The 49,891-nt window shown below is 70.4% G+C and carries 38 protein-coding genes (1 of these 38 running past the window's edge); 23 read left to right on the top strand and 15 right to left on the bottom strand.

Annotated features, from left to right (window positions below; genetic code table 11):
- The 3 genes from ABD481_RS16160 to ABD481_RS16150 all read left to right on the top strand — a co-directional run.
- Nucleotides 1-440, top strand: a 440-nt coding sequence (locus ABD481_RS16160; protein WP_486323364.1) for an ATP-binding cassette domain-containing protein, incomplete at its 5' end; no start/stop codon positions are given.
- Nucleotides 441-693: 253 nt separating this feature from the next.
- Nucleotides 694-2,409, top strand: coding sequence for a hypothetical protein (locus ABD481_RS16155; RefSeq protein ID WP_344666478.1), 1,716 nt, complete (start codon nt 694-696; stop codon nt 2,407-2,409).
- A 257-nt stretch (nt 2,410-2,666) separates the two neighbouring features.
- The gene (locus ABD481_RS16150; RefSeq protein ID WP_344666477.1) at nt 2,667-3,209 is read left to right on the top strand and encodes a GNAT family N-acetyltransferase; all 543 of its coding nucleotides are present in this window, start codon (nt 2,667-2,669) and stop codon (nt 3,207-3,209) included.
- Between the two features lie 50 nt (nt 3,210-3,259).
- Here the strand turns inward: ABD481_RS16150 and ABD481_RS16145 are convergent, their stop codons facing one another.
- The gene (locus ABD481_RS16145) at nt 3,260-3,508 is read right to left on the bottom strand and encodes a hypothetical protein (RefSeq protein ID WP_344666476.1); all 249 of its coding nucleotides are present in this window, start codon (nt 3,506-3,508) and stop codon (nt 3,260-3,262) included.
- Nucleotides 3,509-3,531: 23 nt separating this feature from the next.
- Complete coding sequence (locus tag ABD481_RS16140) at nt 3,532-4,689, bottom strand: inorganic phosphate transporter (RefSeq protein WP_344666475.1); 1,158 nt, start codon at nt 4,687-4,689, stop codon at nt 3,532-3,534.
- Between the two features lie 320 nt (nt 4,690-5,009).
- Here ABD481_RS16140 and ABD481_RS16135 point away from each other — a divergent pair, with 320 nt between their 5' ends.
- Entirely contained in the window at nt 5,010-5,531 is a 522-nt protein-coding gene (locus ABD481_RS16135) for an RNA polymerase sigma factor (RefSeq protein WP_344666474.1), read from the top strand.
- A complete protein-coding gene (locus ABD481_RS16130; protein ID WP_344666473.1) occupies nt 5,524-6,345 on the top strand; it encodes a DUF4232 domain-containing protein in 822 nt (273 codons plus the stop codon). Before ABD481_RS16135 ends, ABD481_RS16130 begins: the two co-directional genes overlap by 8 nt.
- 334 nt (nt 6,346-6,679) lie before the next feature.
- On the opposite strand, the gene ABD481_RS16125 is transcribed toward ABD481_RS16130, so the two are convergent.
- Nucleotides 6,680-6,973 carry a DUF1330 domain-containing protein gene (locus ABD481_RS16125; protein ID WP_344666472.1) on the bottom strand — a complete coding sequence of 98 codons (294 nt, stop codon included), beginning with the start codon at nt 6,971-6,973 and terminating at the stop codon, nt 6,680-6,682.
- A gap of 52 nt (nt 6,974-7,025) precedes the next feature.
- The gene (gene nadC / locus ABD481_RS16120) at nt 7,026-7,985 is read right to left on the bottom strand and encodes a carboxylating nicotinate-nucleotide diphosphorylase (RefSeq protein ID WP_344666471.1); all 960 of its coding nucleotides are present in this window, start codon (nt 7,983-7,985) and stop codon (nt 7,026-7,028) included.
- A 175-nt stretch (nt 7,986-8,160) separates the two neighbouring features.
- Between nadC and ABD481_RS16115 the strand changes: the two genes are divergently transcribed.
- Together ABD481_RS16115 and ABD481_RS16110 are read left to right on the top strand one after the other, a co-directional pair.
- Entirely contained in the window at nt 8,161-9,069 is a 909-nt protein-coding gene (locus ABD481_RS16115; RefSeq protein WP_344666470.1) for a LysR family transcriptional regulator, read from the top strand.
- Between the two features lie 28 nt (nt 9,070-9,097).
- Nucleotides 9,098-10,009 (top strand): helix-turn-helix domain-containing protein, encoded by a 912-nt coding sequence (locus ABD481_RS16110; protein ID WP_344666469.1) that lies wholly within the window; start codon nt 9,098-9,100, stop codon nt 10,007-10,009.
- Between the two features lie 512 nt (nt 10,010-10,521).
- On the opposite strand, the gene ABD481_RS16105 is transcribed toward ABD481_RS16110, so the two are convergent.
- The 4 genes from ABD481_RS16105 to ABD481_RS16090 form a co-directional block, all read right to left on the bottom strand.
- On the bottom strand, nt 10,522-10,872 hold the full coding sequence (locus ABD481_RS16105; protein ID WP_344666468.1) for a hypothetical protein: 351 nt from the start codon (nt 10,870-10,872) through the stop codon (nt 10,522-10,524).
- A 650-nt stretch (nt 10,873-11,522) separates the two neighbouring features.
- Nucleotides 11,523-13,178, bottom strand: coding sequence for an FAD-binding oxidoreductase (locus ABD481_RS16100; RefSeq protein WP_344666467.1), 1,656 nt, complete (start codon nt 13,176-13,178; stop codon nt 11,523-11,525).
- 81 nt (nt 13,179-13,259) lie between these two features.
- Complete coding sequence (locus ABD481_RS16095) at nt 13,260-14,012, bottom strand: SDR family oxidoreductase (protein WP_344666466.1); 753 nt, start codon at nt 14,010-14,012, stop codon at nt 13,260-13,262.
- A gap of 109 nt (nt 14,013-14,121) precedes the next feature.
- A complete protein-coding gene (locus ABD481_RS16090) occupies nt 14,122-14,808 on the bottom strand; it encodes a TetR/AcrR family transcriptional regulator (RefSeq protein ID WP_344666481.1) in 687 nt (228 codons plus the stop codon).
- A gap of 242 nt (nt 14,809-15,050) precedes the next feature.
- On the opposite strand from ABD481_RS16090, the gene ABD481_RS16085 reads away from it, so the two are divergent.
- The gene (locus ABD481_RS16085; protein ID WP_344666465.1) at nt 15,051-16,481 is read left to right on the top strand and encodes an MFS transporter; all 1,431 of its coding nucleotides are present in this window, start codon (nt 15,051-15,053) and stop codon (nt 16,479-16,481) included.
- Between the two features lie 23 nt (nt 16,482-16,504).
- On the opposite strand, the gene ABD481_RS16080 is transcribed toward ABD481_RS16085, so the two are convergent.
- Together ABD481_RS16080 and ABD481_RS16075 are read right to left on the bottom strand one after the other, a co-directional pair.
- Nucleotides 16,505-17,161 carry a response regulator gene (locus tag ABD481_RS16080; protein WP_344666464.1) on the bottom strand — a complete coding sequence of 219 codons (657 nt, stop codon included), beginning with the start codon at nt 17,159-17,161 and terminating at the stop codon, nt 16,505-16,507.
- A complete protein-coding gene (locus ABD481_RS16075; protein ID WP_344666463.1) occupies nt 17,158-18,417 on the bottom strand; it encodes a sensor histidine kinase in 1,260 nt (419 codons plus the stop codon). The genes ABD481_RS16080 and ABD481_RS16075 overlap by 4 nt, the downstream gene beginning before the upstream one ends.
- 156 nt (nt 18,418-18,573) lie before the next feature.
- On the opposite strand from ABD481_RS16075, the gene ABD481_RS16070 reads away from it, so the two are divergent.
- Nucleotides 18,574-19,293 (top strand): DUF2306 domain-containing protein, encoded by a 720-nt coding sequence (locus ABD481_RS16070; protein ID WP_344666462.1) that lies wholly within the window; start codon nt 18,574-18,576, stop codon nt 19,291-19,293.
- On the opposite strand, the gene ABD481_RS16065 is transcribed toward ABD481_RS16070, so the two are convergent.
- On the bottom strand, nt 19,182-19,865 hold the full coding sequence (locus ABD481_RS16065; protein WP_344666461.1) for a TetR/AcrR family transcriptional regulator: 684 nt from the start codon (nt 19,863-19,865) through the stop codon (nt 19,182-19,184). The genes ABD481_RS16070 and ABD481_RS16065 overlap by 112 nt on opposite strands.
- Nucleotides 19,866-19,953: 88 nt before the next feature.
- On the opposite strand from ABD481_RS16065, the gene ABD481_RS16060 reads away from it, so the two are divergent.
- A complete protein-coding gene (locus ABD481_RS16060) occupies nt 19,954-20,928 on the top strand; it encodes a zinc-binding dehydrogenase (RefSeq protein WP_344666460.1) in 975 nt (324 codons plus the stop codon).
- A gap of 64 nt (nt 20,929-20,992) precedes the next feature.
- On the opposite strand, the gene ABD481_RS16055 is transcribed toward ABD481_RS16060, so the two are convergent.
- Nucleotides 20,993-21,322, bottom strand: coding sequence for a hypothetical protein (locus ABD481_RS16055; RefSeq protein WP_344666459.1), 330 nt, complete (start codon nt 21,320-21,322; stop codon nt 20,993-20,995).
- Nucleotides 21,323-21,694: 372 nt separating this feature from the next.
- On the opposite strand from ABD481_RS16055, the gene ABD481_RS16050 reads away from it, so the two are divergent.
- Nucleotides 21,695-22,279, top strand: coding sequence for a snapalysin family zinc-dependent metalloprotease (locus tag ABD481_RS16050; RefSeq protein WP_344666458.1), 585 nt, complete (start codon nt 21,695-21,697; stop codon nt 22,277-22,279).
- Between the two features lie 19 nt (nt 22,280-22,298).
- Here ABD481_RS16050 and ABD481_RS16045 read toward each other — a convergent pair whose 3' ends face one another.
- Complete coding sequence (locus ABD481_RS16045; RefSeq protein WP_344666457.1) at nt 22,299-22,955, bottom strand: hypothetical protein; 657 nt, start codon at nt 22,953-22,955, stop codon at nt 22,299-22,301.
- A 162-nt stretch (nt 22,956-23,117) separates the two neighbouring features.
- On the opposite strand from ABD481_RS16045, the gene ABD481_RS16040 reads away from it, so the two are divergent.
- A complete protein-coding gene (locus ABD481_RS16040; protein WP_344666456.1) occupies nt 23,118-26,771 on the top strand; it encodes a right-handed parallel beta-helix repeat-containing protein in 3,654 nt (1,217 codons plus the stop codon).
- 747 nt (nt 26,772-27,518) lie between these two features.
- Here the strand turns inward: ABD481_RS16040 and ABD481_RS16035 are convergent.
- Nucleotides 27,519-27,842, bottom strand: a complete 324-nt coding sequence (locus ABD481_RS16035; RefSeq protein WP_344666455.1) for a hypothetical protein — start codon at nt 27,840-27,842, stop codon at nt 27,519-27,521.
- 68 nt (nt 27,843-27,910) lie between these two features.
- On the opposite strand from ABD481_RS16035, the gene ABD481_RS16030 reads away from it, so the two are divergent.
- A complete protein-coding gene (locus ABD481_RS16030) occupies nt 27,911-28,828 on the top strand; it encodes a hypothetical protein (RefSeq protein WP_344666454.1) in 918 nt (305 codons plus the stop codon).
- Nucleotides 28,789-30,030, top strand: coding sequence for a type VII secretion-associated serine protease mycosin (mycP, locus tag ABD481_RS16025; RefSeq protein ID WP_344666453.1), 1,242 nt, complete (start codon nt 28,789-28,791; stop codon nt 30,028-30,030). The genes ABD481_RS16030 and mycP overlap by 40 nt, the downstream gene beginning before the upstream one ends.
- A gap of 138 nt (nt 30,031-30,168) precedes the next feature.
- On the opposite strand, the gene eccCa is transcribed toward mycP, so the two are convergent.
- Nucleotides 30,169-34,245: a type VII secretion protein EccCa gene (gene eccCa, locus ABD481_RS16020; protein ID WP_344666452.1), complete on the bottom strand. Its 4,077-nt coding sequence runs from the start codon at nt 34,243-34,245 to the stop codon at nt 30,169-30,171.
- 252 nt (nt 34,246-34,497) lie between these two features.
- Between eccCa and eccD the strand changes: the two genes are divergently transcribed.
- From eccD to ABD481_RS15975, 9 genes are all read left to right on the top strand, one after another.
- Nucleotides 34,498-35,967 carry a type VII secretion integral membrane protein EccD gene (eccD, locus tag ABD481_RS16015; protein WP_344666451.1) on the top strand — a complete coding sequence of 490 codons (1,470 nt, stop codon included), beginning with the start codon at nt 34,498-34,500 and terminating at the stop codon, nt 35,965-35,967.
- Between the two features lie 12 nt (nt 35,968-35,979).
- Nucleotides 35,980-37,515 (top strand): type VII secretion protein EccB, encoded by a 1,536-nt coding sequence (gene eccB, locus ABD481_RS16010; protein ID WP_344666450.1) that lies wholly within the window; start codon nt 35,980-35,982, stop codon nt 37,513-37,515.
- A 237-nt stretch (nt 37,516-37,752) separates the two neighbouring features.
- Nucleotides 37,753-38,076 (top strand): WXG100 family type VII secretion target, encoded by a 324-nt coding sequence (locus ABD481_RS16005; protein WP_344666449.1) that lies wholly within the window; start codon nt 37,753-37,755, stop codon nt 38,074-38,076.
- Between the two features lie 31 nt (nt 38,077-38,107).
- Nucleotides 38,108-38,416: a WXG100 family type VII secretion target gene (locus ABD481_RS16000; RefSeq protein ID WP_344666448.1), complete on the top strand. Its 309-nt coding sequence runs from the start codon at nt 38,108-38,110 to the stop codon at nt 38,414-38,416.
- Nucleotides 38,417-38,444: 28 nt separating this feature from the next.
- Nucleotides 38,445-38,846: a hypothetical protein gene (locus tag ABD481_RS15995; RefSeq protein ID WP_344666447.1), complete on the top strand. Its 402-nt coding sequence runs from the start codon at nt 38,445-38,447 to the stop codon at nt 38,844-38,846.
- An 18-nt stretch (nt 38,847-38,864) separates the two neighbouring features.
- Nucleotides 38,865-40,715 carry a hypothetical protein gene (locus ABD481_RS15990; protein ID WP_344666446.1) on the top strand — a complete coding sequence of 617 codons (1,851 nt, stop codon included), beginning with the start codon at nt 38,865-38,867 and terminating at the stop codon, nt 40,713-40,715.
- The gene (locus tag ABD481_RS15985) at nt 40,715-41,086 is read left to right on the top strand and encodes a YbaB/EbfC family nucleoid-associated protein (protein WP_344666445.1); all 372 of its coding nucleotides are present in this window, start codon (nt 40,715-40,717) and stop codon (nt 41,084-41,086) included. Before ABD481_RS15990 ends, ABD481_RS15985 begins: the two co-directional genes overlap by 1 nt.
- A gap of 70 nt (nt 41,087-41,156) precedes the next feature.
- Nucleotides 41,157-41,486: a hypothetical protein gene (locus tag ABD481_RS15980; protein WP_344666444.1), complete on the top strand. Its 330-nt coding sequence runs from the start codon at nt 41,157-41,159 to the stop codon at nt 41,484-41,486.
- Between the two features lie 41 nt (nt 41,487-41,527).
- Nucleotides 41,528-49,891, top strand: partial view of a hypothetical protein gene (locus ABD481_RS15975; protein ID WP_344666443.1) — the 5' portion only. Its footprint extends 2,667 nt past the window's final position; only the first 8,364 of its 11,031 coding nucleotides appear in the window; it begins with the start codon at nt 41,528-41,530; its stop codon lies off the right edge, out of view.

Genomic DNA, 49,891 nt, shown 5'->3' with positions numbered 1-49,891 from the left:
CCCCACGCGGAATGTATGAGAAGCCCGCGAACGTATTCGTCGCCGGGTTCATCGGCTCCCCCGCCATGAACCTCATCGAAGTCCCGATCGTCGACGGCGGCGTACAACTCGACGGCCTGGTCGTCCCGGTCGCACGCGAGGCCCTGGACCAGGCGGTGGCCGGCGGGGCGCAGACGCTGACCCTGGGCGTACGGCCGGAATCCTTCGACCTGGTCGGCAACGCCGAAGGCGCCATCTCCATGGAAGTCAACCTGGTCGAGGAACTGGGCGCCGACGCCTTCGCCTACACCTCGGCCAAGGTCGGAGACCGCAACGTCGATCTGATCATCCGGGTCGACGCGCGGGCGGTGCCGCTGAAGGGTGACACGCTGTACGTCAAGCCCCACGGGCACGAGACCCACCTGTTCTCCACCACCAGCGGCGAGCGCCTGGAGGGCTGAGTTCCGAGCGCAAAGGGTGCCCCGGTCCACGATGCTGGACCGGGGCATTCGCAGCGAATTCCTGGGCTGGGGCTCCACCATTTGTCGGTGGTGGACGCAATAGGCACCGCGCACTCCGGCAGCCAAAGCACCCCAAGGCCAGCCGACGCGGGTGCGTCGAAATCAATGCAGGTGGGTTTTCCCCGACCTCTGGCAATCGGCGACGGTCGATCGTATATAAGTATTCTGAGTTCCGTCGCCCCGGAGGTGCCCAGTGACCCAAACAGCGACAGCGGCTCCGGTTTGCCCGCGCGACCACGCGGACTGGACCGTCGGCGTGTTGTGCCCGGACTGCGCCAACTACATCGTGCTCGGCGCCGTGCCCCGGCGTTCCGGTCGGGTGCTGCGCTGGCCGATCGCGCTGCTGTTGCTTTGCTTCCTGACCGCGCTTTTCCTGGTCAACCGAGAACGTGCGCAGTGGCCGGCCTTTATGTTCGTGGTACTCGCACTGCTGCACGTGTTCTCGCTCGCCTTCTCCAAAGGCGCGACACTGCGCCTCACCGCCGTCGGCACGCTGCTCTATACCGCCGGCTGGTTTGCCTGGTGGCTCGCCCGCGACGCCGAGCTGTGGAGGAAGGCCGGCTTCAAGTGGACACCGATCGTGCTGTGGGGTCTGGGCTTCCTGTACGCGCTGCTACTGGGAACCACGCGCGGCCAGCGCTTTCACCGCGGCTTCGCGACCTTCTTCCTCACCTCGGCGACGCTCGTCCTCGGAATGTGGGCAGTACTCTGCGCCGACGTCCAATACGGCCTGGGGTATTCGTGGCTCCCCTCGGCCGCGCTGCTCGCCGCCGCGTTCACCCCGCTCCTGGCCATCGTCATCGACATCGCCGCCGGCGGGCAGACGACGCGGTTGCCCGCCACCTTCTCTGCGGCGCTGGGAGCGGTAAGCACCTATCTCGCGGTCGTCGAGGTCGTCATCAGGGCCCTGAACCACCTGGAACAGACGCTGCCGTCCCGGGTCCTCGGCCGGCCGGAGCGGGCGTGGCCCGATCCGTGGTGGTTCGAGCTGCTGCCTTGGCGAGTCGTGGTCGGCACGGCCGGCGCCGTGGCTGCCGGGGCCATACTGCTGGCCTCCAGCGTGACAGCGGTCAGCGCCGATTTCTCTCGCACCACGCCCGACTTCTTGTTGCCCCGTATCGAATACACCGCGGCCCGGCTCACCTCCTCCGCGGACCCTGCCTCACGAGTGGCCGAACACACCCGCCTCGTCGTACTGCGCGCGGCCCGCTCCTGCTACCTCGCCGCCCTGTTCATCGGCCGAGTCGCAGCCGAGCTGGCCGACGAACTCGCCCAAGCGGCTCTCCGCCTGGGCCGGTCCCTCCTGGCGGCCATACGCTGGTTCCTGCTCCCCCTCGCCTGCTTCTCGACAATCGCCCTCCTGCTCATCAGCGTCATACACAGCCTGGTCAGCGAGGTACCGCAGCCCACTGCCACCGCCCAGGCCAACAGCTCGGCGACAATCTGGGGCGGCCTGGTCTGCGCCGCCGCGGTCGTCCTGACACTGTGCGGCCTGGCCTTCAGCCTCGCCGCGGTGAGCCCGACCCGCCTAGGGTCCCGCAACGCCCTACTGCCGGCGTCTGTGATAGCGGCACTGTTCGGAATGATGATGACGCTCGCCACTCCCCTGCTATGGTTCCTCAGCTCCGCCCTCGGCCGAGTCCACATCCACCCCGCAGGCCTCGGCCTGGGCCCGCTGGTACGCGCCAACCTGATCGTGGTGTTGGTCTGCGTAACCGCAATAGTGATCGCGGTACTGGCCAACGAGGGATTCACTACGGGCGCTCCGGCACTGAATCCGACCACTGCAACGGCGCCGAACCGCCGCCTCGTGCTCGCAGGGCTGATCGTGCCACTGGCCCTTACCGGACTGTTCGCGGTGATCAGCGGTCATGGACTGCTCAGCAGTTGGATCGACAGTTTCAGCTGATGCGGCCTCACCTGAATAGGTGACGGAAGCGCCCGCCCGAGTCTTGGCACCATGGGCCCGGACAGCGCCGGTCTCAGTTGCTCAAGGGAGCCACCATGCGGATCAACAGTCCGGGCTCCGCGCTCGGCGGTCCGGAGTTCTGGCGGGCTTAGCGAGCCGTGGCAGACGCACCAGACCCGGTTCGTAGATCTGGACGCTTGACGACGGCAGCGGTTCAGCCACCAAAGCTCGTCCCGGACAACAAGTAGGTTGGCCAGGTGGAGACAACATATGAGGATCTGCCAGCAGAGTTGACGACTGAGCGGCTGCGATTGCGGCGCTGGCTGCCGTCGGATGCTGAGCAGTACCGCGGGTTGTGGGTTGAGCGGGACCCGCGCGCGTTGCGGCGAATCGACGCGGAAGGGCGTCCGACGGTCGACGATCTCCGCGAGCGGATCACCCGGAATCCCCAGGGAGCGGAGCCCGGGCTGGGCCTATTGCCGATCGAGCTGCGGGAAACGGGAGAGTTCATCGGATACTGCGGGTTGACCGTCAACGGGGCGTCTTTCGACGAACCCGAGATCGCGTTCGAGCTCGCTCGGAGAGCTCATGGTCGCGGGTATGCCACTGAGGCCGCGCGTGCGGTCGTCGAAGCCGCGGCCCGGACGGGCCGGCGGCGGCTGTGGGCGACCGTGCGGGAGTGGAATGCGGCGTCGTTCCGTGTGCTGGAGAAGCTTGAGTTCGTTCGGAGCGGTCGCGTCGACGAGGATGCCGAGCGCGGTGATTCGATCTGGTTAACACGGGTGCTTGACCAGGCCTAGGCGGTCTCATTCCTGTTGCAAGGGCATCCCTGGGACGACATCGCTGATGGTCAGCTGCTGTGGACGATGCTGTAGACACCCCAGCCCATAGCGGTGAGCACAGCGGCGAAACATAGCCCTGCGATCAGCTTGCCCAGCATGTTCGGCCTGGGGGCGGCTGCCGTTGGCGAGCCCGCCGTCTCGTCCGATGGGGCCAGCGCGAGCAGCCCGAGGGCGAAGAGAGCGGGCAGCCCTGCGCCGGCCAGCAGGCCGATCACGACGATCTTCCACAGCGCGTCCAGATTGATCCAGGAGTTCACGGTCTTCGCTTCCCTTCAGCTGTTCACAGGGCCGCACCGGCCGGCGCGGTGCGCGCGGGTGCCAACGATCCCGACCACTGGCTGTTGACGTTCGACGCCGTCACCGTGGTGCGGCGCGAGGCGAGGTAGAGGCCGGTCACGCTCGCGGCGAGCACCACGAAGACGGTGGAGATGCCGGCCGTGCCGCCGATGCCGTCAGCCGTGGCGTAGGCGGCCGCGCCGACCAGGCCGGCGGCGGGCAGCGTCAGCACCCAGGCCAGCGCCATCCGGGCCGCGACGGACCAGCGGACCGCGGCTCCGGCCTTGCCCACGCCCGAGCCGAGGATCGAGCCGGTGGCGACGTGGGTCGTGGACAGCGAGTAGCCGAACCTGCTGGACAGCAGGATCACCGCGGCCGAGGCCGACTCGGCGGCCATCCCCTGCGGCGCCTCGATCTCCACCAGACCCTTGCCCAGAGTCCTGATCACCCGCCAGCCGCCGGCGTAGGTGCCCAGGCTGATCGCCAACGCGCAGGAGACGATGACCCATACCGGGGCTTTCGCGTGCGCCGTGAGCGAGCCGTTCGCGATCAGCGCCAGGGTGATGATGCCCATGGTCTTCTGCGCGTCGTTGGTGCCGTGCGCCAGGGAGACCATCGACGCGGACCCGATCTGTCCGAGTCTGAAGCCGCGGCCCCGCAGGTCGGCCGACACGCCGCGGGTGATGCGGTACACGAAGAAGGTGCCCACGACCGCGACCAGCCCCGCGATCACCGGCGACAGCAAGGCGGGCAGCACGACCTTGGAGGTCAGGCCGTGCCACTGCACCGCGTGGCCGCCCGCCGCGGCCAGGCTCGCCCCGACGACCCCGCCGATCAGGGCATGCGAGGAACTGGAGGGAAGACCCAGGTACCAGGTGGCGAGATTCCACAGGATGCCGCCGGCCAAGCCGGCGAACACCACCGTGAGCGTCACCAGGTGGGTCTGGACCAGCCCGTTGGCGATCGTCGCGGCGACGCTGAAGGACAAGAACGCGCCGGCCAGGTTCAGGACGCTGGACACGGCGACGGCGATCCGGGGCGGCAGTGCTCCGGTCGCGATGGACGTGGCCATCGCGTTGCCGGTGTCGTGGAAACCGTTGGTGAAGTCGAAGCCCAGCGCTGTGGCCACCACGAGCGCGAGCAGGACACTGTTGCCAGTCACCGGACGCCGGTAACCGAACGGCGCCGTTGGAAACCCATATTCGGCGCGCTATCCGAAACCCGCGTTCTGTTCATCTGATGTCACCTGGGTCTTGCCGTGCGTTCGCGGATGAACACCGTCCTACCGTCTTCGAAACCGGGCATCTCACCTCGGCGTCCGGATCCCCTGTCCTGGACTCCCGTGGTGGTCCTGCCGAGTCCGACACCACGCTCCTCGCAACTTCGCGCCCGCAAGCCGCAACCGAGGCATGTGGTTGGGCGTGACAGATAACCAGGGCCGGTCGGTCGGACCCTTATAGGGCAAGCAGATCAGGGGGGCGGATGCGGGATCCGAGTAGCTTCGACGACTTCTACCACGGCTGTGCGAAACGGGTGACGAGCCACATCCACGCGATGGTCGGAAGTCTGGCTGAAGCCGAAGACATCGTGCAAGACGCGTTCACCAAGGCCTGGCAGCACTGGGACAAGATCTCCCACTATGCGGATCCTGAGGCATGGGTTCGCACCGTGGCGTTCCGCATCCAGGTGAGCCGATGGCGCAAGGCCAGCAACAGAATCCGGGCGCACCGGCGACACGGCTTGCCGGCCGACGAGCCGGCATTGAGCCCGGACTACGTCGCGATCATCGCCGCCCTGCGCAAAATCAATGTCGGTCAACGCCAAGCGATCGTTCTCCACTACCTGGTCGGCCTGTCGATCGACGAGATCGCGGACGAGACAGGCGTCGCAGCCGGCACCGTCAAGGCACGGCTCTCGCGAGGACGCCAAGCACTGGCCACCCACCTCTCCGACCTGGCCCCGCAAATCCGCCCCATTGCCACGGAGGTGTCGAACGATGGATGAGGACTTCACCACGGCGATCCAGCGCGGAGCACGCGAGCTCGCCGACCAGACGGACCTGACCCCGGTCCGCCTCATCCGCGCACAGGGCGACCAACGCCGTCGGCGTCACGCCGTCGCCGGCGTGGGACTGGCTCTCATCGCGGCCACCGCCATCGGAACCGGACTCCTCCGCTTCAGCGGACCTGGGCAGCACAGCCCGGTACCGCCAACCATGACTCCGACGACCTCCCAAAGCGCCAGCCGGCCCAGTAGCCCCACTAGCCCTGAGAACTCCCAGAGCCCCGACGCCGAACACACAACGACCACGCCGACTCCGGACGCCTCCAAGCCTCCCGCCAGCGAACACACCTCAGCCACGGACCCGAAATCCTTGGCAGACTGCAAGATGACCCAACTGAAGATCACACTCGGCCAAGGCGGCGCCGGCCTGGGACACAGCGATCTGCCCCTCCTCTTCCTCAACACCGGCTCGACAGCCTGCCGACTGCACGGATACCCCGAAGTCAAAGCCCTCGACTCCCACCAACACGTCATGGCCCAGGCCCGACAGACCCCCAACGGCTACATGGGAGGCCTGGTGGCCAACAGCACGCCGCTCCCAACCGTGGACCTCAGCCCAGGACAGTCCGCGTCCGCACTCGTGGAGGCGTCGAACTTCAACATCCCTGACGGCAGCGCCTGCGCGGCATACAGCTCACTACAGATCACGGCACCGAACGAAACACGATCCATCAATCTCAGCGTGACAGGGGGCGGCTGCAGCGACCTGCAAGTCCATCCAATCGTCCCTGGCAACACCGGCCAATCGAGGTAGCGAGACGAGCGGGATGGGCGGCTGGGCGGCTGGGCAGGGGCTTCGGCTTGCTGGATCAGGTCGGCCAAGTCGTCGACGTTGCGCTGGCCACCGGCTCAAGCAGGGGGAAATCAGGGCCCTGCGGCAGGCCGCATAGCAAAGGCCGGGGCCGGCTTCTCTAGGGAAACCGGCCCACGACCCAGCTGACTGAGCATCCACATGAACGCAGAGGCCCAGCCGCAGTAGTGTCAAACCGCGCTGCGGGAATCGCGCCGATATTCTCTCCAACGCAAGAGGTGACAGCATCAGGCATCTCTAACGCGGCCCGAGTAGGGGCGGTCCAGGGGCGGCCCGGTCAGTCGAGGCCCTCAATGATGCGGAAGTCGCGCTCGACGCTGTCGGAGAGCGCGATCAGCGCTTCCTGGTAGGCGTCGCTTTCGCGGGCCGCGACGGCCTGGTCGAAGCTGTCGAACTCGATCAGGATGGTGCGCTCGGCGATTCCGGCGTCGTGCGCGACGACCCGGACGCCGCGGGAGAGGACCCGTCCGCCTCCGGCCTGGACCGCCGGTCGGGCCAGGTTGTCGTAGGCGGCCAGCTTTTCGGGGTCTGAAATGGTGCGGTAGACACTAACCCAGTAGCCCTTGGCCATGGAAACCTCCAGTGTTCGGAAGATCGCGTTCGAAAGTTATCAATGGATTGATTTAGCGCAGGCGGGGACGGTCCTCGTCCAGCGCGATCAGCATCGTCAGGTCGAGTGCGGGCGCGCTGTGTGTCAGGGCACCGATCGAGATCAGGTCGACGCCGGTGTCGGCGATGGTGCGGACCCGGTCCAGGGTGACGTTGCCGGAGGCCTCCAGGAGGATCTCGGCGCCTCCGGGACGGCCTGCTCTCACCCGTACCACCTCCTCGATGTCGGCCGGTTCCATGTTGTCGAGCAAGAGCCAGCCGACGCCCGTTTCCAGGGCATTCAGGGTCTTCAGGGTCTCCAGGGCCACTGGGGCCTCCAGAGGTTCCAGGGCCTCCAAGGCTTCCCACGCCTCTGCGACGGTCTGCACTTCGACCTCGATCGGCACACGCGTCCCGGACTCGGCCATCCCCTTGCGGACCGCCTCGATCGCCGCGGTCACCCCACCCGCCGCGGCGATGTGGTTCTCCTTCAGCAGGACCATCGCCGCCAGGCTGAGGCGGTGGTTGCTGCCGCCGCCCACGGTGACGGCGTACTTGTCCAGGGCTCGCAGCCCGGGGGCGGTCTTGCGGGTGTCCAGGATCCGTGCCGGGGTCCCGGCCACGGCTTGGACGAAGCGGTCGGTGAAAGTGGCGATGCCGCACAAGCGCTGGAGGAAGTTCAGCACCGTGCGCTCGGCGGTGATCAGGCTGCGAGCCGGGCCCGTCAGCCGTACCAGGACGTCCCCGGCCTGCACCCGTGCGCCGTCCGCGACCAGGGATTCGACCTGGACCTGCGGGTCGGTCCGGGCGAAGACTTCGGGGACCACGGGCAGGCCGGCGACGACACCGGGCTGGCGGGTGCTTACCTCGGCGGTGGCGATCAGATCGGCCGGGACGCTCCACAAGGTGGTGATGTCGTCGGCGGCCATGTCCTCCGTCAAGGCGGCGGCCACACTGGCTCGCGCCGCCGACACGGGGAATTCTGCGATCTTCATGGCTGGCTCCTCGGTGCCGGCTCGGGAAGCGGGATCGTCCATGACGTGTTGCTCCGTTCAACAGGACCGGATCGATCGTTCGGCTCCCAGCAAAGCCTCCGCGATCCGGTCCGCGCCAATAGCCCCACGAGGCCACCCCATAGGCTCGGACCTATCGCGAGAGCTAGGAGCGGACATGCACGACCACCAGGGCGTCGAACTTCGTCACCTCCGCTACTTCGTCACCGTCGCCGAGGAGGGCACGATGACGGAGGCCGCGCGCGTGCTGCGGATCGCGCAGCCCAGCCTGAGCCAACAGATCAGCGCCCTGGAGCGGCGGGTCGGGGCGCCGCTGTTCCATCGCAGGCCCACGGGGATGGAGCTGACCGAGGGCGGCCGGATCCTGTACGCGAGCGCCTGCCGTGCCCTGGCCGAGATCGAGTCGTCGCTGGTGCAGGCGCGCGACGCGCGCCGCTCGGTCCAGGTGGGGGTCTGCGGCTCCGCCCCGGAGCACCTGCTGACGCGGGTCGAGCGGATCTTCGACGACGACGGGTCCCTGGACGTCGAGTTCGCCGGGGCCGACTCCCAGGAGCAACTCGACCTGCTGCGGACCGGCGCCCTGGCCTTCGGGGTGATGCGGGTCTTCCACGCCGTCGAGGGCCTGGCCACGCTGACCCTGGCTGACGAGCCGCTGGGCGTCGTCCTCCGGTCCGACCACCCGTTGGCCGATCACGCGGTCCTGACCTGGGCCGACCTCGCAGGCCAAGAGCTCCTGTGGTTCCCCGCCCGGCGCAACCCGCGCTTCGCCGACTACGTCCTGGCCCACCTCGCCGGCCACGGCTGGTCGCCACGCCTGCACATCATCGACGCGCGCAGTCAAGCCCTGTACCGCCATCACCTGCGGAACAGCCAGAACCTGGTCACCCTGCGAGCCGGAAACGGCACCACAGCGGGCGCGGGGATGGCTTGGCGGCCGCTCGCGTCCGACCCGCCGCGCGAACGCTTCATCCTCGCCACGCTCGACGACGGCCCGTCGGCGGGGCTCCTCGCCCACCTGGGGACCCGGTGGTCGTCCGACGACGGTGTGCGCGATGGGAGGATTTGAGGTTCCAGTCGGTGGAAGGTGCAGGCTCATGGGCGTGGACGACGACGGACTCCTCACGGTCGGCCGGCTGGCCGCACTCACCGGCGTGCCGGCCAGGACGGTCAGGTTCTGGTCGGATTCCGGCGTGCTCCCGCCGTCGGACCGCTCGACCGGCGGCTACCGCCTCTACGACCAGAACGCGCTCGCCCGGCTGGAGTTGATCAGCACTCTGCGTGACCTCGGGATCGGACTGGCCGCCGTCGAGCAGATCGTGAACGGGCAGACGACCCTGGCCGAAGCCCTCGGCGCCCACACCAAGGCCCTCGATGCCGAGATCCGCCTGCTGAAGCTACGCAGATCGATCATCGGGGCGATGGCGAGGTACGTCGACACAGGGAAGATGCCGCAGATGCACAAGCTGGCCAAGAACACCGCCCAGGAACGCCAGAAGATCATCGACGAGTTCGTCGAGGAGGTCTTCGCCGGAGCACGGGTGTCCGACGAGAGTCAGATCATCGCCGAGTGGATGCGCGAGATGCCCGCCGAATTGCCGGCCGACCCCACGCCGGAGCAGATCCAGGCGTGGATCGAACTCGGCGAACTGGTGGCCGACGAAGGTTTTCGCACCGCACTGCGTGAGATGGTGCTGGCCGACCAGCACAACTCGAAAGTCGAGTTCGGACTCGACCTGCGCCCCCGCGTACTCGAACATGCCGGCGCCGCAGTGCGGGACAACGTGCCCCCGGACGGTCCGCGCGCCAAGACCATCCTCAGCCGTATCCTTCCCCTCGACTGCACACCCGAAGAGAAGGCCGACCTGTGTGGCTGGCTGGAGCAGATCACTGATACCCGCATCGAACGGTACTGGCAGCTCATCGACCTACTGAATGACCGGATCCCGAGCGAGCCGGCTGTACCGGTGTTCACCTGGCTTCTGGCAGCGCTTCGTGATCACGGTTGAACTGCGGGCAGGGGCTGGCGGGCAGCGGCCAGGGGCCAACGGCCAGACCACGGCACACCCGCGCTCCAACCGTCGCCAAGGTGCTGGCCACACTGCACTGCACTGCACTGCACTGCACTGCACGAAGTGGGCCCGGCAATACGTCAGGAAGAGGGTCATGAAGGTACGCGCCGGTCGCCGGTTCACTGATACCAGTCGTCACTCTCGCCGGTGAGGGATCGTTAACGCTCAGGACCCGTGATCGGCGAGAGCGGCCAGCCGGGGGCGTCCGTCAACCACAGCAAATCGTCGCGTCGGGGCCTGCAATCCGCCTTCGCGATCATCTTCGTCCCGCGCACCCCTGCCGGGCAGCGGCCCTTGGTCCCCGGCGCCCAGAAGACATAGCCGCCGCCATGCTCCAGGACGGGCGGCTTCACCAGTCAACCCCGACTCGCCGACCACCCCGGCAATCGAGCCGGACGGGTCTGGCGGGTCGGGGCCGAGGCCGGGGGCCAGGGCCGACGCTCTGTAGCTCAACCGCAGGCGGCGTCGAAGCTGGTCGGGTTCGCGAAGGTGTATTCGACTCTGTAGTGCCGGACCGTGGTGCCTTGGCAGAAGTAGTCGGCGCGCCCGGTGCCGCTCGCTACGAGGGTGTTGTCTTGGTAGATGGAGACCGGTACCGGGATGTACCAGGCCACGCAGAAGATGCTGTCCGAGGCCCAGATCGATTGGCCGGGCGTGACGGTGAGGTTGGTGCGAGGCGGGTCGCAGCCCGGAGAGCCGGCGTTGGCTGTCCCGGACGAGGTCAGGGCGGTGGTGGCGACGCCACCAAGCATCAGCGCGAGCGCGGCGCCCAGTCGGGCGGGACGGGAGAACGATTTCATGTTTTCCACCCTGGAGTCTGCTGGAGACTGTCAGCCGCAGGCGGCGTCGAAGCTGTAGAGCATCGTCTGGCCGTAGTTGTAGCTGATTCCGTAATGCCGCACTGTGGTGCCCTGGCAGATGTATGTGGCGAGTCCCCGTCCCGACGCCACCTGGGTGCCGTCCTGGAAAACCTGGACCGGTATGCCTATCTGGTAGCCGAGGCACACTACAGCGCCCGAGCCCCAGACTGATTGGCCGGGGATAGCACCATAATTGCTGTGGTTAATGCACGGCGCATCGGCGTTGGCCGCCCCGGACGAGGTCAGAGCGGTGGTACCGACGCCACCCAGCATCAGCGCGAACGCGGCACCCAATCGAGCAGGACGAGATAACGATTTCACGGTTCCCCCCGAGGGACATGGATCGACCGAATGCCGACTCCGAACCCTGAGTTTTCTCCTCCCCCGATTTTCTGTAAAGGCAATCGCAGGACATTGGCTGAATACAGACGGGCGGACATCTTCGGCGGCATGAGCGTCATCTCGCCGAAGCTGGCTGCGCCGCACCGCCTCGACGAACCGGCGCCGATCTACCACTACCAATGGGCCGACCGCCCACACGCTGGCCGCTCGACGCAAGACTCGCCCTCGCCCGCGAACTCTCGATCGGTTCAGCCGCTGCTGCCGATGGCCTGCGGGTAGGTGAAGAACTTGTCCGGGTCATAGTGCTGCTTCACTGTGACAAGCCGGTCGTAGTTCGGTCCGTAGTACGCCGCCCGCCAATCGTCCAAGGTCGGGTCGGGGAAGTTCTGGTAGGAACGCTGTGGCGGACCCGACGGGAAGATCGCGTCGTAGAACTCGTCGAGCCAGGCCAGGTTCGCCTCGACGACGCTGCTCGGGTCGTGTTCGGCCCATGTGGTCTCGGCGGCGAGGATGAAGGCCGCGTCGCGGTGTACGAACGCGGTCGCGTCCGGGGCGATCTCGTTGACGCGGCCTCCCATTCCGAACATGGCGAAGCCGGCGCCGTCGCTGTTCGCGCTGCCCGGCCACGCGGTCAACAGGTCTGCCGCAGCCTTGACCCGCGGTTCGTCCAACGGTGCGTCAGGCGTCAGGATCGCCGACTTGGCGGCGAAGCAGTCAACCGGGGTGGTGGCGGACAGCAGGTCGCTCGCCTTGCCGGGGGTGACCTCGCGTACCGAGTGCAGGTTGTTCACGCGTTCTTGGTCGGTGCCGATCGCCAGCAATGGTGCGAGGATGCCCAGCAGTTCGGTGACCGTGCCGTAGTGCTGGCCGATGACGTTGACGTTCGCGTTGTCCCTGATGGATCGCCGGTCCTGGCCGTGGGTGCCGATTCCGAGGCGGCAGTGGAAGCGCTTGTCGTGCAGCGTCTGTGCCGCGATCGCCTGCATCGCGGCCATGACCGGCAGCACGCTGTCGATGCTCCACTTGAAGTCGTAGAACGCGACGTCGCCGGCGAACTGGTCGTATCCGAACGTGAACGAGGTGTGCACGCCGAAGTTGTTGCCCGCTCCGCCGCGCACCGCCCAGAACAGGTCCTGATTCGAGTCCTGACTCGCTCGCACCACGCTGCCGTCGGCCAGCACCACGGTGGTGGACAGCAGCCGGTCGCACGTCAAGCCGAACATCTTGTCGCTGAACCCGATCCCGCCGCCGAGCACCAGGCCCGCGACGCCGACCGACGGGCACCGTCCGGTCGGCACGAACATGCCTTTGTCCTCCAGCAACGGGTGCACGTCGCCGTTGGTCACACCGGCTCCGACGGTCACGGTGCCCGCGTTGTGCGCCACCTGGATCGGGCCGTACTGCCGAGTGCGGGTCGGCCGCCCGGTCACCGGTGCGATGAGTTTCATGCGGCTCATGTTCAGCAGCAGGCCCGTGGTGGTCGAGTACCCGGCGTAGTTGTGCCCGAGGCCCGAGCGCGGGACCGCCGGCAGCCCGACGGCGCGCGCCCACTGGACGGCCGCGACCACGTCCGCGGTCGTGACGCAGGTGACGATCCCCGCCGGGCGGACCGGCCGATAGCGGCGGTTGAACGGGACCGACAGGGTGTCGTAGGCGGGGTCCGCGGGCCGGTAGAGGGAAGCCGTGGGCGACAGCGCCCTGGCCAGGGCCTGCCAGTCGGCCGGGGACACGTCCGGCAACGCGGCCGACGACACGGCTGGCGACACAGCCGACGACACGTCCGGGGACACCACCGACGCCGCAGCCCGGGCCGGCCGCGCCACTCCCACAGCGGTCATCGCCAGCGAGCCGGCAGCACCGATCTTCAACACGTCACGCCGGTCGAGCACAGCAGCTCCGCTCATGCCAGAAGTGTCAATGCATGGATTCGGATCGAGGGTACCGACCGGAGCCGCCGGAACGATCTTGACACGCCCGAGACGGGCCTATTCAGGCACGGTGAAGGCTTCGGTGATCCCACCGTCAAGCGGGATGGCGGCACCGGTGATGAATCCGGAGTCGGCGCCGGCGAGGAAGGCGATCGTTCCCGCCGCCTCCTCCAGCGTCCCGAAGCGACCCATCGGCCAGTGCACGAGCCGCTTGGCCAGCACGCTCGGATCCCGTTCGAGAATCGCGCGCTGCGCCGGGGTCTCGACAGGTCCGAACAGGACCGCATTGACCCGCACGCCAGTACGGGCAAGGTGGACGCCGAGGTCGCGGGTCAGCTGCACGACAGCGGCCTTCGCGGCCGTGTAGGCCATCGGCGCGGTGGCGGAGCCCATCGCGGCGAGGAACGAAGCGGCGTTGATGACGCTGCCGCCGGACGGCTCGGTGTTCAGCAGGTGCGGGATGCCGTGCTTGCAGGACAGGAAGACGCTGGTGAGGTTCGCGTCCATGGCGTCACGCCAGGTCTGAAGGCTCATGTCGAGCACGGAGCGGTCGCCGGAGCCCATCAGCCCCATGTTGTTGTAGATGACATCGAGCCGGCCGTGGTCACGCACGATCCGCCGATACGTCTCCTCGACCAGGCCCTCGTCGGACAGATCGGCTTGCAGGCTGTGCACGCCGACGGAGTGCTCGACCAGATCGACGCCGACCACCACGGCGCCCTCGCGGGTGAACCGGTCGGCGACCGCCTGACCGATCAGGCTGGCCGCTCCGTTGACGACGCAGACCTTGCCGATGAGTCCGTCAACCACTTCGGCCTCCACATGACGGTAGCGGGATGTCATATCGCTCGGCGACTCGCCTGCAACGCTGAACGACCCTATGCCGCAGGCGTCACAAGGCACTGCATTCAGCGATGTGTCAGGACCCGTCGGGCGGGGTCAGGCCGAGCGAGCGGATCAGGTCGTGGATCTCGGTCCGGTAGACCTTCCCGGGGTTCGCGGTCTGGGTGTGCAAGTGGCCATAGACCTCCAGGGAGACCAGCCCGTGCAGGCGGCCCCAGACCCGCAGGGCCAGCGCGACGGCGTCGGGCGGCAGGTCGGGGAAACGCTCGTGCACGGTGGCGACCAGGCCAGGGTCGAAATCCGACCACTGATACGTACCGTGGGACTGGAGCGGCTCGGCGTCCGGCCAGGCGCCGGCGACCAGGCCGGTGAGGCCGGTACAGGCGCGGCGCTCGGCCTCCGCCGCGGCGCCTTCGGGCGGAGCCTGGTATCCGGGCACCGGGTCGCCGTAGACGAGGCGGAAGCCTGCCGGGTTGGCCAGGGCCCACTGCCGGAAGGCGGTGGCCCACGCCAGAAGCCGGCCCGCCGCGTCCTGCGGGGGCAGTTGGTCGCGGGCGGCCTCGGCGGACTCCACGAAGGCCGTGTACAGGTCGGCGATCAGGGTCGTGACCAGCTCGTCGCGGGTGGCGTAGTAGCCGTAGATGGCGTTGGCGGTCATCCCCATCTCGCGGGCGATGGCGCGCAGCGAGATCGCGTCCGGTCCGCCCGCGGCCATCAGGTCCAGGGCGATCGTCTTGATCTCCTGCGCGGTCTGCGCTCGCAGACGGGCTCGCCTGTTCTGGGTCTGGCTCTGCGTCTGACTCTGCGTCCGCGTCTGGCTCTGCGTCTGACTCTGCGCCGTCTGGGCCTGCGTCCGGGTCTCCACGGTGCCACTGTACAGCGTTGCGCTACTGCACACCGTAGTGCAACTATATGCCGTGCAGTAAATGGACGCCGCACAGAAAGCCTGGAACCGTGCCTCCTCCTGAACCATCCGCACCCTCGCGACCTGGGCTTCGGCTCGCGTTGCTGGCCTCGACGCAGTTCGTCGTCGCCCTTGACTACAACATCGTCTTCGTCGCGCTGCCCGACATCGCCGACAGCCTGGGGTTCACAGCCCAGTCGTTGCAATGGGTCGTGAGCGCCTACGCCGTGGCCTTCGGCGGCCTGCTCATGCTCGGTGGCAGACTCGTCGACCGGATCGGCCAGCGGCGCATGTTCATCGTCGGGCTCGCCCTGTTCGCGGCCTCCTGCCTGGCCGGCGGCCTGGCGACCGGCCCTGCGATGCTGCTCGCCGCGCGGGCCGTGCAGGGCGCCGGCGCGGCGATGCTCACCCCGGCGACCCTGTCGCAGGTCAACACCGGCTTCGCCGAGGGTCCGGCACGTACCCGGGCCCTGTCGCTGTGGTCCGCCGCGGGCAGTGCCGGGCTGGCAGCCGGAGCGCTGCTCGGCGGCGTGCTCACCCAGGCCGGCGGATGGCGGTGGGTCATGCTGGTGATGGTGCCGCCGGCGCTGTTCATCCTGCTCGCCGCACCGCGGCTGCTGGCCAGGGACCACACGGACGAGAAGACCCGGGCGGGCTTCGACATCCCGGGCGTGCTCACCGTGACCGCCGGATCGGCGCTGCTGGTGTTCGGCCTGGCCAGCGGGCCGCAAGCCGGCTGGGGCGCGCCCCGCAGCGTCGGGTCGGTCATCATCGGTGCGGCCCTGCTCGGCATCTTCGTCCTGGTGGAACGACGCTCGCCCCACGCGCTGGTGCCTCCACGGCTGCTGCGCAACCGGAGCCTGGCCGTCGCCATGTCGGTGATCCTGGTGTTCCAGAGCGCTTTGGGCGGCGCGTACTACATCTTCACCACGTACCTGCAAAGCGGGCACAGCTACAGCGCGCTGGCCACCGGCCTGGCGTTCCTACCGGTGACCGTGCTCTCGGTGATCGGCGGTATGAAGTTCGGCCCGGCGGCGATCGGCCGATGGGGACTGCGGACGAGCCTGTTTGTCAGCATGCTTGTCAATGGTCTGGGAATCATGGCACTGGCTCTCGCCATGTCGCCGAGCGCCTCCTTCTGGGCTCTGATTCCGGGCATCGTCATCTGGGGCATCGGCGGAGGCATGTCCTTCACGGCGATGTTCGTGACCGCCGCCAGCGGCGTAGCCCCCACCGAGCAAGGTGTCGCATCCGCCATGGCCACCACGGCCCAGCAACTGGGCGGCGCCGCCGGACTCGCCCTGCTCGTCGCCATCGCCAACGCCAAGCTGCACGACGGCAGCGGCAGCGGCAGCGGCGTCGGCACCGGCGCCACACAGGCGACGGCCCTCATCGACGGCCTGCGCAACGCGGGCGTCACGGCCGGCGCGGCCGCGATCCTGGGCGCGTGCCTGGCGTTCGCGCTCGCCCGGCGGCCGATCTCAGCACCCTCCCACGATTTCGTCCCGACCCCCGAGGAGATCAACCTATAAGCGAGCAGAGCCCACGACCTTGTTCACCGCCGGTCGACGAAGCCTGTCCGATAGGCCCACACCACCGCCTGGGTCCGATCGCGGACCTCCAACTTGTTCAACAGGCTCTTGATATGACTTTTGACCGTCTCCAGGGAGATGTGCATGGATCGGGCGATCTCGGTGTTGGACTTGCCTTGGGCGAGGGCGCGGACCACGTCGGCTTCGCGTTCCGTCAGGCGGGTGGCGAGGTGTGCTTCGGGGATAGCGGGGCGGGTGCGGGCTGCGAAGGATTCCAGGATTCGTCTGGTCACGGCCGGGGAGACGAGGGCGTCGCCGGCCGCGACGGTGCGGATGCCGGCGATCAGTTGTTCGGGGGTGGAGCGTTTGAGGAGGAAGCCGTCGGCGCCGGCCATGATCGCCTCGTCGACGACGTCGTCGGTGTCGAAGGTGGTCAGGACGAGGATGCGGGGGCGGGGGCCGGGCCAGGAGACGATCTCGCGGGTGGCGGTCGTGCCGTCGGTGCCGGGCATGCGGACGTCCATCACGATCACGTCGGGGCGGACGGTTCGGGCGGCGTAGACCGCGTCCGCGCCGTTCGCGGCCTCGGCGACGACCGTGATGTCGCCTTCGGACGCCAGCAGGGTGCGCAGGCCGCCGCGGACGAGGACGTCGTCGTCGGCCAGCAGGACCCTGATCATGCCGCGGTGCCGAGCGGCCGGTCGGGCTGGACGCGCGTGACGGCGGTCGCCGGAAAGACGGCGCGGACGCGGAAGCCGGTCCCGTGCGGGCCCGCTTCGAAGGCGCCGCCCTCCAGGCGCGTCCGCTCGCGCATGTTCGCCAGGCCCCGGCCCGGCGCTGACGGTTCTGACGGTTCTGACGACGCCGCGGCACCCCGACCCTCGTTCACGACCTCCACCACGACCACATCACCCTGCCGCGCCAAGTCCACGCTGATCTGCCCGGTCGCGGTGTGGCGCAGCGCGTTCGTCACCGCCTCCTGGATGATCCGGTATACCGCCCGATGCGCGCCGGGGGTCAGGGCGACGTCCGCGATGTCCAGACGGACGTCCCGTCCCGCAGCCCGGACGCGGTCCGCCAGCCGGGTCAGGTCCGCCAGGTCCGCCAGGTCCGTCAGATCCGCCAGCTCTGCCGAACCCGCCACAGCGGAATCCGTCAGATCGCTCCGCCCGCTCCCCCCGTCCGGCTGCATGATGCGCAGCAGCCGATCCAACTCCTCCAACGCACTGCGCCCGAGCCCCTCGACATGGCCGAGCGCCTCGTGCGCGAACGCCGGATTCTCGTCGAACACCCGCCGCCCGACCCCGGCCTGCATGACCATCACGTTCACCGCGTGCCCCAGCGAATCGTGCAGCTCCCGCGCCAGCCGGCTGCGCTCCTGCGCCGACGCCCGCTCGGCGAGCACGGCACGCATCTGCGCCTCAGCGCGCATCCGGGCCTCGGCCGCCTCGGCGTAGGCCCGGCGGTTGCGGGCGCCGTCCCCGGCCACCACCGCGATCAGGAAGCACATCAGGACACCGGACAGCTCCATCAGGCCGCCTGTCCCGCGATCCAGGCTCGCGTATCCGGCGACCGCCGCGAGTGCCACAGCGGCGGCCGCGATCCGCGCCCAGCCGATCCGCAGCGAGAAGCAGGTGAACAGCCCGATCCACGCCGGCCACTGCACCGCCGTCACCGCGTAGCCCGCCGCGGCACTCGCCACGATGCAGGCTGCTGACACCGTCACGACGGTGACCGGCGCGATCTTGCGCCACAGCAGGCTCAGCGCGGCGCCGGCGGCCAGCAGGGCCGAACCCACGTCGGGGGCCCGGTAGGGGGCGTCCGGCCGGGCGATCAGAACCACCAGGAGCGACATCGCCGCCAGCCCGGCGGCCAGACAGGCGTCGGCCGGGCTCGGCATCCGGCGGGACAGCCCGGCTTTTCCACTGCTGCGCATGCCTCATCCTGCACCGATGCCCGTCCCCACGGTCAACAGAGAGACGCCGATATCCCTCCGATAAGGGAGGCCCACTCCCTCTCCCGAGGGGAGACCGAACCGGCTCGCGTACCTAGATTCGGCGACGAAGATTCGCCCGCTGCAAGGAGAAACACCATGGCCGTCAACGAATATCGGCTGCGTCCCGGTGCCGCGCCCCGCAAGCACCGCATCGGCTTCTGGTGGATAGTGCTCAGCGCGACAGCGATCGCCGCGTTCGCCGTACTGCCGTACGCGACCCAGTCCCTGCGCGACCTCGCGGCCGACGACAAGGAGGTCGCGGCCAACTACGTCGACCGCGCGGTCTGGCTCAAGACCGTCTTCTATTTGCACGTCGGCTGCGGCGGCACGGCTCTGCTCCTGTCGCCGCTCCAGTTCGCGGACCGGGTGCGCCTCCGGCTGCCGCGCCTGCACCGCGCCGTCGGGCGAATCGTCCTGTCCGCGATCGTGGTCGCCGGAAGCGCCGGCCTGATCCTGGCCTGGACGAACCTGGCCGGCCCGATCGGCACCGCCGGTTTCGGGACGCTGGCCGCGCTGTGGCTGGTCGGAGCCGTCAACGCGTACCGCACCATCCGCCGCGGCGACGTCGCCGCCCACCACCGCTGGGTGGTGCGGACCTTCGCCCTGACCTACGCGGCCGTGACACTCAGGCTCTGGCTGATCGCCCTCACCCCGCTGTTCGTGTCGATGCAGGGCATCGACGACCACCTCGCGTTCCTGCGGGCCTATCTGATCGTGCCGTTCTTGTGCTGGGTGCCGAACCTGATGGTGGCCGAGCTCTGGCTGCTGCGGGATGCCGCGGATCCCAGGCGGGCCGGCGGTGGCAGCGGCGCGTGATGGGGGCGGGCTTCGAAGGCCTGGATCACCAGTCCTGCGAAGCGTCGGGAGGCCATGACCTGGACGGCGTCGGATGCGGCGTGGATGCCCTTGTTCGCCATCAGCACAAGAATGAGGTCGTCCACAACGAAGTCGGGCCTTAGGCGTCCTGCGTCCTTGGCGCGCTGGGCCAGGCCGGCGACTGCTTTCACGGTGTACTCGCGTCCGGTGATGTCAGGGGTCCCCGGGACGGTCGCCAGGAAAGCCTCGGTAAAGCCTCGATCGCGCGCGTGCAGCTCGCAGATCCGCTCTATCACCGAGCAGAGGCCGCGCCACGGGTCGGGGTCTGCGCATCCCTCGTCGACGATGGTGCGACATGCCCGCAGCTGGTCTGCGAAGGCTTCGGCGATCAGCAGCTGCTTGGTCGGGAAGTGGCGGTACAAGGTGGCGGGTCCCACCCCGGCACGCCGCGCGATCTCGCGCAACGGAACGTCCAGGCCCTCGGCGGAGAACAGCGTGCGGGCAGCGCCCTGGATCCGGCTGCGGTTGTCCACCGCGTCGGAACGTCGCTTGTGAGGCAAAACATCGGTCACCGCTCTCACTTTATCCAAACGGACGGCGGCGTCCGTTACCGTCCTGAACGGAAAAGCCCGCCGGGACTGCGGAGACTGCGGAGACGATATGAAGGCAATCATCATCAAGGCATACGGCGGACCTGAGGGCCTGGCTGTCGTCGACCTCCCGACCCCGGCACCTGCTGCCGGGCAGGTGCTGATCGCGACCGAGGCGGTGGGCGTCGGCGGTGTCGACACCTTGATCCGGAGCGGAGCCTTGGCGGCCTACGGCTTCAAGGAGGGCCACATCCCCGGCGGCGAGGTGGCGGGTATCGTCACCGCGGTCGGTGATGGCGTCGACGCGTCGTGGATCGGCCGGCGGGTGTGGGGTTTCACCGGCACGGGTGGAGGCTACGTCGAACAGGCCATCGCGCCGGTCGAGGAGATCCTTCCGCTGCCCGACAGCCTGTCCGCCGTTGATGCGGCGACGATCGGCAGTTCCGGCGTGGTGGCTCACTTCGGGCTTCGCCATGCCCATTTCGTCCCCGGGGAGACCGTCTTGGTGCGGGGCGCGGCCGGGAGCATCGGGATCATGACGGTGCAACTCGCGGCCCGTGGTGGCGCCGCCGCGGTGGCGGTCACGACATCGTCGGCCGAGCGCGGCCTGCGACTGCGCCGACTCGGCGCGACCCACGTGCTGAACCGTTCCGGCGACGCCGAGCAGGAGGCGACCCAGGAGGCTCCCGCAGGGTACGACGTCATCATCGACGTCGTGGCCGGCCGGGATCTGCCGTCGTTCTTCGACCGGCTCAACCCGAACGGCCGCATGGTGGCCGTGGGCGCGGTCGCGGGTCAACCACCCGCGGAGTTCGGCATGAAGATCATGGCGGCGTTTCAGAAGTCGATGTCATTCGCCACTTTCAGCGCGGCCACCGTCAGCCGAGCCGACCGGCAGGCCGTCCGCGACGAACAATTCGCCGCGGCCGGCCGTACCGAGATCGAACCCGTTGTGCACGAAGTGCTGTCACTGGACGAAGCCGTACTGGCGCATCAGAAGATGGACTCGGGCGAGGTCTTCGGCAGGATCGTGCTGACGCCCTGACCGCGACCGCCGAAGGGCGGTTCCCGAGAGCAGTTCGCAAGGGCGGTTCCCAAGGGCGCTGGGATCAGACCGGTGCGCCGCCGGGGCAGTGCTCGCCCACGCGCGCCCACCAGGATCCGTCGGCCAGCTGGCCACTGCCGATCAGGAAAAAGGGGGGATAGCACGAGAACTCCGCGAAATCGCGCCCCACCTTCGTCACGCCGTCCTGCCAAGCGGCCGCCGACGTCGGCCCGTAGCCGTATTCGCTGGCGGTCCAGGTGGCCGGGATCGGATGACCGAACGACACCCTCGGGGAAGCGGCGGCGGAGGCCGGGGCGGAGCCCGATCCGACGAAGGCGGCGGCCAGCAGAGCGGTCGCCGCGAGCGTGGTGATCTTGGTATTGCGGGTGGTCATGGCCTTGCGTCTCCTAGCGTTGGTGGCTGAACGCTGATACCTCCAGCCTGCCATCGGATCGGTTATTAAACCAGGGCCCTGATTTAGTCCGGCTGTCGGGCGGCTTCAGACTTTCTGCAGGACCCGGGACCGGCCTCCGCGATCCGCGGGGATGGCCGGCCGCCGGCGTCCTGAGCGTCGGATACCACCAGCGTCGGACACGACCAGCGTCGGATACCACCGACTTGAAGCAGCCTTGTCAGCTTTCGGACAGGGTTGCACCCTTGTTGCCGGGACGAACCCGTCAATAAACTTCGAACCCTGATACGCGATCGACGGTCAGCGGCGCCACCGGCCGGATCGCACCGATCCCTCTCCCCCGAAGGACCGCAAATGCCCAACCGACCCACTGCGCGCGCGCTCATCGTCGGCGCTTGCGTACTCCTCCCGCTGGCGGCGGCTCCCGTCAGCATGGCCGCGTCGGCCCCGTCCACCGCGACGCCGGCCGCCTCAGTCCGCACCGTGTACTTCGAGGACAATCGCGCCGGCGCGTGGAAGTCCGACGTGACCACGGCCACCGCGATCTGGAACAGCAGCGTCACCGACGTCAGGTTCGTCATGGCCACCAGCGCGCATCCGGCGACCGTGCACCTGATCGCCACCAGCGGCTGGCCGCAGACCATCACGAGCCGCCCCGGCTCGGGCACCGTGGATCTCGGCCAGCAGGCGGTGTCCGAGGGCTACTCCCCGCCGCGGATCACCGCGCACGAGCTCGGCCACATACTCGGGCTTCCCGACAACTACAACGGCGACTGCGGAGCCCTGATGTCCGGCCACAGCGCCGGCACCGCGTGCACCAACGACCACCCGGACGCGGCGGAGATCGCCGCCGTGCAGAGGATCTTCTCCGGCGGGTTCGCCCCGGACTCGGCGGTGCGCGTCTATCGTGACGCCCCCGCCGCGCTCGCCCGCGACTGACGGTCCGGCTTTCGTACTCTCAAGCACTACTCGTGGCGACCGGCACGGCCGACAAGGAAATCGGCCTGTTGCGCCGCCTCAGATACACCGCGGCGGTTCCGGCACCGATGACGGCCTCGGCAATGGTGATGCCAACGCCGAAGCCTCTCAAGGAGCCGGTGCCGGCCTGGGCCTTCGCCGCCATCGCCGCGTAGCCGTAGTCGTTCACTGTTTTGGTGTTCCCCATGTAGGTGGTGATCTCGCAGATATCCCCCGGATCCATCGCGATCCCCTGGCATTTCGGGATCGCGGTCGGATCCGGGGGTGTGGCCGCCCCGTTGATGATCATCAGCGGTCCCAGCAGGAAGGCCGGGAGACAGACGAGGGCGAGCAGGACCTGCCGGACGCGGGCGCCGACAGTCCTGAACACGCGGACACGGAAGTACACGTCGCCGTGCTCCGTGCCGACTTTGAGGAGCCGGCCGTTGCGGACCGGTGGAATGCGGACGGCGGACGGGCCGGACGGAAGGTCGACGGTCAAGACCGCCGCTCCCGAGGCCGCCTCCCGACGGGTGAGATAGAGCGCTTGCGCCTGCACACGCAACTCCTGAAGTCCTGTGTCGAGCACCTTCGCCGACGTCTGTATCAGAATACTGCGAAGGGTTACACCGGGACGGAAATGGCGCGAATGTGTCAATGGGGACGGCCTGGGTCCAGCCGGAGAAGGAGACGTGCCCACCGAACCGGATTCTTCGAACGTTGATAGCTGAGTGTTCCGCCAGTTGATGTTGTCGGCGGCCTCGGTCTGTGGGCTACCATCCGACGCGGAGTGACCCCGAAGCCGGTGAGGATGCACTGAATGCCCGACGTTCTGACCGTGTGCGCCGACGGCTCGGCCGGATTCCGGACCCTCTCCGAGGCGGTCGCCGCGGCGCGGGCCGGATCCACGGTGTCCATCCTGCCGGGCCGCTACCGGGAGAACGTCACGCTTCGGGAGTCGGTCGCGCTCACCGCCGACGGCGGCCCCGGATCGGTCACGGTCGAAGGCGTCGGCGGGGCCGCGGTCACGGTGGTGGGCGGGACGGTGTCGATATCAGGGCTTATCATCTGCGGACCGACCGAGGACGGGCCTGAGCCTGATGCCCGAGCGCGCCTTCAGGAGTGCGCCGAGACCGCGGCCGTCGAGGTGGCCGGCGGACGGCTGGAGCTCGTGGACTCGCACGTTCTCGCCACGCACTGGGCCACGGTCTTCGTCCAGGCCGGCGCGGCGCTGCGAGTGCGGGACTGCACGCTGCGCAATCCTGTCGGCGCCGGGATCGTCGCGGCCGAGTCCTCCGACGCCGTCGTCCAGGACAGCACCTTGGAGCACATCGGATCTTCGGCACTGGTGATCGCCTCCGGCGCCGATCCGGTGCTGCGCCGCTGTGTCGTGCGGAACGTCACCGGGAACGCGGTCTGCGCCAACGAGGGCGCCCAGGGCGTCATCGAGCACTGCGACATCTCCGCGACCGGCGGGCCGGCACTGGCCTTCCAGACCGGCAGCGCGACCCTGGTCCGCGACTGCCGGATCCACGACACCGCAGCGACGGCGGTCCAGATCGACCCCGGCGCCGGACCCGAGATCGCCGACTGCGAGATCCGGGACGCGGCGGGCACCGGGATCCTGGTCGACGGCGCCGATCCGGTGACCCGGCGGTGCCGGATCCACCGGACCGGCGGTCCGGCGGTGCACGTGCTGGGAGGGGGCCGGCCGACGTTCGACGACTGCGAGGTCTCCGGGGCCGGCCCGGTCGCGGTCCTCGCCGAGTCGGGAGCCGATCCGCTGCTGCGGGATCTGCACGTCCACGACTGCGCCGGCGACGGGATCACCTTCGGCGACGGCGCGGCGGGCACCGTCGAACGCGCGGAGCTGCGCGGCCTCGGCGGCAGCGGGATCGTCGTCGGCGCCGGAGCCAATCCCCTGATTCGCGCGAGCACGATCCGCGAGTGCGGCCGGTCCGGCCTCCTGGTGCTCGCCGACGGCGGCGGACGGCTGCAGGAATGCGGGATCGAGGACAGCGGCGCCGACGGGGTACGGCTCACGGAAGCCGGAAACCTGCTCCTGGAGGGCACCCGGATCAGCCGCGCCGGCGGAGCCGGGCTGGTCGTGGGCGCGGGCGGCCACGGCGTCCTGCGCGACTGCGAGATCCAGGGCGCCGCCTCGCACGGCGTGCTCGTCGAGGCCGGCGGCGAGATCACCGCCAGCCGCACGACGGTCCACGGGAGCCGTGCCGCGGGCGTCCGGCTGGACGCCGCCGCGCGCGGCACGCTGACCAGCTGCGAGATCCGGGAGAACGCCGCCGACGGGATCGCGGTGGCGACCCGCGAGCAAGTGACGGTGCGGGCTTGCACGGTCTCGGACAACGGTGGCGCGGGTATCCGAAGGCTGATAGCGGACGGACAGCTCACGATCAACGGATCGAACGGCGCCGGGAACGGACTGCCGGACACGTTCGGAGCCGGAGCCGGAGCCGGGGTCCAGGCTTCCGCGCCGAAACGGGCGGGTTTTCAGGACGGCGTGCGCGGCGGTCCAGTGAACGGCGGTCCGACCGGCGGGGACCGAGGTTCGGGCGTATCAGGGGCCGGATTCTGGGCAGGGTCGGGACCGGAATCCGGTTCGGGACCGGAATCGGAATCGGAGTCGCGTTCGAGCATCGCCAACGGCTCGGCCGGCGGCGGCAGCAACACCACTGGCGCCTTCACTGACGCGGACGCCGACGCCGAGGCGAACGGCCGTCCCGACACCCGAGCCGACGGATCCCTCACCGCATCGTCGACCGGACCCGAGGCGACCGTCGAAGCGCTTCTGTCCGAACTGGAATCCATGGTCGGCCTCGCGGCCGTCAAGCAGGAAGTGGCCACGCTGGTCAGCCTGAACCAGCTGGCCCGGCGGCGAAAGGCGGCCGGGCTGGTCGCTCCGCCGATGAGCCGGCACCTGGTCTTCGCCGGTCCGCCGGGGACCGGGAAGACCAGCGTCGCCCGGCTCTACGGCCGGATCATGGCCGCGCTCGGCGTGCTGCGCAGCGGCCACGTCGTCGAGGTGTCGCGCGCCGATCTGGTCGCGCAGATCGTCGGCGGAACCGCGCAGAAGACCACAGAGTGCTTCGACCGGGCCCGCGGCGGCGTACTCTTCATCGACGAGGCGTACACGCTGACGGCGCAGGGGGTGACCGGCGCCGACTTCGGGCGCGAGGCGGTCGACACCCTCGTGAAGCTGATGGAGGACCATCGCGACGACGTCGTGGTCGTGGCCGCCGGCTATCCCGCCGAGATGCGGCGGTTCCTGGCCTCCAACCCCGGTCTGGCCTCGCGGTTCACACGCACGGTCGAGTTCGAGAGCTACAGCACCGCCGAGCTGGTGACGATCGTGCGGGGCATGTGCCGCGCGCACCAGTACGTACTGGCCCCGGCGACGACGGAGGCGCTGGCCGCCAGGTTCGAGGCGCTGGCGCGCGACGAGTCGTTCGGCAACGGGCGCGCGGCGCGGCGGATCTTCGAGGAGATGGCCGAGCGGCAGGCACGGCGGCTGATGGACGCGGCGGGCGGGTCCGCCGACGACGATCTGGTGCTGTTGCTGCCGCAGGATCTGGGCGCGCCGCCCGGGCGCGGGACGGCCCCCGGCGAGCGGGACGGCGATCCGGCGGCGGTGGCGGCGCTGCTGGCGCGGATCGAGGCGATGGTCGGACTGGCCGGCGCGAAGCGGGACGTCGCAGGGCTCGTCGATCTGCTGGCGGCCGGGCGCCGCCGCCGGCTGGCCGGGCTCCCGGTCCCGGCGATGAGCCGGAACCTGGTCTTCACCGGCGGCCCCGGCACGGGCAAGACCACGTTCGCCCGGCTGTACGGCGAGCTCCTGGCGGCACTGGGCATGCTCGCGCGCGGGCAGCTCATCGAGGTGTCGCGCTCGGACCTGGTGGGCGAGTACCTGGGGCAGACGGCGCACCGCACGCGCGAGGTCGTCGAGCGCGCACGCGGCGGCGTCCTGTTCATCGACGAGGCGTACTCCCTCGCGCCCAGAGGCGCGGCCGCGGACGACTTCGGGCGGGAAGCGGTGGACACCCTGGTGAAGCTGATGGAGGACCACCGGGACGAACTCGTGGTGATCGCGGCCGGCTACCCGGAACCGATGGACGGCTTCCTGGCCGCCAACGCCGGGTTGGCGTCCCGGTTCTCGCAGCGGATCGCGTTCGAGGACTTCGGCACCGCGGAGCTGCTGGCGATTCTGGAGCAGCAAGCCCGTTCAGCGGGCTTCGAGCCCGCGCCGGAGCTGCTGAGCGCGGTCCAGGCGCATATCAACACACTGTCGCCGGGGGCCGTCGGCGCCCTGGGGAACGCGCGCTACGCCAGACAGCTGCTGGACGCCATGATCGTCCGCCAGGCCGGGCGACTGGCCCGCAGCGGCGGGGTGTCGGACCGGGAGATCGGGATGCTGGTGGCCGCGGACTTCCGGACCGGGGAAGCCGACGGTGTCCGGTGACCGGGCCTCGATCGCGGGCGCAGGCTGAGAGCCCAGTCGGCGCGGCCGATCCCTTCCAGCGTCTGCTGGACCGTATCCGTGAGCCCGGCGAGCACCTGATCCACGTCCCGGGGAACGATCCGGCCGTGCTGGGCCCGAAGCTGGACGCGGCGGTGGCGGCAGCAGCGGCGGCGGGCAGCCGGTCGGCACGGCTCCTGCTGCCGGGGAGCGGACGGCGCGGGGCCAACGGCGGCCCGGCTCTCGCCGAGCGGCTGGCCCGGCGCCACGGGATCGAGGTGGTGGCCCCGGACGGAGCCGTCGCGGTCACTGCACAGGGGATGTTGTTCGTGCGCGGTGCGACGCGCCCTGACGGCGCCGAGGACGCGGGCTCCTGGATCCGGTATCGCGACGACGACGCGGCCCGGACCGGCCCGCGCTTTCCCGCTCCGGGCTGGCAGAACCTGGTGCGGACGGCGGTGGACGGACCGTACGGGACCGTGCTCCAGACGCCGGCAGGGCTCTTACTTCGAGCGGCCGGGCCGGTGGCGGCTCCGCCCGACGAGTGGCTGGCGGTGCCGGCTCATGAGGATGCTGTCACGCTGCTGGCCGGGGGATTCGGGGGGCGGGCCGCGTCGGCGGAGGATTGGGCCGCGCTGCTGCGCACGCTGCCCGCGCTGACCGGGGCCCGGGTACTGGTGGTGGGCGAGGACGAACGTTTGGTCGCGGCGGTGACCAGGATGACGGAGAGCGCGGGTGCGCGGCGGTCGATCACGGTTCAGACCGCGGTGCAGACTGCTTCGGCGACAGCAGTGCCGAGACCACTGCCACTGCCACTGCCACTGCCAACATCAACATCAACATCAACATCAACGCCAGCAGCAGCACCAGCAGTACCAGCGCCACCAGCACCAGAGCCAGAGCCAGAGCCAGCTTCAGGGCCAGGGCCAGCATCAGTGCCAGCACCGCCAGCAGCAGCACCAGCGCCTGCGCCTGCGCCTGCGCCTGCGCCTGCGCCAACAACGCGAACATCAGTACCAGCACCGCTGCCAGTGCCAGCGCTAGCGCAAGTACCGGCAGGAACAGCACCGGCAAGGCCGATCCCGGCGGCAGTGCCAGTAGCGATGCCGATGCCCCTTTCACCACCGATGCCGCGACCGATCATGGCTCTGACTGCGACTGTTTCCCCTGCTCAGGCTTCTGCATCAGCGCCATCGCCGACCACTCCGCAGCCTGCCCCGCCACCCAGCCTCACCCCCACCCTCGAAGCCTCCACCTCGGCACCGCTCACCCCCGCGTCGCCGTGCACCGACACCGATCGCGAAGCCTTCCGCACGCTGCTGGGCAGCCGCTACAACATCCATCTGCGGCCGGTCGTGTCGGCGATCGCCCGGGTGCCGGCGCTGCGGGCCGTGGACGTCGCGGCGGCGCGGGTCGAGCTCGCGGCCGTGCGAACCTACCTGCACGATGCGTCGCCGGAGTCGGGCGGCGCGGTCCTGGACCGTGCTCTGCGATCAGGCGAGCCGTCCCACCGAGCACCGGCCCTGCACGCCTACGGTGCCTGCCTGACCGCCGGGCTCCGGCGTCTGCCCGCGTATCTCGGCCCGGTGTATCAGGACTCGCGCATCGATCCGGCGTGGCTCGCGGAGTACCGGGTCGGGCGGACGCTGGTCGAGCCGGCGCCGGTCGGGGCGTCGGTGTTCCTCGACCGAGTAGGTGCGGGCGGGTTCCTCATCTGGTCGGTCACCGGACGGCGGACGGCGCTGCTGGAGGATCGTGTGGCCGAGCAGCGGGGAGCGGTGCGTTTCCTGCCGGGCAGCCGGTTTCGGGTGCTCGGCGTGCGGGCGGCGCCGACCGGCAGCCCGTTGGTGCTGTTGTGCGAAGACATCGCGCAGACCGGCGCCCTTGTAGACGCGGCTGTGTCGCAGGAGGAGAACGTGCTGGCGCGGCTGCTGGCCGTCGCCGATGCCGCCGTCGAGAATCCCGAGAGTCCCGACCGTGCCGAGAGCCGCGACCACACCAAGACCGGGGATCTGATGCCATGGCCGCCATTGGGATTCCGCGCGGCGGCGACGTCGTGAATGCCCTGATACGTCGTCCGCTGCCGTCAGTGGCAGCGGTCCTTCTCCTAACGGCCTTCGCGGCGGCGGAGGGAACCCAGGTCCACGCGGCGGGCAACGGGACTCCCGTACTCCCCCCGGCCACCTACGGATCCTGCGTCCCCACCTCGGTACCGGCTCCCGCCGAGTATCCGTGGGCGCAGAGCCTGCTCGCGCCGTCACGAGCGTGGCCGTTGAGCCAGGGACACGGCGTCACCGTCGCGGTCGTCGACAGCGGCGTCCAGGCCGACGCCCCGCAGCTGCGCGGCCAGGTGGACGCGGGCAAGGACGTCACAGCCGCCGGGACCGGGGACCGCGACTGCGTCGGCCACGGAACGTTCGTGGCGGGGCTGATCGCCGCCCGCGCGCAGACCGGATCGTCGCTGGTGGGGTTCGCCCCGGGAGTAAGGATCCTACCGATCAAGGTGACCGGCACGGACGGATCGGCGACCGCCGCCACGCTGGCCGCCGGAATCCGCGCCGCGGCCGACGCCGGAGCGCGGATCATCAACGTCTCGATGGTCTCGACGCTGCCCAGCGACGACCTGGCCAAGGCCGTGGCCTACGCGCAGAGCCGGGGCGCGCTGATTGTGGCGGCCGCCGCCAACGACGCCCAGCTGAACAATCCGGTGGCCTATCCGGCCGCGTATCCGGGCGTCGTGGGCGTCGGGGCGATCGACGTGACGGGAGCCCTGACCGGCTTCTCCGAGACCGGCACGTTCGTCGACCTGGTGGCGCCCGGCTCGCTCGTCACGAGCGTCGGTGCCCGGGGCGGCTACTACGCCGGCTCCGGCACCAGCTTCGCCTGCCCCTTCGTCTCCGCGACCGCCGCGCTGGTCTGGTCCTACTACCCGAGCCTGACAGCGGCCCAGGTCAAAGCCCGGCTGGAGGCCACCGCCGACGCACCGGCCGGCGCGACCGGCAGCACCGCGGGCTACGGCTACGGCATCGCCGACCCCTACGCCGCGGTGACGGCGGCACTCCCCCTCGACGCCACGCCCACCAAGTCCCCGCTCCGCCCTTCCTCCCCCCACCTGGCCTCGCCCCCGAAGCCGACCGCGCCGGCCCGGCCGCAACGCCTCGCGGCCCTGGGGACCGCGGGCGGCGTCGCCGTGCTGGGGATGGTCGGTTTGGCGCTGCGGATCGTGATCCCGCGCGGGCGGGCCCGGCGGTGGCGGGTCTAGAGCATGTCGCAGAAGGCTGTGAGCACTTGAGCTCGCGCACCATAACAGGGTATTGACTCCATATATCCCGGGGCGGGTTTGCGCCTGTGCCGGACGGCCTGGACTGCTTGAGTCGCAGGCCGTCGCTGCGGACCCGCCTCAGGCACCGCCGACGCCGCCCGCGCCCGCGTCCGCCGCCGGCGCCAAGGCCGTCTGCACCACCGCCGTGCTCCGCCGCGTCGTCAGCACCCCGCGCCCCGGCGGCAGGATACGTGCCTTGACACCGAGCACCATCCCCTCCGAGGGCGGGCACGAGAGCACCAGCGTCGGCGCGTTCAGCTCGGTCAGCCGGCGCAGCAGGGCGTCCGGGCGCGATGCTCCCGAGCCCGAGCGGGCCGCCACCACGTGCAGGCCGATGTCGGCGCCGTGGCCGAGGAGTTCGAGCAGCGGATCGAAGGCTCCTGAGAACTGGGTCGAGACCATGTCGTAGTCGTCGGCCAGCAAGTAGACGCGAGGGCCGAACCACCAGTCGCGGCGCCGCAGGCCCTCGCCGGTGACCTCCGGGCTCGGCAGGCGGAGCCGCATCACCTCGGTCAGGTCGGCGACGGCCTGCTTCGCGGTACCCTCCGTCACCGCGTACCGCAGCCGGTAGTCCTCGGGGACGTCGTCGGCCAGGCGGCGGCGGGGATCGATGACCACGAGCTGCGCCTGGTCGGGACCGTGCACGGCGGTGACGGCCGACGCGAACAGCCGGAGCAGGTTGGTGCGTCCGCTCTCGCCGTCGCCGACGACGGCGAAGTGCGGCTGCTCGGCGAAGTCGTGCCAGACCGGGGCCAGGCGCTGCTCCTCCAGCCCGAGGGCGACGCGCAGATCGCCGTGCGGGCCCGCGCCCTCGGCCGCGGGCAGGGCGGCGGCCTCCAGCACGGTCGGCAGGGTCCTGACCGCCGGGGCCCGGCGGCCGGGCCAGCTGCGCGCGACGGCGTCGACCAGCGAGGCCGTCCCGGACGGCAGGTCCTCGGCGAGCGGCAGGCCGTCGATCCGGGGCAGGGCCGCGAGGAAGTGGTGCTTGTCCCGCGTCAGGCCCCGGCCGGGACGGTCGCGCGGCACGGTCAGCGCGGCCCGCGCCTCGATCACCGACTCCACCGCGTCACCCAGCCGGAGCTCGAACCGGGTGCCGAGCTGGTCCCGGATCGCCGCCGGCAGCTCGGACCAGCGAGTGGTGCAGATGACCAGGTGCATCCCGTAGTTGAGGCCGCGGGAGGCGAACATCCGGATGTCGGCCACCAGATCGTCATAGTCCTGACGCAGCGTCGACCAGCCGTCGATGACCAGGAACACGTCGCCGTAGGGATCGTCCTGGGCCTCGGGCGCCCCGGCCGCGCGCATCCGCCGATAGGCGGCCATGGAGTCGACGCCGATCCGGGCGAAGCGCTGCTCCCGCTCGTCGAGGACGGCCCGCAGGTGCGCCATGGTCCGGCCGACCCGCTCGGTCTCGTGCCGGCCGGCGACGCCGCCGTTGTGCGGAAGCCCGGCGACGGCCGCGAGCATGCCGCCGCTGAGGTCGAGCCCGTAGAACTGGACCTGCTCCGGCGTGTGGGTCAGGGCCAGCGCCGTCAGCAGGGTGCGTATCAGCGTGCTCTTACCGCTCTGCGGGCCACCGGCGATGCCGACGTGGCCGCCGGCCCCGGCGAGATCGGCGACCAGTTCGTCGCGCCGCTGCTCGAAGGGACGGTCGACGATGCCGAGCGGGACGCGCAGCGGGCTCGCGCCGCGCCGGTCGATCGGCCGCAGGCCGTCGGCGGGGTCCGGGGCCAGCGGCGGCAGCAGGTGGTCCAGCGTCGGCGGCTCGGCCAGCGGCGGCAGCCACACCTGGTGGGCCGGGGGTCCGACGCCCGCCAGGCGGTCGATGATCACGTCCATCGCGGAGCCGAGGGCGCCGGCCTCGAACTCCCGTTCACCGGCTGGGGGCTCCGGCAGTTCCAGCACCTCCGGCAGCTCTGCCAGCTCCGGCAGCTCTGCCAGCGCCGCCACCCCGGATTCGGCCACCGGCACGTGATCCGTGGTGAACGCGACAACCTGAGCAGGCACGGTCCGAGCCGCACCGCCGGACGCCCGCCGCGGAACATAGTCGCCCGAGACGTACGCGGCCTTGAAGCGGATCAGCGCATCAGCCCCCTGAGCCAGGAAGCCGTTGCCCGGCGCGGACGGCAGGTGATGCGCGTCCGGCACCCCGAGCACGGTCCGGCTCTCGGCGGCCGAGAACGTCCGCAGCCCGATCCGGTACGACAGGTGGGTCTCCAGCTGGCCGATCCGGGCCTGGTCCAGCCGCTGCGACGCCAGCAGCAGGTGGACCCCGAGGCTGCGCCCCAGCCGGCCGATGACGATGAACAGGTCCATGAACTCGCGGTGCGCCGATATCAGCTCACTGAACTCGTCGACCACGACGAACAGCGTCGGCAGCGGATCCAGCGGCGCGCCGGCCTCGCGCGCCCGCTCGTATTCGAGCAGCGAGGCGAAGTTCCCGGCCGCCCGCAACAGCTCCTGACGCCGCATCAGCTCGCCGGTGAGCGTGTCCTGCATACGCGCGACGAGGTGGACCTCGTCGGCCAGGTTCGTGATGACCGCCGACGTGTGGAACAGCCGGTCCAGCCCGAGGAACGTCGCCCCGCCCTTGAAGTCGACCAGGACGAAGTTGAGGTTCTCCGGGGAGTGCGTCAGCGCGAGCGCGAGGACCAACGTCCGCAACAGCTCGCTCTTGCCGGACCCGGTCGCCCCGACGAGCATCCCGTGCGGGCCCACGCCGCCCTGCGCGGGCTCCTTGATGTCCAGCACCACCGGCGCCCCGGTCTGGTCCACGCCGATGGCGACTCGCAGCCGTGCCGAACCGGTGCGGGAGGCCCAGAAGTCCTCGGGCTTGAACACCTCAAGGTCGTGGATACCCAGCAGCGTGGCGAGTTCGAAGTCCGACTCCAACGGCCGCTCCGGCTCGGCGGCCCCGGCCAGCCGCATCGGCGCCAGGACGCGGGCCAGTGCCCGGGCCCGGGGCAGGCTCAGCCCTCCGGCGCGGCCGACGGCGACCGCGCGCTCGGACCGGTCCTGGCCGGTCTCGATCGACTCGACGCCATGCTCGGCCGTGATCCGCAGCCGCAGCGGACGGCGGCCGGCGCCGGGCGGCAGCACCCCGGCGACGTCCACGACGATCGCGTTGCGGTAGCCGTCCCCGTCCCAGCGGCCGTCCGGGACGGCCAGACCGCCGTCCAGCACGACGACCACGAACGGCTCCTCGGCCCCGGGCACCGCGCCCGGTTCGAAGCCGGGACGGTCGAACAGGCCCGGCCCCATGACCGCCCGCAGCGCGCCGAGGCCGTCGGCCCACAGCCGCACCGGGCCGGCCGCGTCGTGCCGGCGCGGGTGCCGGACGTGCGGGAGCCACTTGAGCCAGTCCCAATGCGACTGTTCCTGCGACCCCGCGCAGACCGCGATCCGCAGATCCTCGGGCGCGTGGAACGTCGCCAGCTCGGCGAGCATCGCACGCACCGCGGCCCGGCGGGCGTCCAGGCCGTCGGCGTCGCCGCCGAGGGACAGCTGCGAATACGACCGGAGCTGCGCGGCGATCGGCTGGTCGCGCACCGAGGTGTAGGCGCGGGTGAAGCGGCGCAGCGCCAGCGCGCAGACCGGTTCGAGGTCCTCGACCGGCTTGGTCTGGATCGGCGCGATCCGCAGCCCCAGCCGCTGCTCGCCGACCGCGATCCGGACCTCGGCGAAGTCCGGATGGCCGACCCGGCGCTCCCACAGCCGGGTGCCCAGCGCCGTGGACCACAACCCGTCCGGGTCAGGGTGCAGATACGCCGCGGAGCGCCGCTGCCGGTCCACGGCCTGCCGGACCGTGCGGCGGCTCTGCGCCAGGTAGCGGAGGTAGTCCCGGCGCTCGCCGCGCATCTTGCGGCGGTGCTGCCCGCTCTGCCGGCCCATCGACCCGACGAACATGCCGAGCGTGGACACCGCCATCAGCCCGGCCGCCAGGTAGATGCCGGTCGTGGAGCCGCTGCCGGGCCGTACGAAGATCAGCACCGTGGCGCTGGACGCGATCGCCATCGGCAGGTAGGTCAGGAGCATCCCGACGCCGCCGCCGGCCGGCTCGGAGACCGCGGGCGGCTCCTGGAGCGAGAGCGATCCCTCCGGCGGTTTCGGGGCCTGCGTGCGCGCCTGCCTGCGAAAATCGACGGTCGTTCCCACCCGGGTGTTCCTTCCGACGCACTCGTCCGATCGGCGACGCGGGCTACGGGTTCTGACATACCACGCAGTGGTACAGCACAGGCAGGGCATCGTCCGCGCCGATTCTGCGCACGAGAACGGCTTCGTGGCAACCCGGGCACCGTATGATCTCCGGCGTATCAGATCCCGGTCACCGCACCGACCCTTCGCGGTCATCCGGCGGCGGTCCCATCGGGGATCATCATGCCGTCTCAACAGATTACGGGAGTGCCCGTGGTGGTCAGTGCCCCGTCCGAGCCGGCGAGCCGGCTGTGCAGCCTGACGGTGCACACGCCCCTCGGCGTGCTCGACGCCTCGGTCCCGGCGGACGTCGAACTCGCCGAGGTGCTGCCCGCGCTGCTGCGCCTGGCCGCTGAGCGCGGGGCCGAACGCCGGGCCGAACGCGCGGCCGGGCAGGGCGCCGCCCAGGTTCGCGCCGGACTCGCCGGACTCGCCGAGCTCGCCGATCGCGGTCAGGCCGGGGGTGGCTGGGTTCTGCAACGTCTCGGCGGCGCGCCGCTGGACGAGGACCTGACGGTGGAGGCACTCGGCCTTGTCGACGGGGAGCTGCTCCACCTGCGCCCGCGTTCGGACCAGCTGCCCGAGGCGGACTTCGACGATCTGATCGACGGGGTCGCGACCGCCGTCTCGCGGCTGCCGGACCGGTGGCGTCCGGAGCGGACGCGAGCCCTGCTGCTCGGTGTCGCCGCCGCCGCGTTCCTCACCGAGAGCCTGTTGGTGCTGCTCGGCCGGCCCTCGGTCGGACTGGTGGCCGCCGGCTACGGCACGGCGCTGTTGCTGCTGGTGGCGGGCACGGCGGCATGCCGGGCTTTCGGGGACCGGACCGCGGGCGTCGTGCTGGGGGCGAGCGCGGTGCCGATCGCGGCCGCCGCCGGATACCAGTGGCCTGCTGTGTTCGAGCACGCTGAACTCGCGTCCCGGATTCTGGCGGCCGTCTCGTGTGCCGGAGGATCGGCGGTGTTCGCCGTACTGGCGTTCGGTGCGGGTGTTCCGGTCTTCTTGGGGATCGCGGTCGCTGCCGGGGCCACGGGCCTTGGGACGCTCGCCGTCCTGACCGGCGCGTGCTCGGCGGTCACCGCGGCGGCGGCGATCGGGACAGCCTCGCAGCTGGCGCTGATCGGGGTGCCGATGGCCGCGTTCCGGCTGGGGCGGCGGCGGTTGGATCCGTTGCCGACCGGGGCGAAGGACCTCCAGGAGCACATCGATCCGGAGCCCGCGGAGCGGGTCACGGCGGATGTGCGGGTCATCGACCGGTACATGACGTCGCTGACGACAGCGTTCGCGTTGCTGTGCACGGGAACGATCGCGGTTCTGGCACGGACGCCGGGGTGGGAGGCGCGCACGCTGGGCGGGACCCTCGCCGTGCTCTCCCTGCTGCATGCCAGGGTATTGAGCAGCGCCTGGCAGCGGTTGGCAGTCGCGGCGGCCGGGGTCTGCGGGGCGACGGTGCTGGTGGTGCTCGCGGCGCGAGGGGCGTCGGCGACGGTCGCGGATCTGCTGGTGGTCGTTGTCGCCGTGGCGGCGTCGGCATGTGTGGTGGCGGCTCGGACGATTCCGGGGCGGCGGTTGGTGCCGTACTGGACCAGTCTGGCGGATGCGACGCAGTGGTTGGCGGCCATCAGCCTGCTGCCTCAGGTGCTGCTCGTGACCGGGTTCTACCACTTCGCTCGCAGCCGCGGCTGAGGGCGCGCACCCATGGCATCGCAACGCGATCAGGTGCAGGCGTACGGGTTCCTGACCGGACGGCTCAGCTCGGCGCTGGTCCGGGCCGACGCCGACGCCCCTCGGACCCCGCTGCACCGCACCGCCTCCGGCAGTTCGATCGGACTGGTCCTGGGCCTGCTGGCCGGGGCCGGACTTTTGGTGTGGGGGCTGATCTCGCCCGCCGGGCCGCAGGGTTGGAAAGCGGACGGGACCGTGGTCGTGGACTCCGCGACCGGAGCTCGGTACGTCTACAGTTCCGGGGTCCTCTACCCGGTGCTGAACTTCTCCTCGGCGCTGCTGGTCGGCGGCGGCAAGGCGCCGGTGGCGGTCTCCGACTCGGAGGTGGCGGGGGTGCCGCACGGGCAGCCGTTGGGGATTCTCGGAGCGCCGGACGCGCTGCCCGCCGCGTCGCGTCTGACCGCCGGGCCGTGGCTGGTGTGCGCGTCGACGCGGACCGCGCCGGACGGGTCGACGTCCCCGGTCAGCACTCTGCGACTGGGCGCGGCGCCGAAGGCAGCGGCCGGCGGTGGGACCGGCGGTGCGACCGGCGCCGGGATCGCGGCCGTCGGGGCCGATCAAGCACTCCTGGTCTCGGACCCGGCAGGAATCCGTTACCTGGTCTGGGAAGGGAGCCGGCTGCGGGTTCCGGCGCCGTGGACGCTCGGCGCGCTGGGTCTGGCCGGCGCCGAGCCGCTGGCCGTCGGGTACGCGTTCCTCGACGCAGTTCCGGCCGGGCCGGACCTGGCGTCGCCGGCCGTCGGCACGCTCGGCGCGGCCGGCCCGACGGTGAACGGCGTCGCCTCCAAGGTGGGCCAGTTGTTCACGGTCCGCCAGGCCGGTGTGCCCGACCAGTACTTCGCGGCGCGCGCCGACGGGCTCACTCCGTTGACCGATACCGGTGTGGATCTGATGCGCAACGATCCCGAGGTGCGGGCGAGCGCCTACGGGGGCGGGGCGGTCGAGCCGACGCTGTTGTCGTCGTTGGCGGGTGTGCCGTTGTCTTCTGCCGCGTCCGCGGCCGGGTCCACGGCCGCCGCCGGGTCGCCGGCCGGCTCGGCGGCGCCGGGCCTGCCTCCGAGGCCGCCGCACGCGTTGCCGTCCGGGGCGCGGGTGCAGATCCCGTGCGCGCGGATCACGTTCGCCGGGGCGACTCAGCAGGTTGATCTGGTGACGGCGCCGGCGGCTGCGGCCGCGGGGCTGCCGGCCGTGTCCGGGACGGCCGTCACGGCGGACGCCCGCACCGCGGACGTGTTCGCGGTGCCGCCCGGGGGCGGGGCCGTGGTGATCGCGCTCACCGGGGGCGGGGTGCCCGGGGACGCGCACTACGTGGTCGCCGACTCCGGGGTGAAGTATCCGGTGCCGGACACCACGGCGCTAGACCACCTCGGCTATCACGGTGTCGCAGTGGTCGAAGTTCCGCAGACGTTGCTGGCTCTGCTGCCGACCGGACCCGCCTTGGATCCGGCGGCCGCCGCGGGGGCGGTGTCGGGCCTTGCACCGTCCGCGCACGCGAGTGCCGGGGGTTGAGCGTTTCAGGGGTGCGAGGGGCAAGTTCGCTCAGCGGCCGGGTGCTGATTCGCTCGATCTGCCCGCTCGGTGCGAAGAAGTGAACTTTTTGTGGACTTTGGTTTGTGATCAGACGAAGACCTGTGGGGTTGGGCTCAGCGTCTGTTCATAGCCTCTAGCGCGGGGACGGAGGAACCTGATTCGCTGTACGTCGCCAGCCGCGCCGAGCGCGATCGAAGCCACCATCAGAGGATTGCGATGTCTACTCCCACGTTCGGCAGTTCCGCCGACGCCACCAAGGCCGGGATCACCGTGTTCGAGGATGCCATCCGGGCCGCGAGGAGCATCGACACCGAGATCGAGTCGCAGGGTGAGGCGTTGGCCAAGTCGTGGACCGGCGACGCGGCGACCGTCTACCAGATGGCGGTGGGTGCGTGGCGCGACGGCTACAACGAGGTCGTGCAGCAGCTCGGGTACATGGTCGAGGCGCTGAACGGCACGATCGAGACCGTCGCCAAGGTCGAGGCGGCGCACACCGACGGCATCAAGCAGATGCTCGCCAAGCTGCACCCCGTCCGCTGACCCGCCCACCCCTCTACGAACGGAGCCTCTGATGAGCGAGCAGACACTGCAGGTCACCTATAGCGGCGTTCACAACGTCGGCACGGCTTTCATCGACGCGGCCAAGGCGCTGCGCCAGATGCTGGACTCGATGGATGCTCAAATAACCTCAACGCAGATGAACACCTACTGGCAGGGTGCCGCGCAGGACGAGTACGCGCGGGTGAAGGCGAACTGGAACCAGATTCTGGACAACATGACGGCCGGGCTCGGGGTCATGACCCAGACGCTGGAGGAGATCGCGCAGTCGTATCAGGCCACGGACACCAACATCGCGCTGAGCTGGCAGCAGATTCGCTGAGGCCGGGACCCCGGAAGGATCGACCCCTGTGACACCGCAGCCTCTCGCGCCGCCGTCGACCGACGTCACCGCGATGAACTGGGACGACGTGAAGCTGTTCGCCACCGAGATCGGCACGCTGCTCGCCGATCTCCAGCAGATCGCGCCCGATCTGCGGCAGCAGAGCCACTTCATGATCTCGCCCGGGACGTTCTACGACGCCAACCAGCTCACCGCCAACACGACGGCGCTGGGCACCAGTCTGCAGAGCGCCACGACCTGGATGCTGCGGCTGCTCGGCGACATCCAGACCGGCCTGACCAACGCGGTCACCAGCCTGTCCGGCGTCGACAGCCTGCAGAAGGAGAACGGCGCGAGCCTTCTGAGCCAGATCCAGAACATCAACACCGATCTCAGCAGCGGTCCCGGCAGCGCCGCCCCCGCCAAGTGACCTGAAAGGCGAGCAGCCGTGGCCACCGCTTCGAACACCCCGCAGGACACGAACTACAGCCAGTGGTTCGCCGAGGACGTCGTCAACGCGATCATCGTGCCGCCTACGATCGTGCCGGCGCGCAGCACGATCCTGGACCACTCGTGGATCTCCGGCGTCAGCGCCGACCACACGAACCCGTACAAGGTCGGCGACTACGACTACATCTTCGGCTTCGAATACTCCGCGCCGGTCGTGCACTGCTACGGGATCACCGTGAACCCCGACATCCGCATGGGGGCGAACGGCTCGGGCGGCAGCAGCGGCAGCGGCGGGTTCGCCAACGCGTTCTTCGGTCCGATGAAGAACGCCGTGGACCTGTACGCCGCCGACACCTACACGCCGGGGTCCTCGTTCCAGCCGGGCCGGGGCGCGGGGACCAGCCCGCTGTCGATGCACAACGCGTCGAAGACGCTGCTGTCGTTCAAGAACTGGCTGGACGGATCCGACGGCAGCGACGGCGGCACCGCGAGCCCGGGTGCCGCTCCGACGCTGGCCGCGTGGGTGAAGTGGCTGGGCTCGGAACAGGCGACGTGGCAGGGCACCGCCGCCGACGCGGTGTACCAGCTGATCACCGAGCTCGGCGGGATACTCACCGCCTGGCAGACCCAGCTCGACGGCCCGGCCGGCACCGGCTCGATGCCGCAGGCGCTGGACGACGCGGCGTTCGCGCTGGCCATGGTCGGCAACAACCTCAAAGTGGCGTACGACGGCTGGGCCCGCCCGGGCGACGACGGCCGGGAGTGGTGGCATCCGGAGAACGGCATCCGGGCCGCGCTCACCGCGCGCGGGCTGATCGTGGGCGGCATGAACGGTGTCTGGGACCTGACATACCCCACGGACCGCAGCGGTCTGCTGAAGGGCTCGGAGACGACGCCCGTCCCGGCGGGCTGGACCACCTGGCCCGTGACCGGCGCCGCGGTCCCGTCGATGACGATCGACCAGGCGGTCTGGTACCTGCGCGACGCCGCCAACCCGACCGGGATGCTCCAGACCGACGCCAAGTCGTACTGGACGTGGCAGATCACCCAGCTGGACCAGAGCTTCACCTCGGGCCTGGTCCACCTGGCCGAGGTCTACGGGACGTCCACGGCGGCGCTGACACCGCTCATCACGCCCACGCTGCACCCGATCACCGTGACCCCGCCGGTGACGCCGCCGCCGGACAAGAGCGACACCACGCCGCCGCCGGACACGAAGACTCCGCCGCCGACGAACCACACCACTCCCCCGCCGACGACGAACCACAGCACCCCGCCTCCCCTCACGCCGCCGCCGACCAAGCCGCCCGGCACCCACACGCCGCCGCCGGTGACCCCGCCGCCGACCAGCCACACCCCGCCTCCGGTGACGCCGCCGAACGTCCACATCCCGGATCCGAACACCGGTTCGGTCCCGCCGGTGAAACTCGCGGACTACGGCCTGGGCGGCAATGCCACGCTGCCCAAGCTGCCGACCGATCCGTGGTCCGCCGGCGGACCGGGCTCCGCGGGGCCGGGCGGCCTGGGCCCGCTCGGGCTCGGCGCGTTCGGAGGGCTGGGCGGGCTCGGCGGCGGCCTGGGCGGCGTCAACGGCCTGGGCGGTGCCAACGGCGGTCTCAGCGCCGCCGAGCAGCTGGCCGCCAAGAAGGCCGCGGGCCTGGAGGGCACCGCGGCGGCCGCGGCGAACGGCGAGGGCGGGATCCCGATGTATCCGCCGACCGGCATGGGCGGAATGGGCGGCCAGGGCGGCGACCAGCACGACCGTGAGCGCCACACCTGGATCTCCGAGGACGAGGAGGTCTGGGGTACCGATCCGGACCTGCCGCCGGCCGTGTTCGGGCGGCTTTGATGGAGCGTTCCTCGCCGCGGGTCATGGAGATGCGCGCGCGGCTGGAAGAGGCCCTCGCCGGGATCGAGGAGCGCCGGGCCGGCCTGGACCGGGCCCGGGCCTCCTTGGCCGACGCCGAGACCAGCAGCACCTCGCGCGACCACGTCGTCACCGTCACGGTGAGCGCGCGCGGCGTGCTCCAACGCGTCAAGTTCAACGGCACCCGCTACCGGTCGATGCCGGCCGCGGAGCTGGAGAACTCGATCGTCGAAGCCGTCGCGGCGGCGCGCGCCGAGATGGCCGGGCGGGTGACCGAGGTGTTCCGGCCGTTCCTGCCCGAGGGGTCGGATCTGCCGGCCCGGATGGCCGGGTCGGAGCCCGGCCGGCCTTGATCCGTACCCTGTCACAGCCTGCTGACGCGCCGCGCCGGCAGGCCCCGCCACCCCGACTTGAGGAGTCCCGATGGGTACCGGTTTCAGCGTCGATCCGTCACACCTGGACCAGTGGGCCGGCCGGTTCAGCGAGTTCGGCGTGCTGGCCCAGCACATGACGCTGGCGCTGGGAGAGATCGAGAACCGGGTCCGGGCCTGCCTGAGCGGCGACGACACCAGCCTGGCGATCCTGTACGGCGCCGAGCCGCAGTTCCGCGACCTCAGCTACTCGACCGACGGCTTCCATGTCGCGACCAACTCGGCGACCGGCGGCATCCAGACGGCGGCGAACGACTATCGCACTGTGGAGCGGCGGGCTTACGAGGCGGCGCGCATACCGCAGACCCCGCACCAGTCGTAGCGCTTACCCCGTAGCCACCGTCGCGAGGAGGACGAGAACCCATGGCCGCGCCCGACATCCCGGAGTTCCTCCAGGTGTTCATGGAGGTCACGCTGGGCCAGCGGGTGCCCGACGTCGACTACCACGGCTTGTACGGGGTCTCCTCGACGGTGGACTCGCAGATCGACGTCGTGGACAACCACTGGGGGAACACCTTCCGGAACGCGCTGTTCTCGGTCGGCTCGTACTCCGGCGACGGCGCCGACGAGATCTATTCCTCGATGGTGTCGTTGGACAGCTACCGGGCGGGTCTGTCCGAGGGGCTGGCCGCTCTCAAGGAGTACGTGTGGCAGAGCGCTGAGGAGACGGAGTACGGCACGCTGTCGATGGCGTTCCAGGCCGCTCTGTTGTGCGCGCAACTCTCGACCGAGATCGCTTTGGCGGTGTTCACCGACGGCGCGAGCCTGGCCAACGCGCCGGAGGAGATCGCGGCCACGGAGGCCGCGACGCAGTCGATCTACCACGAGATGCTCGTCAAACTGCTGACGAACGTCGGCCTGGGCGCCGGCTCCGCCGGGCTGGCCGACGGCCTGGCGCAGTGGGTGCAGCTCGCGGAGGGGACCCGGAAGAGTTTCGACACCTCCCAGTTCTTCGACACCGTGGGGTTCGGCGCGCTGGGCGGGATCTTCGGGGCGGCGATGGAGCCGGTCGGCAAGAGCTTCGGGTCCGTGCTGTCGAAGCTGCTGGGCAAGGACTTCTCGACGCTGTTCTCGAAGGACCTCGGCGACGTCTTCAACCACACCTTCCACGACGGCGTCGACAACGGTCTGAACCACGACCTCAAGACGGTCATCGACACCTACCTGACCACCGGACCGGGCCGCGACCCCGGACCGCTGAACCGGATGACGAAGGGCTTCGACGACGCGTTCCTGGCCCACCTGCCGGACTCCGTGGACGCCAGGACCCGCGCCGAGCTGGCCGACGACCTGGCCCGGGCCATCGACGCCGCGATGCGGAACGAGTCCAGGCTCGGCAGCGCCGTCGGCGACACGCTGGGCAAGAACGTCACCGACGTCCTCAACGCGTACCTGCCGCAATGGGCCGACGACGCGCTGGCCCCGGCGGTCCGCACCGCGATCGCCGACGCCGGCCGGACCATCCCGAAGGCCGTGGGCGGCACGATCGGCCACCAGGCGGGCGAGCTGATCGGGGCGAACGCGGCGCAGATGGTCGGCGCGGTGCTGGGCGAGATCAGCTACCAGGGCATGACCGGGCAGCAGATCAACGTCACCGGCTACGAGGCGCTGGCCACCGGGGCCGCCGGGTTGCTGGGGCACGGGAGCCACCAGGCGGCGCAGGGCGTGAAGGGCTGGAAGGCCGGTCGGCTCGGGGCCGAGGGCGGGGCGCCGAAGGTCGATGCGAAATTCGTGGAAGAGGCGGCGCCGAAGCCGATCACCGTGACTCGGCCGCAGGAGATCGTGACCGAGGTCGAGGGGAAGAACGGCGGGTCGGTCTCGGAATCCACCTCGGAATCGAACGCGACCTCGAACTCATCAGCGAATGAATCGAAGTCTTCTACCACCGAGTCGAACACACAGACATCCAAGAAGTCCGTCACCACCAGTGCGCCCGGCCCGAAGGACGCTCCGCCGCCGAAGCCCGTAACGACCTCGGTTCCCGAACGCTCCACGAACAACGAGGCACACTCCACCACGACGCCCAAGGATGCTCCGAGCGACAGCACGGCGAAGCAGCCGGCCGTTCTGACCACGGTCCCCCAGCATGCGACCGCGTCAGCGACTGCCGGCGGAGACAATCAGCCTACTAATCACCCGACTAATCAGCCCACTGATCAACCCATCAGCCACCGCGCCAATCAGCCCACTGACCACCCCGCGCCCCTGCCCCCGGGCCGCCGCGTGCCCACCGGCCCGACCAACCCGGCCGGCTACACGCCCCACATCGAGCTCCGCCAGTCCTCGGATCATCACATCTCGGCCGACGACGCCGCCAACGCCCTGGCCCGTCCCTTCCTCACCGGCACCTCGCCGCACTGGGCGGCGCTCGACACCGGACGGCCGCTGGTGCTGGACCACGACGGCACCGTCGCGCCCGAGCGGCTCGCCGCGATCGCGGCGAGCCTGAGCACGAAGATCGCCGCCGACGTGGTGTGGGGCCTGGCGCCCACGCTCACCGGGCACGACGGGACGGTCGGCACCGGCCACGTGGTCCTCGACCGGAACGGCGTGCCGCGTCCGGTCCGGCAGGACGGCCGCTGGACCCGCCACCATCCCGACGGGACCCGCGAGGAGTTCGTCGGCGACCTGTCCCACGCCGTCCGGCCCGGCATCACGGACCCGAAGGCCGGGGGACACTCCGCGCACACCGGCGCCACGCACTTCCCGGGCCCGGCCCGCGACCAGCATCAATGGTCTGCGTTCCACGCCGGAGCGGAGGACAAGCCCCAGCGCATCGACGTGTTCGACGACGCCGACCACGCCTCGTCGTTCCTGTCCCACTTCGGCGTCGGGTACGGCCACACGCTGGTCCTGCGCGACGGCCTCGACCCGTCGACGGCCACCCACGAACGCGCCGCCCGGGACACGTTCGTCGACGTCGCCGGACGCCTGACCGTCGCCGCCCACGGCGGGGCCGACCACGTCCGTGTCGGCGACTACGAGCTGGGCCCGAAAGCGTTCGCCCAGCTGCTCCGGCAGCACCCGGACTGGGAGCAGGCGAAGGAGTACGGGATCCGGCTCAACGCCTGCGACACCGGCGCCGCGTCGGGCGACCAGCCCTCCTTCGCGCAGCGGCTCGCCGACGAGCTCGGGGTGAACGTCGCCGCGCCCACGAAGAAGTCCTGGACCTCGGCCGACGGCATCACGATGGTCGCCGACGTGGATCCGGCGCACACCCACCTGCCGCTGACCACGGCCAAGGGTGTCATGCACGACTTCGTCCCTACCGGCTCGGCCGACGACCGTCCCCGGCTCCCGGACGCCTCCACCTATCCGGCGAAGGCCTTCTTCCGGGACGGTCCGGACCACCCGCGCTGGCAGCACGACGTCGTCCAGTGGTCGGCGCCGTACCAGACCCCTGATCCGGCTCTGAACCAGACCCAGCCACGCCTGCCCTGGTACACCGCCAAACGCGACGGCATGCAGGCGCTCGGCGACAGCTCGGTGGTGAAGGTGGTCCCGCCGGCCGACGCCCACGGGCACGCCACGACCGTGACCTCGACCCTCAAACAGCAGCTCAGGGAACTGGGAAACCCCGCAACGCCAGTACCCGACCTCAGCCGCCGCCTGGAGAACGATCTCACCCGTGAGATCACCAAGGCCCTGCAGACCGAGGATCCCCACGCGTGGACCAAGTACCTGCGCTCGGGCCTCCATCTCGGTGACGGGAACACGGCGCTGCACGTGCGGTTCCGGCTCGACGGCGAGACCCAGGCGCCGCCGGCGTCCCAGGGCGACCCGGTGCTCACCAACGCCACTACCAAGTACGGCGACATCTCCTTCACCCGCACCGACGCCAAGAAAAGCGCCAGCGGCCTCGGTCTGCTGGCGGAGGGCTTCCACACGGTCGGCGGCGCCGTCCTGTCGACCGTCGTCCCGCTCGTCAGCGTCAGCGTCTCGAACACCCGCCACGACGGCCAGGGCATCGCCGACGAGGTGCAGCTCGGCAACCGAGGGACCAACACCGCGCGGTTCGGCGTGGACCACCACGTGACGATCGAGGTGACGGCGCGCGCCAAGCACGGGATCACCGCCTCGGCGACCGAGCGGACCGACGCCGTCCTCACCGCCGCGCATCCGACCACCTACGCCGGCGGCGACCTCGTCCGCGGACCGCACGTCGACGGCGGCGCGGCGCCGGAGCACACCGAGATCGTGGTCCGGAACCCGTCCGCGATCGAGAAGTTCGACTACGCGCTCGGCGGCGTCGACACCAAGCCGCTGGAGGACGTGTTCCTCAAGACCCTGATGGACACCGACCGGCTCTCCGGCAAGCAGGCCGCCCGCATCATGAAGGCGGCGACGACCGAGTTCCTGGACGAGAAGTCGATCCGCGACCGGGCCCAGGCGCTGTTCACCGACTCCTTGCCCACCAACTTCGTCCGGCCGAGGGGGTTCAAGGGCTACGTCACCCTGAAGGCGCACGTCGTCTCGGTCCAGCGCATCGGGCCCTCCGCCGAGGGCGGTGTCCGCAACGACATGGCCGAGACGGTGACGGTCAAGCACTCCAGCGGGCACGGGCAGCAGACGTCGGTCAAGGTCGGCACCGAGTTCAACCTCAAGGTCTCCGATCCCCGGAAAGGCCCCTCGGCCGGGGTGTCGGTCAGCGGCGGCCTCGGCTCCGGCCACGGCACCGGCACCGCGGTCCAGGGACAGGCCAAGACCGCCGTCATCCACGGCGGCCCGCAGCGGCGCTACCAGACGGTGATCCGGGTCGAGGGCCAGATCCACAGTGATCTGCGCGGCCACCGGGTCGAGGACTTCACCGCGGATCTGACCGGCGAGCTGCTGGTGCCCGAGAGTCAGCTCCCTGAGGCGGATCCGGCGAACCCCGCGCCCCGCGACGTCTTCGAGACCGCGCTGGCCGATGCTCCTCGGGAACCGGCGCCGACGCGGCGCGCGACCCTGAACCGGGACGCGGTGCACCGGGAGAACGACGGTGCCCTGAACCTCGCCACCAGGTTCGGCACCGCCACCGGGCTGACGAAGGCGGACACCTGGCTGGCGCGGAACCATCCGAAGACCTATCTGCGGCTGCGCAAACTGGAAGCCGGCTTCACCCGGCCGAATTCCGGGCTTCGAGAGCCGTTCCCGCGTGGAGGTCTGGCGGACGACGCGGCCCTGGTCCGGCATCTGCGGCGGCTGGACGGACCGGTCGAGCTGCATCTGCGGCCGGATTACGAGCTCACTCCCGCGCGGCTCGAAACGCTGCTCCGGCTTCAGCAGTCCGGGAAAGCCGCCCTGTTCCGGGTCTCGGACGACCCGAACCTCGCTCCCTACCGGATCTTGATCCATGAAACGCGCCAGGAGCCGACGGTGCCCCTGCCCCCTGAGGGAGCGAATCCCGGGGGTACGGCGCCGCACGAGGACATCCAGCTCCAAGCCCCCAACGAGCCCAGGCTCCGGGTGACCGCCTTCACCGGGCCGGAGCAGCAGTACTCCTCGCGCCACGGCTACGTCCTGGACCAGCACGGCGTCCGCCACGGCTGGTCGGGGGACGTGGGGGCACCGAACCCGGCGCATCCGAACCACGACCCGCAGGGTCCTGCGACGGTCCGCGCACCGCGGACCCGGACCATCAGCGATCTGCGCAACCCCGCACGCAACGCGGAGGAGAACCCGCCCCGCGTCGCCGTCGTCGTCTCCGCGCATCGCAGTGAGTCGCTCGCCGCCGAGGTCACGGAAGTCCGGGACGCTCTGGGCGACCGGATGGTCGAGCGGACCTCGCCCTATGGCGTGCTGACCACCGAAGGCGAGCACCGGCCGGACACCGGCTACGTCGTCAACCCCGCGGGCAAGGTGGTGTGGGGCTGGGAGCGGGCGCCCGACGAGGTTCCCCAGTGGGGGCCGAACGCGGAATCCGGCAAGGAAACGCTGGTCGCGATGATGCGGCAGGCCGGGAAGACCGGTCTTCAGATCGTCGTGGATCCGGGCAGCCGGTTCGCACAGGAGTTCCGGACCGCGGTCACCCAACTGCACGCGGACGACGTCCTGAACGGGAACCCGCCGAACCGCAAGTACGAGAATCTGCTGACCCGATGGGACCGCACGCGGAAGAACCACGGCGAAGAACTACCGCTCCTGGACAAGGACCAGCTGCTCCGGATGCTGGTGTCCGACCCGAACGTCCGCATCGTCGACGAGCACGGCGTCGTGCAGAACGACCTCAACGCCCGCGGCGTCGTCCAGCGCCGCCCGACCGCCGTGGACACCTCGCACAGACTCCGCGAGGAGTACGCGATCCACAACGACGGCACCGTCCTGCGCTCCGTCTCCTGGCGGCGCGACCCGGTCGGCGACGGCGACCTGGTGGTCGGCCACGTCCGCCGGGCCGTCCACGAGTCCGACCCCCGGCAGGAGACCCCTGACATGGTGTCGGGGACCGGGCTGGGTTCGGCGGCGCTCAAGGAGCTTCCCGGCGCCCAGCACATCCACGGCACCGTGCGGTCGCTGATCACCAAGATGATCGACAACGACCACGGCGCGGGACGGCACGGCGACCGGCCGGGCGACGCCGCGGCGGCCCGGCGGCACGCGAAAGCCTCCGCACAGCTGCGGTTCGAGCTCGACAAACAACTCCAGCTCACCTTCGGCACACCCAAACTGCGCGGCGCGCGCGGCCGCGGCTTCGACTCCGGGCTCCAGGAGGAGTTCTCCTTCCGGGGCCGCAAGTATCAGGTCACTGTCGAACAAGTGCTGTTGCGCCGCGACCCCGGCACCATCGACACCGAGACCGGCCTCGCGATCGACCACCAGGTCAAGGGCTCCCGAGGGGCCAGCACCTCGGTGACGCGGTCCGGGCACGTCACCCTGGAGGGCGGCGGCGGCGCCCGGTTCGAGCTGCCCGGCGACGAAGTGGCGCTGGACCTCGGCGACACCGGGATCAGCCTGTCCGGGAGCATGCAGACCACCCGGTCCCTGAACTCCACGGCCAAGAACCAGTCCCGGTTGCGCGCGCCGAACGGTGTAGCGTCCCGGCCTGAATACGAGGCCAGATACCAGGTCACGGTGACCGAGTCGACGCGGCGCGTGCTCGGCGGCACCCGGGACCGGGTCGCCAGCCGGATCATCGACCAGGATCCGGTGACGGTGCCGGCGATCGTGCACTCGGCGTTCCGCCCGGACGCCGAGCGCGCCGGGGACGCGGCCTACCGCGCGGCGTATCACGACGTCGTCAGCACTCTGGGACGCACGACGGAACTGACCGGGACAGAGTTCGACAACCTGTTCCGGTCCGAGCACCGCTACGACTTCAGCAGCTCCGGCACCGACGGGCTGCACGCCACGTTCAGCGGCCTCAAGGGCGCGGTCGCGGCGGCGACGAACCTGGTGCTGGACCACGCCTTCGGGACCGATCCTTCGCGCCGCGCTCCGGCCGAGGGGCCGCAGACCCACCCCGCCCACCCCGCCTACGTCGCCGAGGTCGAGCGTGCGCTGTCGGAGGGCTTCCTGCGCTCCAATCTGCCGCGGTTGCTCGGCGAGGGCATCCCGGTCCCGCTGCCCAAGGAACACCACTGGGGCGCGGGGCTGCCGAACGCAAACCATTCGCTGACCGTGCGCGGGTACCTCGTCAAGGGCGACCCCGGGGCCGGGCACGCGGCGCCGAGAGCGACCGTGGAGAGCTACGTCGAGCACGACGTCAAGGTCTCGACGAGCAAGAACAAGTCCTTCACCTTCGACGGGCACACCGATTTCGGACCGGCGATCACCCTCGGCGTGACCACCGAGAACAAAGAGGGCGGCGGGGACGGCACCACCCCGCCGAGCGAGTCCGCCGGCCCGTCGGCGAACTCCAAGCGGGCGATCCACAACCAGGTCGGCGGGAACGTCGGCTTCGAGGCCGGCGGGACGCTGTACAGCAAGACCGTCGACCGCACCCGGGGCAGCATCGACATCTCCCTGCTGACCGAGACCGGCGGGCAGCAGGTCGAGCGGGCCCACCTCGTGCTGGAGATCGTCAGCACCCGGACACCGGTCGACGCCCCGACGCTGACCGGGCCGCTGGGCCGCGCGTTCCGGTCGCAGGCATACGGGGACGAGTCCCTTCCGAGGGAGAAGTCGGTCAAGCTCCTGGTCGAGAACAGCGTCGAGCTGTCCTTCTCGCAGAACCTGCACGCCGACGTCCAGGACCCCGACCGCCTGAACCCGGCCGAGGACCCGGATCGGTTCATCTCCGAGGACCGTCGCGACGCCGCGTTCGCCGCCGGCTACACGACCCACTTCGACGACCGCTCGGGGCGGTTCACGCAGATCGTGGCGGCGCGCTCCGACACTCCCGTCCAGCTCGACGCCGGGACCGGCATCGCCGGGGCGGTCAAGCACGGTCTGGAGAGCACCGGGCTCATCGGCCCGGAGCACCTGGACGACGCCTCGGACATCTGGCGCGCGCTGAGCGCCCGGTTCGGCCCCGAGGCGCTCAAGGCGCATCCGCACGACCTGATGGACGTCGGGCTGACGCACCGCGTGGAGATCCCCGGCGGCTACGGCTCGACCCGGCGGCTGACGGTCGAGGTCACCGCGACCCCGACCGGACCGCCGCAACATCTGCGGGCGCGGGACAACGCCGTGGTCACCCTCGGCGGGCAATCGCTGAAGCAGGACGGCACGAAGTCGTCGAGCGGCTTCCATTTCTCCGTCTCCGGCGGGGTCTCCGGGAAGTTCACCGCGAGCGGCGAGAACTACGGG

Origin of the sequence: Catenulispora yoronensis (assembly GCF_039531695.1) — a bacterium.
Lineage (GTDB): Bacteria > Actinomycetota > Actinomycetes > Streptomycetales > Catenulisporaceae > Catenulispora > Catenulispora yoronensis.
The sequence above is the reverse complement of the archived record's forward strand: the minus strand, read 5'-3'. Positions and strand labels throughout refer to the sequence as shown.

What these genes read in the sequence shown, in the direction of transcription:
- ABD481_RS16030 (WP_344666454.1), top strand. Translation starts at nt 27,911, where the DNA reads ATGGCTCTGACTGCGACTGTTTCCCCTGCTCAGGCTTCTGCATCAGCG.
- ABD481_RS15980 (WP_344666444.1), top strand. Translation starts at nt 41,157, where the DNA reads ATGGGTACCGGTTTCAGCGTCGATCCGTCACACCTGGACCAGTGGGCC.
- ABD481_RS16040 (WP_344666456.1), top strand. Translation starts at nt 23,118, where the DNA reads ATGCCCGACGTTCTGACCGTGTGCGCCGACGGCTCGGCCGGATTCCGG.
- eccB (WP_344666450.1), top strand. Translation starts at nt 35,980, where the DNA reads ATGGCATCGCAACGCGATCAGGTGCAGGCGTACGGGTTCCTGACCGGA.
- nadC (WP_344666471.1), bottom strand. Translation starts at nt 7,985, where the DNA reads ATGAAGATCGCAGAATTCCCCGTGTCGGCGGCGCGAGCCAGTGTGGCC.
- ABD481_RS16105 (WP_344666468.1), bottom strand. Translation starts at nt 10,872, where the DNA reads ATGAAATCGTTCTCCCGTCCCGCCCGACTGGGCGCCGCGCTCGCGCTG.
- ABD481_RS16110 (WP_344666469.1), top strand. Translation starts at nt 9,098, where the DNA reads ATGGGCGTGGACGACGACGGACTCCTCACGGTCGGCCGGCTGGCCGCA.
- ABD481_RS16080 (WP_344666464.1), bottom strand. Translation starts at nt 17,161, where the DNA reads ATGATCAGGGTCCTGCTGGCCGACGACGACGTCCTCGTCCGCGGCGGC.
- ABD481_RS16100 (WP_344666467.1), bottom strand. Translation starts at nt 13,178, where the DNA reads ATGAGCGGAGCTGCTGTGCTCGACCGGCGTGACGTGTTGAAGATCGGT.
- ABD481_RS15985 (WP_344666445.1), top strand. Translation starts at nt 40,715, where the DNA reads ATGGAGCGTTCCTCGCCGCGGGTCATGGAGATGCGCGCGCGGCTGGAA.
- ABD481_RS16130 (WP_344666473.1), top strand. Translation starts at nt 5,524, where the DNA reads ATGGATGAGGACTTCACCACGGCGATCCAGCGCGGAGCACGCGAGCTC.
- ABD481_RS16005 (WP_344666449.1), top strand. Translation starts at nt 37,753, where the DNA reads ATGTCTACTCCCACGTTCGGCAGTTCCGCCGACGCCACCAAGGCCGGG.
- ABD481_RS16115 (WP_344666470.1), top strand. Translation starts at nt 8,161, where the DNA reads ATGCACGACCACCAGGGCGTCGAACTTCGTCACCTCCGCTACTTCGTC.
- ABD481_RS16055 (WP_344666459.1), bottom strand. Translation starts at nt 21,322, where the DNA reads ATGACCACCCGCAATACCAAGATCACCACGCTCGCGGCGACCGCTCTG.
- ABD481_RS16070 (WP_344666462.1), top strand. Translation starts at nt 18,574, where the DNA reads ATGGCCGTCAACGAATATCGGCTGCGTCCCGGTGCCGCGCCCCGCAAG.
- ABD481_RS16125 (WP_344666472.1), bottom strand. Translation starts at nt 6,973, where the DNA reads ATGGCCAAGGGCTACTGGGTTAGTGTCTACCGCACCATTTCAGACCCC.
- ABD481_RS16000 (WP_344666448.1), top strand. Translation starts at nt 38,108, where the DNA reads ATGAGCGAGCAGACACTGCAGGTCACCTATAGCGGCGTTCACAACGTC.
- mycP (WP_344666453.1), top strand. Translation starts at nt 28,789, where the DNA reads ATGGCCGCCATTGGGATTCCGCGCGGCGGCGACGTCGTGAATGCCCTG.
- ABD481_RS16060 (WP_344666460.1), top strand. Translation starts at nt 19,954, where the DNA reads ATGAAGGCAATCATCATCAAGGCATACGGCGGACCTGAGGGCCTGGCT.
- ABD481_RS16135 (WP_344666474.1), top strand. Translation starts at nt 5,010, where the DNA reads ATGCGGGATCCGAGTAGCTTCGACGACTTCTACCACGGCTGTGCGAAA.
- ABD481_RS16075 (WP_344666463.1), bottom strand. Translation starts at nt 18,417, where the DNA reads ATGCGCAGCAGTGGAAAAGCCGGGCTGTCCCGCCGGATGCCGAGCCCG.
- ABD481_RS16050 (WP_344666458.1), top strand. Translation starts at nt 21,695, where the DNA reads ATGCCCAACCGACCCACTGCGCGCGCGCTCATCGTCGGCGCTTGCGTA.